Genomic DNA, 41,470 nt, shown 5'->3' on the forward strand with positions numbered 1-41,470 from the left:
CCTTGGTCGGGCTCAAAAGGCGGTCCATAAAGAGTCCCGCCCGACAACCAGTTTAAGGCCGAAATCCCCATGTCAAATCGGCCACGTTCCGTGGCCTGCGGCTGGTAGTTCCAGCATGGTCGCCAGTCGACCCTGTGGCTGGGTGGTGGGTTACTACGTTTGCCTTGGGCCTGCTTCTGGTCACCATTTTCCCCTGCGCCTGGATGGTGGGCCATTACGTTGTCTTGGGCTGCCCTTTTAATCGCTCGGGGTTTGGTTCTTGTGGCGGCATCACACGTTGCGTCGGCTGGTTGGTCGGGTGTTCACGCCTCGGGCTGTCAGGGCGTTGCGTCCTTTCGTGGTGCCGAGCCTGATGGGAGTCGGCTCAGTGATGACGAGTTGCTGAACTTCTGCACGTTGTTGCTGGTCAACGGGCATGAGGCCACGACTTCGCTGATTGCCCACGCGGTGTTGTGGTTGGGGAGCGATCCGGTGGCGTTGAGTGGGTTGCGGCGGAGCCGGAGCTTCTGGCTGGCGTGGTGGGTGAGGTGTTGCGGTTGTTGCCGCCGGTTGGTGGGACGGATCGGTTCGTCACGCGGCGGACCACGCTGGGTGGGCACGTTGTCGAGGCTGGACAGCGGGTTGTGGTGGACGCTAATCGTGATCCCGAGGTGTTCGTGGAGCCTGGCGTGTTCGAGCCGCGTCGTGAGCCGGTTCGGCACCTGTCGTTCGGGCGGGGGGTGCACTTCTGCCTGGGGGCGCATCTTGCGCGGATGGAGGCCGAGATCGCTCTTGGGGCGCTGGTGGAGCGGTTTTCCGGGACGTGGTCGAGGTGCGGCGGATGCCGGTCGGACTTGACGTGGTGGAGTTGACGTTAGCTTGACTCGATGCTGGCAGGGCGGTAAAGATTTTGAACCTACCTGGTCCTGGAGGTGTCGTGATCGAGTCCGCTGTGGGTGTCGCCGAGGTGGCGCGGGAGTTCGCTGCTCAGACCGAGGCTGGGCGGGCGTTGGCGCCTGAGGTGGTGGCCGCCTTGGTGGAGAGCGGGCTGTTGCGGGCTGGGCTGCCGGAGGTGTTCGGGGGGCCGGAGTTGTCGCCGGAGGTGATCCTGCGGTCGGCCGAGGCTGTGGCTCGTGGGGACGCGTCCACCGGGTGGTGCGTGTCGATCGCGGCGACCAGCAGTTTGTTGGCCGCGTACCTGCCTGCTGAGGGGGCGCGGGAGGTGTTCGAGTCTCCTGACGTCGTGGCTGCTGGGGTGTGGGCGCCGCGGGGGCGTGCGGTGAGCGTTGACGGCGGGATCGTGGTGTCGGGGCAGTGGGGGTTTTGCAGCGGGATCACCCACGCTGACTGGTTGTTCGCCGGGTGTGTGGTCGATGGTGGGGAACTGCGGGTCGCCGCTCTGCCCAAGGCCGAGTTGGAGGTGCTGGACACGTGGCACACCAGCGGGTTGCGAGGGACTGGTAGTCACGACGCGGTGGCGCGGGAGGTGTTCGTGCCGTCACACCGGGTGTTGTCGGTGTTGGAGGAGCCCGTTCAGCCTGGGGCGTTGTACCGGTTTCCGATCTTCGGGTTCTTCGCGTTGTCGATCGCCGTGGCGGCGTTGGGCAACGCTCGGGGGGCGATCGACGACCTGACGGCGTTGGCGGGTGGGAAGCGGACGCTCGGTTCCAGCAAGTCGTTGGCTGACCGGGCGCAGACGCAGGTCGCTGTGGCGCGGGCGGAAGCGGCGTTGCGGGCGGCTCGGTTGCTGGTGTTCGACGCGGTCGAGCAGGCGTGGCGGGAGACCGGGGACCGGGTGGAGGCGCGGCTCGGGTTGCGGTTGGCCGCGACGCACGCGACTCGGACCGCCGCCGAGGTCGTGGCGGCGATGTACGACCTCGGGGCCGGGACGGCGATCTACGCGGATTCGCCGTTGCAGCGGCGTTTTCGGGACGCGCACACCGCTACCGCGCACTTCCAGGTGAACCCGGCCAGCTACGAGCTAACCGGGCGGCTGCTGCTCGGGCTGCCCACGCGGACGGAGCAGCTGTGAGCGTCGGCGTGGTCCTCCCCTACTGGCTGGACCGGCCGGACGGGGAGGCGGTGGAGATCGCGGTCGAGGCGGACCGGCTCGGGTTCCCGACCCTGTGGATCGGGGAGATGGCGACGTTCGACGCATTCGCGCTGGCGACCGCGATCGGCTTGCGCACCAACGGGATCGCGTTGCGCGTCGGGCCGTTGGCCGCCGGGGTGCGGAGTCCGGTGGCGTTGGCGCTCGGGGTGTCGTCGGTCGCGGGGCTGACCGGGCGGCGGGTGGACCTGGCGCTGGGGGCGTCGAGTCCGGCGATCGTGACCGGGTGGCACGACCGGCCGTGGGCGGGAGCCGCGCCGCGGATGCGCGAGACGGTGCGTGCGGTGCGCGACCTGCTGGCCGGGCGGCGGATCGACGTGGACGGTGATCACGTTCGGGCGCACGGGTTCCGGTTGCGGCAGCCGGTGCCGGAGGCGGGTGTGACCGTGGCGGCGTTCGGGCCCGCGATGCTGCGGGTCGCGGCCGAGGAAGCGGACGAGGTGGTGCTGAACCTCGTGACGCCCGAGCAGGTGGCGCGGGTGCGCTCGGTCGTGGACGCGCACGCGGCGAGGGCCGGGCGGCCTCGGCCGCGGCTCTCGGTGTGGGTCACGGCGGCGCTGGAGCCCGGTCCGGACGCGATCCGGCAGGTGTCGCAGCAGCTCGCGCTGTACCTGCGCGCGCCGGGGTACGCGGAGATGTTCGTCGACCTCGGCCACGAAACCCTGGTGGCGCAAGCGAAAACGGGGGTGTCGCGCAACGAGCTGGTCGTGCCGCGGTCGTTGCTGGACGCCGTGTGCGCGCTCGGGTCGGCCGAGGTCGTCAGGGACCGGATCGCCGACTACCACCGGGCGGGCGCGGACCACGTGGGGATCGCGCCGTCCACCGCCGACGACCCGGCCGGGCGCCGGGTGCTGGCCGCGGTGGTGTGAGTGGCGCACGACCTGCCGCAGCGGTTCGACGCGGACTCCGTCGGGCGGGCGCTCGCGCTCGTCGGCGAGCGCTGGACGCTGCTGATCCTGCGCGAGGCGTTCTTCGGGGTGCGGCGGTTCGGCGAACTGAGCCGCAACCTGGGCATCCCCAAGCCGACGCTGTCCGCGCGGCTGCGGACGCTCGTCGACGCCGGGCTGCTGGACCGCGTGCCCACCGAGGAGCACCACGAGTACCGGCTGACCGACCGGGGGCGCGACCTGTTCCCGGCGATCGTGGCGCTGATGAAGTGGGGTGACGCGCACCTGGCCGGGCCGGACGGGCCGCCGATCGTGCTGCGCCACCACGCGTGCGGCGAGATCACCGACGCCCGGCTCGTCTGCGCGCACTGCGCGGGCGAGATCACCGCGGGCTCCGTGACGCCGGAGCCGTCGTAGGATCCGGGGGTGGCGACTGACGACGAGCTGATGGCCTGGGCGCCGCGACCGGCCGCGCCGAGCGGTGTCGCGCTCGCCGGGTACAGCGACTTCCGGCTGGTGGCGCAGGGCGGCGAGGGCCGGGTGTACCGGGCCCGCCAGGACGGGCTCGGCCGGGACGTGGCGATCAAGGTCCTGGAGGCCCGCGACGACGCCACGCTGGCCCGGTTCCGCCGCGAACTGGAGATCACCGTCCGGCTGGGCAGGCAGCACCCGCACATCGTGACGGTGCTCGACACCGGCGTGGTGGACGGCAGGCCGTGCATCGTCATGGAGTACCACGACCTGGGGTCGCTGCACGACCGGCTGGTGCAGCGCGGGCCGCTGCCGGTGACCGAGGTGGTCGCCGCGGGCATCGCCGTCGCCGACGCGCTGGCGTTCGCGCACGGCCAGGGCGTGCTGCACCGGGACGTGAAGCCGCAGAACGTCCTGGCGCTGCCGACGTCGTACGTGCTGGCCGACTTCGGCATCGCCCGCGCGGTCGACGCGGGCCACTCGGCGTCGTTGCAGATGGTCAGCTACCGGCACGCCGCGCCGCAGATGGTGGACGGCGAGAAACCCGCCGCCTCCGACGACCTGTGGTCGCTCGGCTCGACCCTGTTCACGCTGCTCGACGGCAGGCCGCCGTTCGCCTCGGCCTCGGCCTCGGACGACCCCGACGACTCGATGCTGGGCTACCTGGGCCGGGTCCGCTCCGGCCTCCCGCGCACGCTGACCCGTGCCGACGTGCCACCGGCGTTGGCCGCGATCATCGACCGCTGCCTCGCCAAGGCCCGTGAGGACCGCTACCCCGACGCCGCTTCCCTGCGCGCCGCGCTGGCCGTCGTCGACACCGCCTGGGCACCGACTCCGTCCACTGTGGACCCGGACAGCACCAGGGCGGTGCTCCCCCTCGCCCCGGCCCCGGTGTTCCCCGAGGGCCCGACGGAACTCCCCGACTTCGGCCCCCGCCCGGCCGTGGCCAGGCCCGAGCCCGTGGCGGCCACCCCCGAGGAACCCGCGTCGTGGGCCGAACAGCTGGCCGACCTGACCGTCCGCCACCACCCGGCCGAACCGGAAGTCCCCGACTTCGGCCCCCGCCCGACGAACGCGTCCCCTCCACCCCCGGTCCAGGACCACAGCCCACCGGACCCGGACCCCACTCAGGCCGTCGTCCCCTTGGCCGCCCCACTCCCCGTCGCCCCCGCGGCCCCCGTCACTCCCGCCCTTCCGGCCGTTGCCGCCGTTCACCACGAGCCGACTCCGCCTCCGGCTAGGCACACCAGCCCGGAGCCCAGCACCAGCCCGACGTTCCTCTCCCCCGTCACCGACGACGCCCCACGTCCTCGCCGCCACGCCCGCTGGCTGGTGCCACTGGCGATCGTGGCCGTGATCGTCGGCGCGGTGCTGGGCGTGGTCCTCACCGGCGGCTCCCCGGACCAGCAGGCCACCCCCGCCACCACGACGACCACCCCCGCCGCTTCCACGACCACCGAGGCCCCCCCCACCAGCGCCAGCGTCCCCGCGGGCGTGGACCCCACGTTCTCCCCCGCTCTCAACCGCGTCGAGGTTCTCGGCCCGACCAGCGTCGAACTGGCCTGGACCGACCCCAGCGGCGGCAAGGCCCAGTTCGTGCTGGTAGACGTGACCGGCAAGAAACCCGACCCGCTGATCACCGTCACCGCGGGCACCACCACCCACGTCCTGGAGGGCTTGGACACCACCAGGCGCTACTGCTTCCAGGTCCTCGCGATCGGCCTCGACGACCCGAGCACCCAACGCGGCGCCTCCGCCCGCACCTGCACGACCATGGGCTAGTCCAACGCCACGGCGATCTCGCGCCTGATGCGGTCGAGCCACACGCCCTCGTTGGCCGGGTAGGTGCCGGGGGTGCCGTTGAGTCTGCGCATGTTCTTGCCGCCCTTGTGGTGCAGGGCGATCACCTCCCACAGGCGGTTGAAGACCGGGCTGCCCGAGCTGCCGTGTTCGGTGGGGGTGCGGTAGTGCAGGAGGGCGTCGTCGTGGTCGAGCAAGCGGTTGTCGCGCAACGAGAACATGGGTTGTTCGGTGCCGCCTGGGTGGCCGATAACGTAGGCGCGTGGGGGTGGGTCGACGTCCAGGAGTGGGCGGTGGGCGGCTATCGGGCAGCGGGTGGACTGGCGTGGGGTGTCGTCCAGTTCGACGACCGTGGTGTCCAGTTCGTGGGGTGGGGAGGTCCAGAGGACGCGGGTGACGTGGAACGGGCCGTTGTCGGTGTCCAGCGCGCGGAAGGTGATGCGGGCTTCGTCCGGGCGCAGGGCCGCTTGGGTGTCGGTGGCGAGGACGTGGGCGTTCGTCACGAGGACCACGGGTGGGAACGACGGGTGCAGGGCGGGGCCGTCGACCAGGAAGCCTGTGCCCTGGCCGTTTTCCAGGGCGTCCTCGACGCGGGCTACGGCGCGGCAACGCTCCAAGCCCGTGCGGTACCAGCGGAGGCTTTCGAAGCGTTCGGTGCCGAGGACGCGCTCGAACTCGTCGTCGACGTGGTCGAGCGTGGCCATCTCGTCGGGGCCGACGCTGATGTCGGCTCCCTTGCGGCGCAACAGGAGCGCGGCGTGCAGGAGCGGGATCACGTGGGTGCCGGGCGGGGTCGTCACGTCGAGGCCCCAGACCTCCCGCACCTGGCGGAGGAGGCTGGCGATCTCGAACGGGCCGGGCCGCTGGTCGAGGTAGGCGTCGAGCCTGGTGAGCACCTCCTTGGCGTCGCCGAGCGCGAGGCACGCCTCGACGGCCGTCCCGTGGTCCCACGTGCTCGCCGCCGGGCCGAACTCGTCGATGCTGTCGAGGATCTGCTGGGCCAAGGCGCGGGGGTCGCCGGGCAGGTCCAGGCCGTCGTGGCGGGCGCGGTGCAGCAGGGCGACGACGTTGATGCCGTGCCACACGCTGCCGGTCTCCTCGTACACCCGGCCGTACTCGGCCATCGCGCGCTCGACGATCAGCCGCCCACGCGCTCCGGGCGTCGGGGACGTGCGCAGGTACATCTGCTTGTACGCGCGGCCGAGCAGGCCGCGGGCCTCGCCGCGTTCGGTGGCCGAACCGCCCGGATCCGCCAGGAGGTCCTCCAGCACGGCGACCGCGGCGGTGAGGATTCCTTGGTCCAGCAACGCTTGCGCGTACTGCCTGCGGATCGTGGCGTCGGTCGTGCCCGCCTGGAGGAACGCGTCGGCGACCTCGCGGAGGTCGCGGAAGTAGCGCTTGCCCCGCAACGTCCGCAGGATCCGCCGCGCCTGGCGCACCGGGTACGGCGTCTCGTCGCGGCCCAGGTGGGTGACGAGCGCGGCGCACAGGTCCCGGACGCGCCGCTGGTCGAGCGCGTCGACGGCCGTGACCAGCTCGTCGGGTGACGTGGCCCGGTCCCAGGTCACAGCCCCACCATCTCGTCGAGCACGCGCCGGAAGGGTTCTCCCGCCAGGTACTTGGTGGCGCTGTGCCGCCACGCGCCGCGGTTGGCCTGGTGGACGTCCTCGACGACGTCCGTCCCGCCGCGGCGGAAGTCGTTGCCCAGCACGGGATCGAGGCCCACCACCGGGTCGAGCCGGTCGTAGACGTTGACCCAGCGGTCCACGTCGGGGAACCCGTCGGCGCGGCTCCACTCGGGCCGCAGCCGGTCCTGGACCTCGTCGAGGCCGAGCGGGCTGCCGATCGTGACGAGCCCGTCGACGCGGGGGCAGTCCGCGACCCGGCGCAGGCAGTCGTAGGCGATCACCGATCCGAGGCTGTGCGCGACGACCACGTGCGGCCCGGTCTTCCGCGCACCCGCGGCCAACGCCTCGACCACGCGGGCCCGGATGTCGCGGCGGATCGAGTACTCCTCGCCCGGCCGCGGGCTGAACCTCGTGTCGAACAGGTAGTGGTGCACGTCGCGGAGGAACACCTTCATCAGCCGCCGCTTGAGGAACCACGGCAGCGGAACCCGTTCGAACAGCTCGTCCCCCACGACGGCGGGCGCGTCGGCCGCGAGCGGGTCGTACCCGATGGCGTCCGCCAGCTCCCGGATGAACACCGCCTCGTCGTCCTCGGCGCGCGCGGCCCACAGCATCCCGACGTCCGGCACCTCGGCGATCTCCGGGTCCTCGGCACTCTCGTACACCGCACCCCGCACCGGCGTGGCGTAGAGCAGGTCCGCCCAGTACACCAGCGACGACGACACGCCACGGGTCGCCAGGTCGGACCCGACGTCCGCCAACGCCCCCCGCCACGACCCGAGCAGGTCGTCAGCGGGCGGCTTGTTCCCGATCCCGTGCACGAAGGTCACGTGAGGCAACGGTGCACCTGCTCCCCGACGACGCCGAACCACTCGGCAGTACGTCGCAGCCAGTCAGCGCACCGTTACGCCACGCGCTGTCAGACGCCCCGGCCGGTCTCCTGCTGCAACCGGTCGATCAGCTCCGACGCCCCGGCCTTGGTGAGGTCGTCGGGAACGTCCTCCCCCGCCTCGCGGGCGAGGGTGTGCAGGTAGGACTCCTGCGGGCCGGTCATGGGCTCGTCCCCGGTCGTCCACTCCTCGGGGTCCTTCTCCGGCGTTCCGGTCATGGCCGTCTCCTTCCGCTCGAACACCTGTTCGCGGTACCCGAGGCGGTCGGGCGGCAAACACCCCCGCCACGAAGGTGTGCGGCGGACGCGGGCGGTGTACCCCGTTCGCATGACCGCTCCCTACACGCCCGATCCCCGTCTCGGCGAGAACGACGTCGCCGAGCCCGACGAAAACGCGGACGAGAACCGGGAGGACCAGCCGGAGGTGCTGAAGCCGCCGGTGGAGGACCCCGAGTAGGCCCGTTCAGCGGCGGCGCAGCGGGCGCGGGTCGAGGGACCAGAACAGCCGCCGGTACCACGGGACGACGCGGCGCAGGCCCTTGCGCACGTCCAGTGCCATGCGCCACGCCTCCGGGTCGTCGGCTCGGCCGGGCCCGAAAGCCGCCCGGTCGGCCAACTCCGCCAACGGCACGGCGGACGGGGCGACGGTGGCCAGCGAGCGGGCGATGTCCGGGGCCGCCCGGTCCCGTCGCGGTGTGCGGCCCGCCAGCAGCAGCGAGTCCAGCACGTACGCCCACGCGCCGGGTGCGCCCGCACGACGCAGGCGCAAGCGACGGCCGCCGCGCAGTGACAGCAGGAAAGCCACGGGCACCAAGGGAATCGCCAGCAGGAAGAACGGTGGTCCGCTCGGCGTCGCGGGTGGTGCGGCGACCGGAGCCGTGGGCTGCGCCAACGGTGGCGGCGGGGGTGCGGACTGCGGGGTCGTCGGGGTCGCGGTGACCGACGCGAGGCGGTCCAGGACCTCCCGCTTCGACGCCGGGCTCGGGCCGGAGCCGGTGCCCGACACCGGGTCGAACGGCACCCAGCCCCACCCCGAGAAGTACACCTCGGGCCACGCCGTGGCGTCGCTCCCGCGCACCACGCGCACCCCGTCCGGTCCCTCGGGCACGGGCTGGAACCCCACCACGACACGGGTCGGCAGGCCGACCGCGCGGCCGAGCACGGCGAACGCCGACGCGAACTGCTCCGCGGTGCCCGCGTTCGCGCCCGACTGTCCCTCCGCGCCGAACAGGAACGTCTCCAAGCGCGCGTACGACGACCCGACCGGGGCCTCCACGTCCGGCTTGCGGCCCAGCCGGACCACCTGCTCGATCGCGACCGCCTGCTCGTACGGCGTGCGCGCGCCCGCCACGGACTTGCGCGCGTACTCGCCCAGCGAGAACGGCAGACCGGGCAGCGCCAGGTACCGGCGGACGGACGGTCCGGTCGGCACGGACGCCTTCGCGAGGTCGGCGTCGTCGGGGGTGTCGACGGTCCCGCTCATCTCGTACCGCAGTCCCGGCGCCAGTTCTCCCGGCAGCACCAGCGATCCGGAGTCCGTGTCCACCGCCGCGCCGTCGAGGCTGACGGCGGTCGGCCTGCCGATCGCGGGCAGCCACGTGCCGCCCAGCGCGCCGACCGTGACGTCGATCGTCGACGCCGCCACCCGCGCCCCCGGCGGCAGGTCGGGGTCCGCGACCGCGCCGATCGGCCCGTACAGCGACGCCGCCCGCCAGGTCGCCCCGGTGTAGTCGGCCAGCGCCACCAGCCGCAGCGGCCGTTCCGGACCGCGCACCCGCAGCAGTTCCGTGTCACCGATCCCGGCCCAGAACGCCAGGCGCGGCAACGGACTCGTCACGGCCACGTCGGTGATCGGCGGCCGCACCAGCTCGCGCGGCTCGAACGCCCCCGCGCCGGGCAGCACGGACGCCGTCAACGTCACCGCGGCCAGCACGGCGAGCACGGCGGCGGGTCGGCCGACCGGGATCCGCCGTCCCGCCTCGGCGCGGTCGATCAGCAGCCACCCGAGCACGACCAGCAGCACCAGCGCCAACGCCACCACGCCGTACGGGTCCGCCCGCCCGGCCGTCAGCAACGCCGTCGCGGTGTACAGCAGCGCCGCACCCACCGCGGGCGCGAACAACGACCGCGCCAAGGCAACGCCCAGCGCCACCAGGAAGACCAGCAGCACGCCGGGAGCCAGCAGCGTCGGCGTCGCGGGCGCGGGCCGGGCGGCGCTCAGCAGGCGTGGCACCAGGTCCAGCAGCACCGACACCGGCGCGGTGTCGTCGGTGCGGGCCATCAGGTACACCCCGGCCAGCGCGAACCCCAGCACCGGCACCACGGACACCTTCACCCGCCGGATCAGCGGGTGGCAGGCGAACGCCACCAGCACCGTCGCGGCGAACACCAGCCGCGGCAGGACACCCTGCCAGCCCGCTCCCAAGTGGACGGACGCCAGCAGCAGAACCGTGACGGCCCAGGCGATCCTCATCGCGCCACCACCGTGTTCCACGCCGCCACCAGGTCGTCCGCCTTCGGCGCGCGCAGCACCAGCACCGCGCCCACGGTCGACACCGGGGCCTCCGGCGCGACGGCCAGCACGACGCCGAACGCCGCCCGCCCGACCTCCAGCAGCAACGACGGCAGGTCCGAGGAGTCCCCGCACACCACCGCCACCACGTCCAGGTCCCGCAACCCCACCGGCCGCGCCACGTCCGCCACGTCCAGGTCCGCCAACGCGGCGAACGCCAGTGACGGCTCGTCGACCACGGCCACGTCCACCGACCCCGACGACGTCAGCAGCCGCACCGGGTGCCCGCTCTCCACCGCCGCGCCCACCAGCGACGCCGCCACCTCGACCGCGTCCTCGAACGCCACCGGATCCCCGTACGCCGCGGCGTTGTCGTCCAACACCACCGCCAGGTGCGGCAGCGCCGGGTCCGCGTCCTCGCGGATCATCAACGTGCCCGTGCGCGCGGTCGTCGCCCAGTGCAGCCGCCGCAGGTCGTCCCCCGCCACGTACTCGCGCAGCCCCACCAGGTCCGTGCCGCCGCTCTCCACCCGCTCGTCCGCGCCCACGTGCCCGCGCCGCACCCCGCCGGGCAGCCCGCGCACGGGCAGCACCCTCGGCACCACCCGCACGTCCAGCACCTCCCCCAGCTCCGACCGCGCCACCGCGAGCCCGGCGAAACCCCTGCGCCGCAACGTCAACGGCCCGACCTCCAGCACACCGCGGCGGTCCGTCGGGATCGGGTACTCCACCGCCGTCCGCTCACCGGGCGCCAGCAGCGGCACGTCCACCGGCATCGGCTTCCCGGCCACGTGGTCGACCGCGTCCAGCGCCACCGGGAACCGCTTGCCGGGGTTCACCAGCTCCACCCGCCCGGTGCACCCGGCCAACCGCTGCACCGTCCTCGGCCGCACGCTCCGCGACGCCACCACCGGCACGGTCGTCCGCACCGACACCACACCCGCGACCACGAGCAGCACCAGCGCCAGGCCGAGCGCGGCGACGCCGGGATAGCGCCACCACAGCCCCAGCCCCGCGAGCACGGCGCCCAGCGCCAGCGTCCCGGCACCGCGCGCGGTCAGTCTCATCGCGCTTCCGGCCGCGGCACCGCCACGTCCGCCAGCACGTCGGCGAGCACCTCCGCGGTGGTCGTGCCCGCGAGCTGCGCCTCCCTCGTGAGCACCAACCGGTGCGCCAGCACGGGAACGGCCAACTCCTGCACGTCGCCCGGCACCACGAAGTGCCTGCCGCGCGCGGCGGCGTGGACCTGCACGCAGCGCACCAACGCCCGCAGCCCGCGGGTGCTCGCGCCCAGCCGCAGCCGCGGGTCCGACCGCGTGGCCGTGCCCAACTCGCCGATGTAGCGCAGGATCGGGTCGGCGACGTGGAGCGTGGCGAGCCGCTGCCCGTGGGCCGCGACCTCGCGCGGGTCGGTCACCGTCGGCACCGCGCCGACCAGGCCCGCGCCGCTGCCCGGCCGCAGCACGTCCAGCTCGTGCTCCACGTCCGGGTAGCCGATCGTCACGCGGATCATGAACCGGTCGAGCTGCGCCTCGGGCAGCCGGTAGGTGCCGTCCAGGTCGATCGGGTTCTGCGTGGCGACGACGAGGAACGGCGCGGGCACCGCGTGGCCGACGCCGTCGACCGTGACCGTGTGCTCCTCCATCACCTCCAGCAGCGCGGACTGCGTCTTCGCCGCGGCCCGGTTGATCTCGTCCGCCAGCACCACGTTCGCGAACACCGGGCCCGGCCGGAACCGGACCTCCGAGGTGCGCGGGTCGAACACCGACGTGCCGGTCACGTCCGAAGGCAGCAGGTCCGGGGTGAACTGGACCCGCCGCGACACCCCGCCCAGCGCGCCCGCGACGGCCCGCGCCAACGTCGTCTTGCCCGTTCCGGGCACGTCCTCCAGCAGCACGTGGCCACCGGCGAACAGCGACACCAGCACCAGGTCCACGACGTCGCGCTTGCCGCGCACGGCGGTCTCGACCGCGTCGCCGAGCCGGGTGTGCAGCGCCCGGAACGCCGCGATCCCGTCCTCGCCGATCGCCGTGCTCTCCAGAGTCGTCACCGGACTTCGCCTTCCTCATCGGTGCGGCGACGCCCGACGCGCAGCAGCGCGGCCGTCGCGATCAGGCCGAGCCCACCCGCGCCCATCGGCGCGGACTGCGGCTCCTCGGGGGCCACGCGCGGGATCTGGCACGGCTTGGTGCCGCACGTCTCGGTGTCCCGCACCGTCGTGTTCTTCGACGCCGAGTCGACCGACGTGCCACCGGTGGCCGCGTACGCGCGGACCACGATCCGGTTGACGCCGACGTCCGCGTCGATCGTCGTCTGCGTTGTGCCGCAAGCGATCGGCGTGCCGTAGCCGTAGGTCGTGTTCAGGACCTCGCACGTCCCGTTGTGGCTCGCCCAGTCCGCGGGCCACGCCATGTTCACCGTCTTGGTGTACGAGCCGATGCCACCGGTGATCGAGGTGATCACGGCCGCGCCCGCGGTCGGCAGCGACGGCGGCGGAGGCGTGGTCGTCGTGGTCACGACCGGCGGGTCGGTGGTCGTGGTGACCACCGGCGGCGGGGTCGTCGTGGTCGTCACGACCGGCGGCGGGGTGGTCGTCGTGGTCACCGGCGGCGGGGTCGTGCCCGCGGGCGGGACGCTCCACGACGCCGCCGTGGCGGCGCTGGTCCCGGCGTCGCCGTAGGCGACCACCGACGCGTCGAGCGTGCCCGACGCGCAGAACGTGCTGCCCGCGCACGGGATCGACAGGTCCGTCGACGTGCCCGCGACCTGCGCGGACTGGTTGCCGCCGGAGAACCCGCCGGACGCCGTGACGGTGTACCCGGTGGCCCCCGTGACCGCGCCCCACGACACCGTGACGACCAGCGTCGACGCGTCGCGGCTCTTGAGCGACACCGACACGCCCGGCGGCTTGCCGGGCACGCCGCCCGCGACCGACCCGGTGGTGGACACCGACGTCGTCTCCACGGTCGTGGTCGTGACGGGAGGCGGCTGGCTGGTGCCGCGGGTGCCGGTCGGCAGCTCCTCCGGCCTCGGCGGCGGGGGCGGCGGCACGGTCGGCAACGGCTGCCGGTCCGGGTCGGTCACGGCCAGGTCGGGGCTGCGGATCGTCACCGACCGCGTGGTGCCGTCGGCGTCCACGATCACGCCCTGCGCCGCGCCGGGGGTGTTGATGAACAGCTTGCCGTCGTCGAACACCAGCTCCGGGTCACCGGTCCCCTGGGTCAGCACGTCCGCGCCCGCCCGCTTGCCGCCGCCGTCGAGCACGACGACCTTCCCCGCGCCGTGGCACGGCACGTAGACCTGGTCGCGGAACACCGCGGGACGACCGGGCTTCGCGCAGCCGAGCCCGGCGACGTCGACCCGGATCACCTGGTCGCCGCTGACCAGCACGACCACGCCGGAGTCCGGCACGGCGGCGGGCACGAGCCCGGTCGGGCTGGTGAACGCGGCCAGCACGTCGCCGGTCAGCGTCACGGTCATCACCGACAACGCCTGCCCGGTGCCGTCCTGGACGACCACACCGCCTTCGAGGCCCAGCAGCGTCACGCCCGCCTTGTGCGGCACCAGCGCCGTCCTCGGCCCCGCGCCCGGCACCGGCCGGTTCGACTTCTCGACGAACCGCTCCTCGTCGTCGGACCACTCCAGCGCGTGCAGGTTGCCGCCGTGGTCGACGGCCCACACGAGCCCGCTGTCGTCGACGACGACGTCCGCGAGCGGCTGACCGGCCGACCAGCCGTCGCCGATGTCGACCAGCGTCACGGGGTCGGCGTTGTGGATCGTGCCCGCCGCGCGGTCGACCACGAACACCCGGCCCTGCGCGATGAGCACCTTCGCCGACGGGCCCGCCGGGGCTTGGCGGCGGCCGCTGGCGAGCAGCGTGGACAGGTCGATCACGGTGATCTGGCCGGTGCGCCGGTCCAGCACGATGAGCGTGCCGTCGTCCTGCGCGATCTCCAGTTGGGCGTCGCCGCCGCTGATCTGGAGGCGGGTCTGCGGCTTGCCGGAGCTGGGGTTGACCTGCACGACCTCGCCGCGCTCGTCGTCACCCAGCCAGGTGAGACCGTCCGACACCGACACGGCCGTGCGCGAGATCCCGCTGCCGAACGCCGCGCCTGCGAGCAGCAGCACGCCCATCAGCGCGGCGGCGAAGCTGGCGGACTCCCGGCCGCCCCGACCCACCACGCGCCGCCCGGTTCGCACCAGGCTCTGCCCCAACCCCATCAAGCCCTCCCTCGACGGCGGGGATGCTAGCCCGCTGGTATGACGACTTCGCGCCACTGCTCCGGATGGCGCAACGCCGTTTCGACGCCTCGCGTCCGACGTCGGAACCGCGTTCCCGGTTCCTCGAGAGTCCTTCGGACCTGCATGTGAGGATGGTTCACGTGGAATGGGTTCGGTCTGCACTGAAGCCACAGTTGGTTCCGCACAAGGCCACGACACGCGCCCAATCGAGACCGTCGATCACTGCGGCGGCCCGCCGCGTGGAGGAGGATCTGGCCGTCGCGACACCCGCGGTCGCGCACTCGAAGGCTGTCGGGAGGCCCCACTCATGTCAGACACGGCAAGCGCGCCGAAGCGCGACCGTACGCACTTCCTCTACATAGCGGTGATCGTCGCCGTGCTGCTCGGCATCCTCGTCGGCTTCGTGTTCCCGAAGTTCGGCGTGGCGCTGAAGCCGGTCGGCACCGGGTTCGTGTCGCTGATCAAGATGATGATCGCCCCGGTCATCTTCTGCACCATCGTGCTCGGCGTCGGCTCCATCAGGAAGGCAGCCACCGTCGGCAAGGTCGGCGGCCTGGCACTCGGCTACTTCATGGTGATGTCGACGTTCGCGCTCGCCGTCGGCCTCGTGGTCGGCAACATCATCAAACCCGGCGAGGGCCTGAACCTGACCAGCGCCGTCAAGGCCGCGGGCACGAAGGCCGCGGGTCCGGAGGCGCAGTCCACCACCGAGTTCCTGCTGGGGATCATCCCGCAGACGCTGGTGTCGCCGCTCACCGCGGGCAACGTGCTGCAAACGCTGTTCGTGGCGCTGCTGATCGGCTTCGCGATCCCCAAGCTCGGCTCGTCGGGCGAGGCGATCCTGCGCGGCGTGAAGCACTTCGAACGCCTGGTGTTCCGGGTGCTGGCGATGATCATGTGGGCCGCCCCGGTCGGCGCGTTCGGCGCCATCGCCGCGGTCGTCGGCGAGACCGGCTGGAAGGCGCTCGCCAGCCTGCTCCAGATCATGCTGGGCTTCTACATCACCTGCCTGATCTTCGTGCTGGTGATCCTCGGCCTGGTGCTGAAGTTCGGCACCGGCGTGAACATCCTGAGCCTGCTGAAGTACCTGGGCCGGGAGTTCCTGCTGATCGTCTCCACCTCGTCGTCGGAGTCGGCGCTCCCCCGCCTGATCGCGAAGATGGAGCACCTCGGCGTCGCCCGGCCCGTCGTCGGCATCACCGTGCCGACCGGGTACTCGTTCAACCTGGACGGCACGGCGATCTACCTGACGATGGCGTCGATCTTCATCGCGGACGCGCTGGGCACGCCCCTGAGGCTCGGCGAGCAGATCTCGCTGCTGCTGTTCATGATCATCGCGTCGAAGGGTGCGGCGGGCGTCAGCGGCGCGGGCATCGCGACCCTGGCGGGCGGCCTCCAGGCGCACCGGCCGGACCTGGTCGACGGCGTCGGCCTGATCGTCGGCATCGACCGCTTCATGTCCGAGGCGCGGGCGCTGACGAACTTCGCGGGCAACGCGGTCGCCACCGTGGTCATCGGCAACTGGGTCGGCGAGTTCGACAAGGCGCAGGCCGAACGCGTGTTCAGCGGGGCCGACCCGTTCGACGAGGCCACGATGCTGGACCGCGAGAACGAGAACCCCGAACCGGAGCCGACGCCGGTCGAGCGCGTCTAGCCCGTCCACCGGATGGGACGAACGGGCCGAATCCGGTGTGCTCGCGGTCACTTCGGGGCCCCATCCCTGGTCAGGGATGGGGCCCTCGGGTTTTCCTCGGTGTATCGGACCTGTTCACCCACTGATGCGAGATGATCGTCATGACCGAGCTGACCCCGTCCTTCCGGGACCTCGCCCTCCTGCGCGCGGTGGCCGCGGGACGCGTGCACATCACCACGAACCGCGAGCCGGACCTGTTCGTCGACGGGGTCGCGTGCTGCGACCAGATCGGCGCGGGCTCCCTGGTCCGAGCGGGTTTCCTCGAACCGAGCGCGCCCGCCGTCCCCGGCACGCGGGTCCCGGCGCGGCTGACCGCGCTGGGCGCGCGCGTGCTGCACGAGGGCCTGGCTGCCTGAACCACCCCTTCGGCCCCGGTGCCGGAGCCGATCCCCTCCGTACCGTGGCTGGGTTCCACGTTCCTTACCGAGGGGGATCCCGATGGCCGACCTGGTGACGATCACGGCCGAGTTCAAGGCCGACGCGCCCGCGCGCTACGCGGAGCTGCGGAAACTGGGGCCGGTGCACCGGTCGCGGTTCTCCAACGGCATCGAGGGCTGGCTGGTCGTGGGCCACGACGCCGCGCAGGAGGCGCTGTTACATCCTGCGTTGATCAAGGACGCGACTCCGTCGCTGGAGGTCCTGGAGGCGGCGGGGTACACGAACCACCGGACCGGGGTGGGGCTCGGCGGGAACATGCTGGTGGCGGATCCGCCGGATCACACGCGGTTGCGGAAGCTGGTGGCCGGGGCGTTCAGTCCTGGGCGGACGCGGCGGCTCGGGCCACGGGTGCAGGAGATCGCCGACTCGTTGGTGGACGCGATCATCGGGAGGGGATCGGCGGACCTGGTGGAGGAGTTCACCGCGCCGCTGCCGGTGGCGGTGATCTCGGAGCTGCTGGGCGTGCCGGTGGAGGACCGGGCCGACTTCCGGGTGTGGAGTTCACGGATGTTGGGAGCGCCGTCGCCCGAGCAGCGGGAGGCCGGGGTGAACCTGAACCGGTACCTCGGTGAGCTGGTGGAGGCCAAGCGGCGGGAGCCGGACGAGGCGTTGCTGTCGGCGTTGGTGGCGGTGAGCGACGAGGACGACGGGCGGTTGTCGGAGGTCGAACTGGTCGGGACGGCGGCGTTGTTGGTCGTTGCCGGGCATGAGACGACGGTGAACCTGCTGGGGAACGCGCTGGTGGCGTTGTTGCGGGCTCCTGAGCAGGCGGAGTTGTTGCGGGAGCGGCCGTCGCTGGTGCCGGGGGCGGTAGAGGAGTTCCTGCGCTACGACTCGTCCGTCGAGCACGCGACACCTCGGTACGTGGAGGCGGATGTGGTGCTCGCCGGGACGGCCATGCGGCGGGGCGACGTGGTGATGGTGGCGCTGTCGTCGGCCAGTCGGGATGTGCCGGTGGAGGGGGATCCGGGGGTGTTGGACGTGGCTCGGGAAGGGGTTCGGCACCTGTCGTTCGGGTACGGGATCCACTACTGCTTGGGGGCTCCGTTGGCGCGGTTGGAGGCTGCTGTGGCGCTGGAGACGCTGCTGTGGCGGATCCCCGACCTGCGTCCGGCCGGGTCGTTGGACGAGCTGGAGTGGGTGCCCAGTGGGATCATGCGGGGGCCGTTGGCGTTGCCGGTGGTGTTCACGGCTCGCTAGGTCCTGGGTGGTCACCCCGGTGAGCCCTGGTTCCAGCTCAGTCAGCAGGCGACGCTGGTTCCAGCGTGCTGTGGCCGATTTGACATGGGGACCCCTCATTTCGGCCTTTGTCGGGCTCAAAAGGCGGTCCAAAGAGAGTCCCGCCCGACTGCAATTTTAAGGCCGAAATCCCCATGTCAAATCGGCCACGTTCCGTGGCCCGCGCCTGCCAGTTCCAGCCAGCCCACCACCGACCCTGTGCCTCGGTGGTGGGCCGCTACGTTGCCCCGGCGCTTGCTTCTGGTCACCCATTTGACCCTGTGCCTGCTGGGTGAGCCAGCACGTTGCCCCGGCGCTTGCTTGTGGTCACTCCGTGGTTGAGGTGAAGCCGCTCAGGCCGAATTTGCGTTGGGCTCGCTGGTAGAAGGTGGTGCGGCCCAGGCGAACCACCTGGGCGGCTGCCGGGAGGACCTCTATGTCGATGACCGTGCCCTCGCCGACGTGGCCGATGAGGAGGCCGTCGGCTTCCACTCCCAGTTGGCCGCCGGTGATTTCCAGGGCAAGTTTTTCGCCGCTGGACAGGAAGACCGCTCTGTTGAACGTGGAGTGGGGTGCTACCGGGGTGATCAGCAGGCCCTCTGCTCTCGGGGAGATGATCGGGCCGCCTGCGGAAAAGCTGTACGCGGTCGAGCCTGTTGGGGTGGCCACTACTACCGCGTCCGCTGAATAGCTGACGAAGGGGTGGCCCTCCACGTGGAGGCGGACCGCCGCCATGCCGTTTCCGGGGACGCGGACCAGGGCGATGTCGTTGAACGCCACGGCGTTCTTGCCCTCGGTCACGGCCCTGAGGCCGGAGCGGGGTTCGGTGGTGTACCTGTGCTCGTCTATCGCGCACAGGGCGTCCGAGAGTTCCGGGGGGTCGATTTCGGCCAGGAAACCGAGTTTGCCCAGGTTGACGCCCAGTACGGGGGTCTGGTCGGGGATGCCCAGGCGCATGGCGCGGAGCATCGTGCCGTCGCCGCCGAGGCTCACCAGGAGGTCCACTCGGTCCGCCAGTTCGGCGGCGTCGATGGCGGAGACCGCGCCCTGGGCGCGCTCCACCTCGGACTCGACGCCGAACAGCTTGATGTCGCGGGAGTGCGCCCAGTCGACCATGGTGCCGATCACCTGGGCGCAGTCCCTGCGGGGGTGCAGGACCAGTCCTACAGCGCCGATCTCCGTCATGACTCGGACTCTAGGCCGGGTCTAGCTCGCTTGCGGGGCCTTCATCGCGAGGGTGGCGAGCATGTCGCGGCCGCGCTGGGCGCTGGCGGGGATGCTCAGCACGTCGTAGCGGCGGGCGACGACCTGGCTCGTCGAGATGAAGTCGCGCTGGCCCCTCGTGGCGGCGTAGCGGGCCGCCGAGGTCGCCAGGCCGAACACGATGCCGGCGACGAGGCCGATCGCGATCGGGGCGAAGCCCGCGCCGGGCGTGAACAGGCTGAGCAGCAGGCCGACGAACAGGCCGAGCCACGCGCCGGAGGCCGCCGCGCTGCCGAGGACCTTGCCCCAGGTCAGCCTGCCCGCGACCCGTTCGACCAGCATCGGCTCGACGCCGACGATGGTGATGCCCTGCACGGGGAAGGCGCTGTCGGCGAGGTAGTCCACCGCGCGCTGCGCCTCCTGGTAGGTGTTGTACGAAGCGATCGGCCATCCCTCGGGCAGCGTCGGGATGTTCACCGTCGACGGGGACTGCATGAACGCTGTCATCTCACTCACCTCTGTGAACGACCCCTCGTGGGGGCGTTTCGTGCTGGTACATCCCCTTCAACGCGGGGGGCCCGCTGAATCGTGCCCCTCACCGGGACTTCACAGGCGATTCTCAGACGGACACCCCATCGTGTTAGCTTAGGTTTACCTAATCACTAGAGCGAACGGGTGACCATGAAGCGCGCCGCCATCGGGCTCCTGGCCCTTGTCCTGACCGCCTCGCTGGCCGCCTGCGGGGGCACGTCGACCCCCGAGTCCGCCGGTCCGCCCTCCGGCGCGGGCTCCGCGTTCCCGGTGACCGTCGACACCGCGTTCGGCCAGGTCACGGTCGAGAAGGCCCCCACGCGCGTGGTCGCGCTCGGCTGGTCGGACGCCGAGACGGCGCTGGCGCTGGGCGTGCAGCCGATCGGCGCGAGCGACTGGCTCGCGTTCGGCGGCGAGGGCGTCGGGCCGTGGGCCAAGGGCCTGTACGAGAAGGCCCCGACCATCCTGGGCACCCAGGAGCTGAGCTTCGAGGCCGTCGCGGCGCTCCAGCCCGACCTGATCCTCAACACGCGGTCGAACCTGGACCAGAAGACCAACGAGACCCTGTCGAAGATCGCGCCGACGATCGCCGCGCCGAAGGACGTCATCCCCTACGGCACGACGTGGCGCCAGCAGACCGAACTGGTCTCCAAGGCGCTCGGCAAGCCCGACAAGGGCAAGGAGCTGATCGCGAACGTCGAGAAGGAGTTCAAGGACGCGGCGGCGTTCGGCGGCAAGACCGCCGTGGTCGGGGCCTTCTTCGGCGGCAAGTACGGCGCGTACGTGCCCGGCGACGGCCGCGTGGACTTCATGAAGGAGCTGGGCTTCGGCACCAAGAAGGACGTCGACTCCCTCGCCAAGGGCTCGTTCTACGTGGACATCTCCACCGAGCAGCTCGGCCTGCTGGACGCCGACCTGACGGTGCTCTTCCCGATCGGCTCCGACGCGGGTGCGCTCAAGGCCGACCCGGTCCTCAACGGCATCCCGTCGGCCAAGGCGGGGCACCTGGTGATCCTGGAGGACAAGGCGCTGTCGGACGCGTTCTCCAGCGGCTCGACCCTCGGCGTCTCGTACGCGATCAAGAACGCCGTCCCGCTGTTCACCGCAGCACTGCGGAAGTAAGGCCTTTCCGGGGTTATCCACAGTGGGAACCTCGGCGGACGAAGAAGCAATTCGATGACATTATTCGCCAATTTCGGAGCTTGAGACACTCTTTTGAGTGATCATGGTTACGACATTGGAGTTACCCATTCCAGGTCGGCGCGAATCGCTCGTGCCGACCTGGAATATTTCACCCGATGTAGTGTGATCCGTTCACCATGTACACAGCGCGTTGCCAACATCCGCACTGGTCACACCATGGGAGGACGCCGTTTTGGCCGCTTCCGCGCGGGTGCCGACCCTGGTTAACGTCTGACCGCCACGAACAAGTCCATTGTTCGTGAATTGAATTCCCTCTACGCGCCGGGAGCGGCGCGCAAGCGGATAGGCGGTACGACGGGTGACTGTGACGGATAACCCCTCTTCGGACGTGGACGCGGGTCGTGCGCAATCGAGCTTGGCGACGGCTGCGGCCAGGAACCTGGCCACGACGACCAAGTCCGTGCCCCAGATGCAGGGCATTTCCTCGCGGTGGCTGCTCAAGGTCCTGCCGTGGGTGCAGGCGGCGGGCGGCGCCTACCGGGTCAACCGGCGGCTGAGCTACGCGGTCGGCGACGGGCGCGTGACGTTCACGAACACCGGCTCCGAGATCCGGGTCATCCCGCAGGAGCTGTGCGAGCTGCCGCTGCTGCGCGGCTACGACGACGACGCGGTCCTCACCGCGCTCTCGCTGAAGTTCCAGCAGCGCGAGTACGCGCCGGGCGACCTCATCGTCGAGGCCGGGCAGCGCGCGGACGCGGTGTTCCTCATCGCCCACGGCAAGGTCAACAAGATCGGCGTCGGCGAGTTCGGCGACGAGACCGGCCTCGGCGTGCTCGCCGACGGCGACCACTTCGGCGGCGAGGTGCTCGCGGGCCCGCAGGACGCGTGGGACTTCACCGTCAAGGCCGTCACCCCCGTCACCGTGCTGACGCTGGACTGGCACTCGTTCGAGGAGATGAACGGCGCGGCGGGCGGCCTGCGCGAGCACATCCAGCACGCGCTGGCCCGCGGCGAGAGCGCCAAGCGCGACGAGAGCGGCGAGGCGGCCATCGAGATGTCCTCGGGCCACGAGGGCGAGGTGGAACTGCCCGGCACGTTCGTGGACTACGAGCTGTCCCCGCGCGAGTACGAGCTGAGCGTCGCCCAGACGGTCCTGCGCGTGCACAGCCGCGTCGCGGACCTCTACAACCAGCCGATGGACCAGGTCGAGCAGCAGTTGCGCCTGACCATCGAGGCGCTGCGCGAGCGCCAGGAGCACGAGCTGGTCAACAACCGCGAGTTCGGCCTGCTGGCCAACGCCGACCTCGGCCAGCGCATCCACACCCGCTCCGGCCCGCCCACCCCGGACGACATGGACGACCTGCTCGCCACGGTGTGGAAGGAGCCCAGCTACTTCCTGGCCCACCCGCGCACGATCGCGGCGTTCGGCCGCGAGTGCAGCAAGCTCGGCCTCTACCCGGCGTCCACCGACCTCGGCGGCCACCAGGTCCCGTCGTGGCGCGGCGTGCCCATCCTGCCGTGCAACAAGATCGGCATCAGCCAGACCCGGACCAGCTCGATCATGCTGATGCGCGTCGGCGAGCAGAACCAGGGCGTCGTCGGCCTGCACCAGACCGGCCTGCCCGACGAGTACCAGCCCGGCCTGTCCGTGCGGTTCATGGGCATCGACGAGAAGGCCGTCATCTCCTACCTGGTCAGCGCCTACTACTCGGCCGCGATCCTCGTCCCCGACGCGCTCGGCGTGCTGGAGAACGTGGAGATCGGCCGTGAGGGCTAGACCCGTCCGTTCGCGTTGGCACGTCAGGAGATGGGAAGAAACGTGACGGTGACAGATCCGGGCCTCGAAGAGGTCTCCGCGCCCTCCAGCCTGTCCACCAGGGCGGCGCGCAACCTCGCGTCGACCACGAAGTCCGCGCCGCAGATGCAGGGCATCACGCCCCGCTGGCTGCTGCGCTCGCTGCCGTGGGTCGAGGCGGGCGGTGGCGCGTACCGGGTGAACCGCAGGCTCACCTACGCCGTCGGCGACGGCCGCGTGACGTTCACGACGACCGGTTCGACGGTCAAGGTCATCCCGCAGGAGCTGCGGGAACTGCCCGTGCTGCGGGACTTCGACGACAACGGCGTGCTCGGCGCGCTGGCCGACCGCTTCGAGCAGCGCGACTACGCGGCGGGCGACGTGATCGTCGAGTCCGGCCGCGCGGCCGACGAGGTCGTGCTGATCGCGCACGGCAAGGTCAGCGCGACCGGCGTGGGCCACTACGGCGAGGAGACCGCGCTCGGCGTGCTCGCCGACGGCGACCACTTCGGCGACGAGGTGCTCACCGGGACGCTGGAGCAGTGGCCGTTCACCGTCAAGGCGATGACGCCGGTGATCGTGCTCGTCCTGCCGTGGCGCGCGGTGCAGCAGCTCAACGGGCAGGCCGACGCGCTGCGGGCGCACATCGCCCGGTACGTGGCGGAGTCCGGCAAGCCCAGCAACAAGGCGGGCGAGGCGTCCATCGAGATGGCGTCCGGCCACGAGGGCGAGGTGGAGCTGCCCGGCACGTTCGTGGACTACGAGCTGTCCCCGCGCGAGTACGAGCTGAGCGTCGCCCAGACGCTGCTGCGGGTGCACACCCGCGTCGCGGACCTCTACAACAAGCCGATGGACCAGATCCAGCAGCAGGTCCGGCTGACCGTGGAGGCGCTGCGGGAGCGGCAGGAGTTCGAGCTGCTGAACAACCCGGACTTCGGGCTGCTGCACAACGCCGACCTCAAGCAGCGGCTGCACACCCGGTCCGGCCCGGTCACCCCGGACGACATGGACGACCTGCTCAGCCGCCGCCGCAAGACCGCGTTCTACCTCGCCCACCCGCGGACCATCGCGGCGTTCGGCAGGCAGCTCAACCAGCGCGGCCTGTACCCGACGCCGATGGACTACCAGGGCACCAAGGTCAACACCTGGCGCGGCGTGCCGATCCTGCCGTCGGACAAGATCCCGATCACGGCGGGCGGCACCAGCTCCATCCTCGCCATGCGGGTCGGCGAGCAGGAGAACGGCGTCATCGGCCTGCACCAGACCGGCATCCCGGACGAGTACGAGCCGGGCCTGTCGGTCCGGTTCACCGGGATCGACGACAAGGCCGTCATGTCCTACCTGGTCAGCACCTACTACTCGGCGGCCGTGCTCGTCCCCGACGCGCTCGGCGTGCTCGAGAACGTCGAGATCGACCGCTGAGGGAGGACGGGTCATGACCGATGTCGAGGACAAGCGGGCGATCCGCTCGGCGCACGAGGTGCTGTCGTGGAGCAGGCTCGGGGTCGAGCCCGCGCTGCGCGGCGCGGTCGACCGGCTGCCGGAGTCCATGCGGATCATCGCCGGGTACCACTTCGGGTGGCGCGACGAGCACGGCCAGACCACCGGCGCGAACAGCGGCAAGGCCATCCGGCCCGCGCTGTCCCTGCTCACGGCGGAGGCCGTGGGCGGGGTGGCCGCCGCCGCGATGAGCGCCGCGGTCGCGGTGGAACTGGTGCACAACTTCTCGTTGCTGCACGACGACGTGATGGACCACGACACGACCCGGCGCCACCGGCCGACGGCGTGGAGCGTGTTCGGGATCAACTCGGCGATCCTGGCGGGCGACTCGATGCTGATGCTGGCGCTGGACGTGCTGGCCGACAGCGGTCACCCGGCCGCGCAGCAGGGCACGCGGATGATCAGCGGGGCCGTGCAGGCGCTGCTCGACGGGCAGGCGGCGGACCTCGCGTTCGAGGAGCGCGGGGACGTGGACCTGCTGGAGTGCGTGCGGATGGCCGAGGGCAAGACCGGGGCCCTGCTGGGGTGCGCCTGCGAGATCGGCGCGCTGTTCGGCGGCGGGAACCCGGACCAGGTGGCGCACCTGCGCGGGTTCGGCGAGGCGCTGGGGCTGGCGTTCCAGTTCGCGGACGACCTGCTGGGCATCTGGGGCGACCCTGAGGTGACCGGGAAGCCGGTGTTCTCCGACCTCCGCAACCGGAAGAAGTCGCTGCCGGTGGTGGCGGCGCTGAACTCCGGGACCGAGGCGGGTCGGGAACTGGACGGCCTCTACCACTCGGACCACCCGCTGTCGGCGGACGACCTGAGCCGGGCGGCCGACCTGGTGGACCTGGCGGGCGGTCGGGCGTGGAGCCAGGCGCGCGCGGACGACCTGCTGGCCCAGGCCAGACGTCATCTGGCCGCGGCCGACCCGACCCCGCGGGCCGCCGCGGAACTGGACGCGGTGGCCGAACTGGCCTCGCACCGCGACCACTGACCCCGTCGCCTGACCGCCTCCCACGGGCGGTCAGGCGGTGGGCTTCTCCCAGACGGAGACGTGCTTGGTGCTCTCGTGGGTGAAGGGGGCGCGGGTCCAGTCCTCCCAGCGTTCCCGCGGGCGCAGGCCCGCGAGTTGGGCCATCAGGTCGAGTTCGGCGGGCCAGACGTAGCGGAACGGGATGGAGCGGTACTCCCCCACTCCGTCTACCACCCGCACGTAGTTCGAACTGGTCGCCTGCGTGGCGGTGTCGTAGACGTCGAACGCCCACCGCGTCGGGCTGGTGTGGAACGGCACGGCGGTTTGCCCCGGAGGCAACTTGCGCAGTTCGGGGACCATGACCTCGATGGCGAAGCAGCCGCCGGGGGCGAGGTGGGCCGCCACGGTGCGGAAGCACTCCACCTGCGCGGCCTGCGTCGTCAGGTTCATGATGGTGTTGAACACCAGGTAGGCGAGGGAGAAGGTCCCGTCGACCCGCGTGGTGGAGAAGTCGCCGATCGTCACGTCGATCGCGTCGCCGCCAGGCTTGGCGCGCAGGCGGGCGGCCATCGCCCGTGACAGCTCGATCCCGTGCACCGGGACACCGCGTTCGGCAAGCGGCAGTGCGAGGCGACCGGTGCCGACGCCGAGTTCCAGCGCCCGCCCGTCGCCCGCGAGGTCGGCCAGGAAGTCGACCGCCGGGGTCACCGCCTCCGGCGTGAACTCCGATGCCGACGACTCGTCGTACCGCGCCGCGACCTGTTCCCCGAAGTACCCGTCAGCATCCACCCGGCGACCGTAGTGCGCGGCTTCCCCTTGCCGCACACGGTTTTACTCGTCGGCCTTCTTCGCCGACAGGGTGATCGTCGTGCCGCAGTCCACGACCTCGCCGGGGCCGGGCATCTGGCCGGTCGTCACCCAGTTGCGGTCGTTGATCAGCAGCCTGCCCTGGCCGGTCGCGTCCCGTTCCAGCAGCACGTACAGGCCGTTCGCCTGCATGGTGTCCTGCGCGGTCTGGTGCACCATCCCCACCACGTCCGGCACCGTGCAGGTCTTCGCCTTCTGCACGGGTTCCGCGCTCAGGGTCACGGTCGTCGTCGCCACGACCGTCTCTTTCGCGGCGGTCGTGGTGGCGGGGGTGAACGGCGGGTTCGTCGGGGGTGTGCCTCCGCAGCAGGTCAGGAGGAGCGCGGACACGATGACGAGAAGTGATCGGACCATGCTGAGCAGCCTCCGGAAGCCTCGATTCGCCCCGTATGTCAGCGTCGCACGACCCGGCGTTACTTGCTCGTCCATGCCCCTCTGGCTATATTGCCCACATGGCATCTACATTCGCGGTGCTGGCCGACCCCAGTCGCAGGGAGATCCTCGACCTGCTGAGAGCCGGTGAACGGCCCGTCGGCGACCTGGTCGACCGGCTCACGCTCACCCAGCCGACCGTCTCCAAGCACCTCAGGGTGTTGCGCGAGGCAGGGCTGGTCGACGTGCGGCAGGACGCGCAACGGCGCTGGTACCGGCTCCGGCCGCAGCCGCTGGCCGAGGTCGACGCGTGGCTGGCCCCGTACCGGCGGATGTGGGAGAACAGCCTCGACGCACTCGAACGACACCTGGACGAAGGGAACCCGACGTGACCGCGAGACTGGAGACCGCCGACGGCAAGCCCGTGCTGCGGTTCGAGCGCAGGCTGAGGCACTCCCCCGACCGGGTGTGGCGGGCGATCAGCACGCCCGAGGGGCTGGCCGCCTGGTTCCCCGCGTCCGTGGAGCTGGAGCTGGCGCCGGGCGCGCCGATGCGGTTCACGTTCCCCGACCAGGCCCCGGTGGACGGGACCAGCGCGGGCGAGGTGCTGGAGGTCGACCCGCCGAGGGTGCTCGCGTTCCGCTGGAACGCCGACGTGCTGCGGTTCGAGCTGGAGCCGGACGGCGACGGGTGCGTGCTGCGGTTCAGCCAGACCCTCGACGACCGGCTGTCGGCGGGCCGCAACGCCTACGGCTGGGACGTGTGCCTGGGCGCGCTGGCGGCGGACCTGGCGGGCGAGTCGTTCGAGCAGCCGACCGCGTGGCTGGAGCCGATGGAGGCCTACGTCCGCGAGTTCGGCCTGGACGAGGGAACCCTGACCGGCAGGCGGGTCCACTTCGCGCGGGACCTGGTGTGGCGGCCCGCGGCGGACGTGTGGGCGCTGCTCGTGGAGGACGCCGACCCGGTCGTCGGCGGCGACCCGCCGACGCGGGCGCTGAACCACGCCGCGCCCGCCGGGCCGTTGACGGTGGTCGAGCCGCCGCACGTGCTGGCGTACGGGCCGGTGCGCTGGGAGGTCTCGCACGACCCCGAGGTGGGGACGCGGGTCGACCTGACCCACGACCTGCCCGAAGACGCGGACCCGGTGGCCGCGCTGGCGGCGTGGCACGTGCACCTGGAGCTGTTCTTCGCCGCCGCGCTCGGCGACGTCCGCTGCCCGTGGCCGGAGGACCGCGAAGAGGAGCTGCGCAAGCACTACGGGCAGCTCCGGTGAAGGGCGCGCTGTCACCCACCGCCGACGGAAGGCTCGTCCTGCGGTTCGAACGCAGGCTCGCGCACCCGCCGTCGACGGTGTGGCGGGCGCTCACCACGCCGACCGAGCTGCACGCCTGGTTCCCGGTGCGGGTGCTGGACTTCGACCCGACCGTGGGCGCGAAGCTCCGCTTCGACCTGACCGACGAGGCCAAGCGGCGGCTGGGCATCACCGAGGACGTGGTGACCGAGGGCGAGGTCACGGCCGCGGACCCGCCCGCGCTGCTGGAGTACGAGTGGGCGGGCGAGGTGCTGCGGTGGGAGCTGACCCCGGTCGAGGGCGGGTGCCTGCTGGTGTTCACCGACGTCTTCGACGCCCGCGGCGAGTCCGCCGTGATCCGCGCGGGGTGGAGCCTCGACATGGCCACCGGCTGGCACGTGAGCCTGGACGTCCTCGGCGAGCACCTCGCGGGCGACCCGCCGGGACCGTCGGTCTGGGACCGGGCCGAGGCGCTCAAGACCGGCTACCTCGACTAGCCTCGGGAATAGTTGCGGTGTCAACTAGGTTGACGCTCACGTAGGTGACACATCAACCCAGGAGGCCGGCCATGACCCAGAGCACCTTGCAGCCGAAGGTGGACGTGCGGCGCTCGGCCGAGCGCGACGCCACCCGGATCTCGTGGCTGGACTCGAAGCACTCGTTCTCGTTCGGCCGCAACTACGACCCGGCGAACACCCACCACGGGCTGCTGCTGGTCAACAACGACGACCTGGTCACGCCGGGCGCGGGGTTCGAGACGCACCCGCACAAGGACATGGAGATCGTGACCTGGGTGCTCCAGGGGTCGCTGGTGCACCAGGACTCGACCGGGCACTCCGGGATCATCTACCCCGGTCTGGCGCAGCGGATGAGCGCCGGGCGCGGGATCCTGCACTCGGAGAAGAACGACTCGTGGCGGCTCGAAGGGGCCACGCACAAGGAGCCGGTGCACTTCATCCAGATGTGGGTGGTGCCGGACGAGGAGCGGATCACGCCGGGGTACGAGCAGCTGGAGATCGCCGACGAGCTGCTCAGCGGTGGCCTGGTGCCGGTCGCGTCCGGGATGGAGGCCCACGACGGGGCCGCGGCCATCCGGATCAAGAACAAGTACGCGGCGCTGCACGCGGCCCGGTTGCGGCCCGGCCAGTCGGTCGAACTGCCCGACGCGCCGTACCTGCACCTGTTCGTGGCGCGCGGGGCCGTGACGCTGGAAGGCGCGGGCAACCTCGCCGAAGGGGACGCGGTGCGGTTCACCGCGACCGGCGGCCAGCGGGTCACCGCGACCGAGCCCGCCGAGGTGCTGGTGTGGGAGATGCACGCCACCCTCGCGGGCTGACTAGCCTTCACGGCATGGTCAGGACGCGGTTGTACCGCCAGGGCGAGCTCGAGGCGTCGGACTTCCCGCTGGACGAGGTGTCCGAGCACCTGAAGGACGAGGACTCGGTGGTGTGGGTGGACTTCCACGCCCCCACCGAGGCCGACCTCGCGACGATCTCGAAGGAGCTGGGCCTGCACGCGCTCGCCATCGAGGACGCGCTGGCCAAGCACGAGCGGCCGAAGTTCGACCAGTACGACGGCAGCTCGTTCGTGACCGCGAAGGCGGTCCGGTTCGACGGGGACCGGCTCGCGGCGACGGAGGTGTCCGCGTTCATCACCGAGCGGGCGCTGATCACCGTGCGGGACGAGTTCGACTTCGACGACGTGCTGAAGCGGTGGGACGAGCCGACGGACCTCAGCGGGGTCGGCGTCGGCTACCTGCTGCACGGGCTGCTGGACACGATCGTCGACGGGCAGCTCGACGTGGCGCAGAAGCTCGACGACGAGGTCGAGTCGCTGGAGGACGCGTTGTTCGAGGAGCGGCCGGACCACAAGGCCGTGCAGCGCCGGGCGTTGGCCTTGCGCAAGAACCTGGTGATGCTGCGCCGGGTGTCGGTGCCGCTGGTGGACGCCGTGGGCGCGCTGCTGCGCACCGACCAGGACATCGTCACCGCCGAGCTGCGGCCGTACTTCCAGGACGTGCACGACCACGTGCTGCGGGTCGCGGACTGGACGGAGTCGTTGCGGGAGATGACGACGACGCTGCGCGAGACCCAGCTGACCGCGCAGGGCAACGTGATGAACATGATCATGAAGAAGGTGACGAGCTGGGCGGCGATCATCGCGGTCCCGACCGCCATCACCGGCTTCTACGGGCAGAACCTGCCCTATCCGGGCTTCGAGAAGCCGTGGGGTTTCTGGGTGTCCACTGTGGCCATACTGGCCCTGTCGGGCTTCCTGTACGCCAGTTTCAAGAAGCGCGACTGGCTCTGACGTCCACTGTGGAGAGATGATGAACACCCTCAAGCTCGCGGTCGTGTCGGCCGGGTTGAGCACCCCGTCCTCGACGCGGCTGCTGGCCGACCGGCTGACCGAGGCCGTCCGCAAGCACCTGCCCGGCGTGGAGGTCCACCTCGTGGAGCTGCGCGACGTCGCCACCGACATCGCGCACAACCTCACCAACGGCTTCGCGAGCCCCAAGCTCCAGGCCGAGCTCGACGCCGTGACGGGAGCGGACGGCGTGATCGCCGTGACCCCGATCTTCACCGCGTCCTACAGCGGCCTGTTCAAGTCGTTCTTCGACGTGGTCGACCCCGATGCCCTGGTGGGCAAGCCGGTGCTGATCGGCGCGACCGGCGGCTCGGCGAGGCACTCGCTGGCGCTGGAGTTCGCGCTGCGCCCGCTGTTCGCCTACCTGCGCGCCACGGTCGCGCCCACCGCCGTGTTCGCCGCGCCCGAGGACTGGGGCGCGGACGGCCTGGCGAAGCGGATCGACCAGGCGGCGGGCGAACTGGCCGCGCTCGTGGACGACCGGCCCGCGCCGGTGAAGACCGTGGAGGCCGTCATCCCGTTCGAGGAGCAGCTGGCCGCGCTGCGCAAGCGCTAGCGGTCAGCCGAGGTACAGCGGCGGCAGCGCCCCAGGCCGTCGTCCGGTGCCGACCAGGAGCGCGTCCACGTCCGTCAGCGAGGTCGGGAACGCGGTCCCGGCGATGGTCTCCAGCAGCCGTCGGGACCGGGCGAGTCCTTCGGGCGGCGGTCCCTCGACGCCCGTGAGGTGCGCGATCAGGTCGAGGTGGTGCAGCGTCCACTCCAGGACGTACGCGGAGAGGTAGTCCGCGACGGTCAGGATCTGGTCACGCGTGCTCACCCGCGCGCTCGGGTCGGCCAGGACGGCGGCCCGGCCCGCGGCGGAGCCGACGTCGTCGAGGTGGAACCTGAGCAGCGCCGGATCGCCGTACGCGGCGGCCAGCCGCACGGTCAGGGCGTCGAGCGGGTCGTCGCCGGTCGGCGGCGCGTCGGACACCTCCCAGTAGGTCGCCGCGTCGCGCGTCGGCTCGCCGTCGGCGGGCGTGGCGAGGGTGATCAGCACGTCCTGCGCGTCGACCACCAGGTGGCACACCAGGTCCCGCACAAGCCAGCTCGCGCAGCCCGACGGGCGGGCGAAGTCCTCGTCCGGGAGTGCGGCCACCGCCGCGCGCAACGCCGTCCAGGAGCGGGAGAAGTCGTCCACAGCGGCAAACTAGCAGCGCCCGCAACCGATCTGGGCTACGCGCGCAACGCGGCCGCCAACAGCGCGTAGGTCTCCTCGACGGCGCCTTCCGCGCTCGGCACCACCACCGCGTCCGGCAGCAGGCGGACGAGCGCGAGCAGGTCGTCGTGCATGGTCCCGAGCCGGTCGGGCCCGAGGAGGCCGTGGTGATGCCGGATCCACGGGTCGGCGGTCTCCCGGCCCCGGCGGTCGAAGCGCGCGACGGTCGTTCCCCGGTCGGCGAGCAGAACGACCTCGCGGAAGGCCGCCCCGTGGGCGCGCGCGAGGTCCTCGAGCACGGCGACCTCGTCCAGCCGGGCGTGGTACTGCGGCAGCACCACGTCGTGACCGCCGTCGAGGTGGGTCGCCGCCATCGCGTGCACGAGCGGCCACACGGCCTGCCACGTGTCGGTCCGCGGGTCCCGCCAGCCGCCGATCAGCAGGTGCAGGGCATCGACGTCCAGGTTCAGCGTGCCGGGATTCCGGTCGGCGTGCAGGGCGGACAGGGTCGACTTGCCGACGCCGGGCGGGCCGTTGAGGTGGACGAGGACCGGCACGCTAGAGCCAGCCCCGCTCGCGGGCGATGGACGCGGCCTCGGACCTGTTGCGGGCGTTGAGCTTCGCCATCGCCGTGGACAGGTAGTTGCGCACGGTCCCCTCGGCGAGGTGCAGCCGCCGGGCGATCTCCACGTTCGACGCGCCGTCGACGACCTCGCGCAGCAGCTCGCGCTCGCGGTCGGTCAGCGGGTCGGCCGAGTCCCACGCCGCCACGGCGAGCTCCGGCGACACGACCCGCTCCCCCGCGTGCACCTTGCGCAGCGCGTCGACCAGTTCGGCGATCGGCGCGTCCTTCAGCACGTACCCGAGGACCCCGGCGTCCATCGCGCGGCGCAGGTACCCGCCGCGCGCGAACGTCGTCACGATCAGCACGCGCGTCGGGTCGTCGCGCCGCCGCAGCTCGGCCGCCACGTCCAGCCCGGACCGCCCCGGCATCTCGATGTCGGTCAGCAGCACGTCCGGCCGGTGCTCGGCGACCGCGACCAGCGCGGCGTCGCCGTCGGAGACGCCCGCGACGACCTCGATGTCCGGCTGGAGGTCGAGCAGCGACGCGAACGCGCCCAGCACCATGCCCTGGTCCTCGGCCAGCACGACCCGGATCACGTGGCCACCCGGAGCGGGACGGCGATCGTCAGCGTCGTGCCCGCCAGCCCGGTCCGGTTGACCCGCCCGCCGAGCGCGGCGATCCGCTCGCGCATCCCGGACAGCCCGTTGCCGTCGACGCCCTGCCCGCCCACGCCGTCGTCGGCGACCACGACCCGCAGCTCCCCGTCCACGGCGTGGACGCCGACGTGGCACGTCCGCGCCCCGGCGTGCCGGGCGACGTTCGTGATCGCCTCCCGCACGGCGAGCGCCAGCGCGTGCTCGGTCGACCCCACGAGGGTCAGGTCGGGGTCGCGGTCGACGCGCAGCTCGACCCCCGCGCTCGCCAGCGCGCCTCGGGCGGCGTCCAACTCGGCCTCCAGGCTGGCCTGCCGCCAGCCGCTCACGGTGGCCCGCACCTCGGCGAGGGCGTCGCGGGCGGTGCGCTCGATCTCGAGCACCTCCGCGCGCGCCCGCGCCGGGTCCAGGTCCACCAGTTCCTTCACCAGCTGGGCGCGCATCACCACGGCGGTGAGCGAGTGCCCCAGCAGGTCGTGCAGGTCCCGCGCGATCCGCTCGCGCTCGGACACCGTGGCCAGGTGCTCGATCCGGGCGTTGGCCATCCGCAGCTCGGTGTGGTCGCGCTGGCGGGCCGCCTCGGCGATCTGCACCAGCCCGATGACCCAGATGAAGACGACCGGCGGGACGACGTTCCACAGCAGGTACGGCATCGGGACGGGGGAGAACACGGCGAAGAGCAGCGTCAGCGCGGTCAGGAAGCCCATCCACCGCAGCGCCGTGGGGCGGGGGTTGGGGGGGCCCCCCCACCCGCCCCCCGGGCACCCAAACAACCCGGGCCCCCCCGCGGCGCGGGTACTACACGCGCCCGCCCCCCGGCACCCCGCCGCCGCGTAGACGAAGAGGACCGCGGCCCCGGCGTTGAAGGTGATCGTCGCGACCGCGAGGACCGTCGCGGGGACCGTCAGCCACCACCGCGCCTGCCACGGCCGCAGCAGCGACATGGCGTACATCGGCAGGAAGCCCCCGATGATGACGCCGACCAGCGCCCAGTCCCGCCAGTCGGCCGCCGGGTCGAACATCGGCTGGAACGCGGGCAGCACGAGGTAGACCAGGTGCACCCAGGTCCACACGCGCAGTCGTCTCATCATGGTCGAGCGAAACGATAGGACAGACCGGCCAGTCCGCCCGTCACCGCGGTCATCCCGAGCAGCACGAGGGCGTGGGACAGGACAGCGCCGGGCCCGATCTGCGCCAGCGCGAGCTGCGCGAGGTGGTATGGCGGCAGGAACGGGGCCACGTGGCCGAAGAACGAGGGCAGGAACTCCAGCGGCATCCACAGCCCTGAGAAGATCGCCGACGGCATCAGGATCGCGTTGAGGATCGCCGCGGCGGCGTTGGTGCTCGCCTGGAAGCCGATCGCCAGTCCCAGCAGCGCGAACGGGAACGACCCGAGGACCAGCACCGCGGCCAGCCGGACGAGCTGCCACGGCGTCACGGTCAACGACCCGGTCGCCGCCGCGGCCCCGGCCATCGCGACGAGAACCCCCACCGCGTAGGGGAAGGACGCCACGACCTTCGCCGCCAGCGTCACCCACAGCGGCACGGCCGACACCTGCTTGGCGCGCAGCCACCCGCGCTCCCGGTCCTTCGCCACGCCCATGCCGGGGTTCATCAGCGTCACGGCCAGCACGCCGAAGGTGCCGAACGTGGCCAGCATCCCGCTGTTCTGCCTGCCGAACATGGAGACGAAGAGGACGAAGAAGCCGACCGGCATGACGATCGAGAAGAACAACGCCGTGGGCTCGCGGACGACACCCCTCAGATCGTCCACGAGCTCCACGGCGAAGACCCTGGCCAGGGACGTGCGGGGGCGGTCGGCGAGCGTGGCGGTCGGTGCGGCGGCGGCGGCGGTGCTCACGGTCAGGCTCCTGGTGTTGTGGTCGTCGGTGATCACGCCGCCGCTCCGATGCTGACGACGGCCTCTTCCAGCCCGGCGTGCTCGACCCGCAGGTCGGCCACGGTCGGGTCCTCCACGAGCAGCACCCGCAGCGCCGCCTCGGGCGACCGGGTGCGCAGCCGGACCCGCGCGCCCTCCCGGCTCATCGACAGCACGCCCGGCAGCGCCAGCAGCCGCGCGTCGTCCCACGCCGTCGTCGCGACGACCGTCCGGTCCGGGAGGACGGCGATCAGCTCGTCCGGGGTGCCCGAGGCCACCACGCGGCCCTTGTCCACCACGACGACCCGGTCGGCCACCGCCGCGGACTCGTCGATCAGGTGGGTGGTCACCAGCACGCCGACCCCGCGTTCCCGCCGGGAGGCCACCGTCGCCCAGAACGCGCGGCGCGCGGCGACGTCCAGCCCCACCGTCGGCTCGTCGAGCACCAGCAGCGCCGGGTCCCCCACCAACGCCATCGCGAGCTGCAACCGCTGCCGCTGCCCGCCGGACAGCTTCACCGCCCGGCGGCCCGCCAGCTCGGTCAGGCCCAGCTCGGCCAGCACCGGCCCGGCGGCGGAGCGCGGCAGACCGGCCCGCACGGCGCAGCCGACCACCAGCTCGCGCACCTTCAGCGTCGTCGGGAACCCCAGCGTCTGCTGCACGACCCCCAGGTGCCGCCGGGTCGCGGCGAACCTCGGGTCGCCGCCCGCGATCGAGACGGTCCCCTCCTGCCGGGCCAGCAGGCCGATCACCAGGTTGACCAGCGTGGTCTTCCCCGCCCCGTTGGGCCCCAGCAGCGCGACGCACTCCCCCGCGTCGACCCGCAGGTCCACCCCGTCCACCGCGACCGTCCCGCCGTAGCGGTGTCGCACCCCTCGCACGTCCAGCACCGTCGTCATGGCCCCAAGCCTGGTCGGAGGCGGTCCGGGCCAGTAGTGGGGCGGTGTCACCGACCTGCGATGACAAATGTCAACCGGCCCGTCACCCAAGATCCACAGTGGTCTAAGCACGAGGACACGGGTCTGCATCGTAAAAGGCCGACCGAGTGCGGCGGCAGGAATGGAAGTGGTATGACATCACTACGGGACGACAATTCCACCCGGAACGGCGGCCACGATCCGTGAATTGAACGCCGAAGTAGCAATAAATAGAACTTACTTCATCCTTAAATAGACTTTAAATGCCCAAATCAGGCCCGCCGCGGTCGATCACGATCCGTAGTGCCTCTTGGCTGATGGATGCCAAGGAATGGGAACTTCGGGACTCCCGCCAACCGGGGGTCGTACTGTGTCCTGGCCTCAGCGATACTGGGGGCTGCCGACACCCGTCGACCGCTGCGGAGCTATTCGATGACCGACGACTTCAGGGTCCGTCCCTACGCCCTCACCGGCGGCCGGACCCGTTCGGCGATCACGCTGGACATCGAGACCATCGTGACCACGAACGAGCAGGTCACACCCAATCCCCTGACCGACACCGCGGAGCACCGCACGATCAGCTCCCTCTGCCGGGACCCCCACTCCGTGGCCGAGGTCTCCGCCCGCCTGAGGCTGCCGCTGGGGGTGGTGCGGGTGCTGCTGGCGGACATGTCCGACCTGAGCCTGATCACCGTGCACCACAACGACCAGGTGCTGGACAACCGTCCGACGGTCGCGCTGCTGGAGCGGGTGCTTACCGGGCTCCGCAACCTGTGACCTGCGGAGACCCGAAGATTCAAGCTTAAGTGGGCATGTGGAGCAGCGTGGCTCCACTGGCGTCCCGCACGACGAACGCGGCGATCTCGTTCCACCGCATCCCCAGCCCGCCGTTGAGCTCGACGGCGGGCTTGTCGCCGTTCAGGGCCGGGGCCGCTACCAGCCACGACGTGACGGGCATGATGCCGCCGTCGCGGGTGAGGGCCACCAGGTCGCAACGACCGGGGCCCTTGGCGCCCTCCACCTCGAACTCGATGGACGTGCCCCACGCCTCGGGCCGGGCGTGGATCTTCGCGCTCAGCCCGGTCTTCGGGTCCGAGCGGCTGAGCTCCTGGAACACGTCCGTCTCGTTGTTCGCCACGTTCGACTGCTTCGGGGGCGTGGCGGCGTTCTGCGGGTTCTGGGCCACCGTGGAGGTGGTCCCCGAGGTGAGCTTGACGGTGGCGGCGGCGGTGCCACCCACCAGCAGTACGGCCACCGCGGCGGCGGCGAGCGCGTAGTTGCGCCTCTTGCGGCCGCGGTCGATCGACACCGAGTCCAACATCGCGCGCACCGAACGGCCGTCCGGACGCTCACCGGCGGTCCCCCGGAGGAGTCCTGCCTGGTCAGCCTCGTCCAGCAGGTCGGGAAGGACGGCGAAGTCCTTCAGGTCCAGAGCGCACTTGCGGCACTGGGCGAGGTGGTTCTCGAAGGCGTCCACCTCGTCCTCGTCGAGGACACCGAGGACATACGCCGCCACGTCGATGTGGTCCGGCAGCGCTGTCACCTGGTCAGCCCCGATCCTGCAGTGCCCGCCGAAGGGCGCGAAGTGCGTAGTAAACCCTGGACTTCACCGTACCCGCGGGCACGCCGAGCACCTCTGCGGCCTCGCCGACGGTCCGGTCGCGCAGGTACGTCTCGAGGATAGCCTCCCGGTGCTCCTCGGTCAGGCCGCTCATCGCTTCCGCGACGACGATCGCGGACAGCGTGCGGTCCGCCTCGTCGCGCACCGGTGCCTCGTCCGAAGGCGTCAACTGGGACTCCTGGGGTCGCACGCTGCGCTTGCGCCGGTCGTCGATGACCAGGCGTCGCGCCACCGTGAACAGCCACGATCGGAGCAACACGGGGTCTCGCTCGAGCTTCTCCGCGTTGCGCCAGGCCCGCACGAGGGTTTCCTGAACGATGTCCTCTGCCCATTGCCGGTCGTGACCGGTCAAGCGCATGGCGTGTCCCAGCAGGGGACTGCCGAATTCTTGGTAGAGCCGCCGGATCAGTTCGTCTTCCAGACTTCCGTCCGGTTGCCACATCTGATCGCGCTCGGTTTGCGTACGTCTGTGCCGCGCCACGTCACGCATCTTGGCTTGAGTTCGCCTTCTAGTCGAGAGTTTTGACGGAAGAAAAGTTTTCGAATCGTTTGTGAACCTTCATCCAGGGCGGACCGTACTCCTCTGTATCCGCTCCTTTGGGTCGGGGTGACACATGTCGCCACTGCTCCGAACGGCGGATCCGGACAGGAGAGAAAGGTTTCCGTGATGCTCAGCAGACGACCCCGGCGGGTGCTGTCCCTGGTTCCCGCCGCCGCCGCTCTCGCAGCGACAACCGCCTGCGGCTCCATCGCGGTGACACCGCTCTCCCCGGCGTCGGTGGACAACAACCCGGCCTACTCGAACGCGGGCAACGGCCTGCCCGCGGCTCCGGGCCTCGAGGAGCCCGCCGCGGCCAGCGGCGCGGCCAACCGGGTGCTCGCGGCGTTCCAGTCCGTCCACGTGAACGGGCCGTACATCGTCAACGGCAAGAGCTTCACGGTCTACCGGTTCGACAAGGACACCGCGAAGCCGCCGAAGTCCAACTGCGAGGGCGACTGCGCGAAGACGTGGCCCCCGGTGCTCGCGACCGAGCGCACGATGGTGGCGGACCTGGACGCGAAGCTCGTCGGCACGGTCACCCGGACCGACGGCTCGAAGCAGGTCACGTACGCGGGCTGGCCCCTCTACACGTTCACCGGCGACAAGGCCCCCACGCGCGCCAACGGGCAGGGCAAGGGCGGCACCTGGTGGGCGATCACGCCGACCGGCGGGAAGGTCGCGGGCACCGCGACGAACAACGCGGGCGTCGGCACCCCCGGCAACCAGCCCGCGGAGACCCCCGCCGCGGATGGCCAGCCGACCTCCGAGGCCCCGGCGTCCGGCGCCACGGGCAACGGCTACTGAGGTGGGCGCCCCCGTGACGACCACCCGGTTCCTGGCCGCGCTCGGCGCGCTGCTGGTCGCGTTCGCGATCGGCGCGCCCGGCGTCGCCGCCGCGCAGGACGGTCCCGACCAGCAGACTCCACTCGGGACGATCTCCGCCGCGGACAAGGACTTGCTCATCAAGGTGAGGCAGGCCAGTCTGTGGGAGGGCCCGGTGGGCGAGGAAGCCCAGACCCGGTCCCAGAACGAGCGCGTCCGGCAGGTGGGCCTGCAGATCGCGGCCGACCACCGCACGCTCGACGAGAAGCTGTTCACCCTGGCGGGGAAGATGAAGATCCCGTTGCCCGCCACGGTGAACCCGACGCAGCAGACGTGGATCGACGAACTGCGCGGTCTGAACGGCGACGCCTTCGACCGGGCCTTCGCGAACCGGCTGCGGTCGGCGCACGGCCAGGGCTTCACCGAGGTCAGCAACGTCCGCTTGGGCACGCGGAACCAGGCCGTCCGCGACTTCGCCCAGGAGACGGGCAACATCATCGCCAAGCACATGACCATGCTGGAGAGCACCGGCCTGGTGACCCAGGAGGGCATGTCCGACCCGGTGCCCGCGGGCGCGCACGCGGCCGTGGCGAAGTCGGGGCTGCTCGGCTCCCTGACCCCCGGCAGCGGCCCGAACCCGCTGATGATCGGCCTCATCGTCCTGGTGGGAGCGATCGTCACGGCAACGCTGCTGCGGCTGATGAAACCGAAGTACCCGGTGGACTGACCGGTCTGCGTCGCCGGGGTTCCAGGACCCCGGTTCTCCCGCTACCGAGGAGGAGGTGGTACTAGAAGCCCCAACGACTTCCATCGCGGAACTGTTTCCACCGCCCGTCCGTCCTGGCGTGAACACTCCTGCACGCCAGGCCGGGCGGGTACCGCTCCCACCACGATCCACCGCACCACCCGAGGACCCCCTCGTCCTCCCCCGCCGTTCTCGGAGGTTCCACGTGTTCCATCAGGTCCCGCTCCTGCTCGCTCAGGCAAGCGCCGACCAAGACGCCGGAGTGAAGAGCGTCGCTCAGCTCTCGGCACGTCTTGCCTACGCGACCATGTGCGCGACACTGGCCTGGGGCGTCCTCATCGCCACCGGCTGGGCCCACAAGATCACCGGCACCCAGGGCCTTCGCAACACCCACATGGTGTTGGCGACCCTGGCGATCGCGTTCGGCAGCCTCCACGCCTTCTGCTTCACGATGTTGAAGACCATCGACTTCGGACTGCTCAAGGTCCTGGTGCCCTTCGTGGAAGGCGGCCAGCTGCGGCACGCGCTCGGCATCGTCGGCCTCGAGCTGATGATCGCGATCGCGTTCACCGTCGGCCTGCGCAAGAAGGCCTTGTACCGCAAGTGGTTGCGGTTCCACCAGATGGCCTACGTGGCGGTCACCATCACGATCATCCACTCCTGGTTCGGCGCCATCGCCAACGGGAACCTCGCGATCCTGTGGCTCGCGGGCCTGACGATCTTGATCCCGACCGCTACGATCACCATCGCGCGCTTCCTGCCGCCGGAGATCCTGATGCGACTGGGGATGATGGAGCCCGAACCCGGCTTCGAACCCGAGCCGACGGGCGGCGGGAACGCCATGGATGTCAGCGTCGACAACCACCGGTGCCACCGGTACGGCGTGTGCCAGGCCGAGGCGCCGGAAGTGTTCCAACTCATCGACGACAACAGGCTGACCTACGAGCGCAGGCCTTCGCCCGAGCTGTACGCGAAGACCCGCACGGCGGCCAGGTCCTGCCCCATGCGGGCGATCGAACTGCGGGAGCGTGTGCGGTGAAGGCGGAAGAACGAGTGGTCATCGTCGGCGGCGGCCTGGCGGGGCTGCGTGCCGGAGAACGCTTGCGGGAGCTCGGTTTCGGCGGCGAGCTCATGATCCTCTCGGCGGAGAAGCACAAGCCGTACCACAGACCGGCGTTGTCGAAGGAAGTCATCACCGGCGAGCTGAACCCCCGCGAGCTGGGGTTCAAGATCAGCGACGAGATGGAGGCGACCTGGCGGCTGGGAGTGCCCGCCGAGTCGCTGGACACCGGCCGCCGGGTGGTGGGACTCCCTGGCGGGGAAGAGGTCCGCTACGACGGCCTGATCATCGCGACCGGCGTGGAGTCGCGGCACATGCCCGGCGCTCCGCGCCAGGACGAGCGCGTCCACGTGCTCCGGACCGTCGACGACGCCGTCGCGATCCGCAACTCGATCGCCTCCACGCAGGGTCTCGTCGTCGTCATCGGCGGTGGCCTGATCGGCTGCGAGATCGCGGCCTCGGTGCGCGGCATGGGCCGCGACGTGGCGATCATCAACCGCAGCGACACGCTGCTCGGCGGCGCGACCGGCAAGGAGATCGGCGACTTCGTCACCGACACCCACCGCGCCAAGGGCACGCGGCTGGCGCTCGGCGTGAAGATCCTGCACTGGATGCGCCAGGCCAACGGCATCGCGATCCACCTGTCCGACGGCCAGGTCCTCTTCGCCGCCGTCGTCATCCTCGCGGTCGGCTCGGTGCCGTCGGTGTCGTGGCTGCGCGGCTCCGGCCTGGTGCTGGAGGACGGTCTCATGTGCGAGACCAGCTGCCACGTGGTGGGCGGTTCGGACGTCGTCGCCTGCGGTGACGTCGCCCGCTGGCCGAACCTGCGGTTCGGCGGCGTGCAGCGCCGGGTCGAGCACTGGCTGAACGCCGTGGAGATGGGCCGCGCGGCCGCGGAGAACCTCCTCGTGGGCCGGGAGTCGTCCCGCCCGTACACGCCGGTCCCGCGCTTCTGGACCGAGCAGTACGGGATGCGCATCCAGGGCGCGGGCCTGGCGTCGCTGGCGACGGACACGACGACCCTGTCCCAGCCGACCGGCGACCACCGCACGATCACCGGTTTCGTCAAGGACGGCAAGCTCGTCGCCATGGTCGCCCTCGACTCCCCCGGCGCCCTGATCCGCCTGTCGCCGCAGCTGTTCCAGCAGAACACGGTCACCCGACCGAACCGCGAGGACACGCTCACGCAGCACATCCAGCGCCGCGACCAGGCGGCCCAGCCCGTGGCGGAGCAGCCGGTGGCACCCCCGCCGCCCGCTCCGAGGGCCCACCCGGTGATGCAGCCGATGCGCTCGGCGCCCCCGCGCTACGAACAGCCCCGCTACGAGCCCGCCCCGGAGACGCAGCAGTACCCGCAGTACGCGGACCCGGTGGCGGAGTACCAGCCGGAGCTGGAGGACCAGGAGCAGGAACGCGAGTTGGAGGCCGCGATGGCCGAGGCGTTCCTGCCCCGCCGCACGCAGGCCCCCAGCGTCCGCACCCGCTCGGGCGGACAGCCGAGACTGCTCGTCCGGTCCGGCGGCGGTGGAGGCCGCAGCAGCGCCCGACCGCCCAGGTAGAGCACGCACGGCCAGGAGG

Annotated in this window: 43 protein-coding genes; 24 read left to right on the forward strand and 19 right to left on the reverse strand. The window is 71.4% G+C overall.

Features of this window, described 5'->3' with window-relative positions; all coding sequences use genetic code 11:
* Positions 1-452: 452 nt before the first annotated feature.
* The 5 genes from ACFWW9_RS30155 (at position 453) to ACFWW9_RS30175 (ending at position 5,229) form a co-directional block, all read left to right on the forward strand.
* The gene (locus ACFWW9_RS30155) at positions 453-851 is read left to right on the forward strand and encodes a cytochrome P450 (protein WP_390384880.1); all 399 of its coding nucleotides are present in this window, start codon (positions 453-455) and stop codon (positions 849-851) included.
* A gap of 65 nt (positions 852-916) precedes the next feature.
* Entirely contained in the window at positions 917-2,011 is a 1,095-nt protein-coding gene (locus ACFWW9_RS30160) for an acyl-CoA dehydrogenase family protein (protein WP_390384883.1), read from the forward strand.
* A complete protein-coding gene (locus tag ACFWW9_RS30165) occupies positions 2,008-2,958 on the forward strand; it encodes an LLM class F420-dependent oxidoreductase (protein WP_390384885.1) in 951 nt (316 codons plus the stop codon). Before ACFWW9_RS30160 ends, ACFWW9_RS30165 begins: the two co-directional genes overlap by 4 nt.
* Entirely contained in the window at positions 2,959-3,393 is a 435-nt protein-coding gene (locus ACFWW9_RS30170; RefSeq protein ID WP_390384887.1) for a winged helix-turn-helix transcriptional regulator, read from the forward strand.
* A 9-nt stretch (positions 3,394-3,402) separates the two neighbouring features.
* Positions 3,403-5,229 carry a protein kinase gene (locus tag ACFWW9_RS30175; protein WP_390384889.1) on the forward strand — a complete coding sequence of 609 codons (1,827 nt, stop codon included), beginning with the start codon at positions 3,403-3,405 and terminating at the stop codon, positions 5,227-5,229.
* Here ACFWW9_RS30175 and ACFWW9_RS30180 read toward each other — a convergent pair.
* From ACFWW9_RS30180 to ACFWW9_RS30190, 3 genes are all read right to left on the reverse strand, one after another.
* On the reverse strand, positions 5,226-6,815 hold the full coding sequence (locus ACFWW9_RS30180) for a serine protease (RefSeq protein WP_390384891.1): 1,590 nt from the start codon (positions 6,813-6,815) through the stop codon (positions 5,226-5,228). The two genes, ACFWW9_RS30175 and ACFWW9_RS30180, sit on opposite strands and share 4 nt — an antisense overlap.
* Positions 6,812-7,705, reverse strand: coding sequence for an alpha/beta fold hydrolase (locus ACFWW9_RS30185; protein ID WP_390384893.1), 894 nt, complete (start codon positions 7,703-7,705; stop codon positions 6,812-6,814). Before ACFWW9_RS30185 ends, ACFWW9_RS30180 begins: the two co-directional genes overlap by 4 nt.
* A gap of 89 nt (positions 7,706-7,794) precedes the next feature.
* Positions 7,795-7,983 carry a DUF3072 domain-containing protein gene (locus tag ACFWW9_RS30190; RefSeq protein ID WP_390384965.1) on the reverse strand — a complete coding sequence of 63 codons (189 nt, stop codon included), beginning with the start codon at positions 7,981-7,983 and terminating at the stop codon, positions 7,795-7,797.
* A gap of 109 nt (positions 7,984-8,092) precedes the next feature.
* On the opposite strand from ACFWW9_RS30190, the gene ACFWW9_RS30195 reads away from it, so the two are divergent.
* Entirely contained in the window at positions 8,093-8,221 is a 129-nt protein-coding gene (locus tag ACFWW9_RS30195; protein ID WP_390384894.1) for a hypothetical protein, read from the forward strand.
* Between the two features lie 6 nt (positions 8,222-8,227).
* Here ACFWW9_RS30195 and ACFWW9_RS30200 read toward each other — a convergent pair whose 3' ends face one another.
* From ACFWW9_RS30200 to ACFWW9_RS30215, 4 genes are read right to left on the reverse strand one after another with little or no spacing between them, the layout of a single operon-like run.
* Positions 8,228-10,237, reverse strand: coding sequence for a DUF3488 and transglutaminase-like domain-containing protein (locus tag ACFWW9_RS30200; RefSeq protein WP_390384896.1), 2,010 nt, complete (start codon positions 10,235-10,237; stop codon positions 8,228-8,230).
* Positions 10,234-11,343: a DUF58 domain-containing protein gene (locus ACFWW9_RS30205; RefSeq protein WP_390384898.1), complete on the reverse strand. Its 1,110-nt coding sequence runs from the start codon at positions 11,341-11,343 to the stop codon at positions 10,234-10,236. Before ACFWW9_RS30205 ends, ACFWW9_RS30200 begins: the two co-directional genes overlap by 4 nt.
* Entirely contained in the window at positions 11,340-12,326 is a 987-nt protein-coding gene (locus ACFWW9_RS30210) for an AAA family ATPase (protein WP_390384900.1), read from the reverse strand. The genes ACFWW9_RS30205 and ACFWW9_RS30210 overlap by 4 nt, the downstream gene beginning before the upstream one ends.
* A complete protein-coding gene (locus tag ACFWW9_RS30215; RefSeq protein WP_390384902.1) occupies positions 12,323-14,497 on the reverse strand; it encodes a hypothetical protein in 2,175 nt (724 codons plus the stop codon). The genes ACFWW9_RS30210 and ACFWW9_RS30215 overlap by 4 nt, the downstream gene beginning before the upstream one ends.
* Before the next feature lie 328 nt (positions 14,498-14,825).
* Between ACFWW9_RS30215 and ACFWW9_RS30220 the strand changes: the two genes are divergently transcribed.
* From ACFWW9_RS30220 to ACFWW9_RS30230, 3 genes are all read left to right on the forward strand, one after another.
* Positions 14,826-16,172 (forward strand): cation:dicarboxylate symporter family transporter, encoded by a 1,347-nt coding sequence (locus ACFWW9_RS30220; RefSeq protein WP_390384905.1) that lies wholly within the window; start codon positions 14,826-14,828, stop codon positions 16,170-16,172.
* 140 nt (positions 16,173-16,312) lie between these two features.
* Positions 16,313-16,567 carry a hypothetical protein gene (locus ACFWW9_RS30225; protein WP_390384907.1) on the forward strand — a complete coding sequence of 85 codons (255 nt, stop codon included), beginning with the start codon at positions 16,313-16,315 and terminating at the stop codon, positions 16,565-16,567.
* Positions 16,568-16,649: 82 nt separating this feature from the next.
* Positions 16,650-17,849 carry a cytochrome P450 gene (locus tag ACFWW9_RS30230; RefSeq protein WP_390384909.1) on the forward strand — a complete coding sequence of 400 codons (1,200 nt, stop codon included), beginning with the start codon at positions 16,650-16,652 and terminating at the stop codon, positions 17,847-17,849.
* Positions 17,850-18,194: 345 nt separating this feature from the next.
* On the opposite strand, the gene ACFWW9_RS30235 is transcribed toward ACFWW9_RS30230, so the two are convergent.
* Together ACFWW9_RS30235 and ACFWW9_RS30240 are read right to left on the reverse strand one after the other, a co-directional pair.
* Positions 18,195-19,052, reverse strand: a complete 858-nt coding sequence (locus tag ACFWW9_RS30235) for an NAD(+)/NADH kinase (RefSeq protein ID WP_390384911.1) — start codon at positions 19,050-19,052, stop codon at positions 18,195-18,197.
* A gap of 21 nt (positions 19,053-19,073) precedes the next feature.
* A complete protein-coding gene (locus ACFWW9_RS30240; RefSeq protein ID WP_390384912.1) occupies positions 19,074-19,577 on the reverse strand; it encodes a general stress protein in 504 nt (167 codons plus the stop codon).
* A 174-nt stretch (positions 19,578-19,751) separates the two neighbouring features.
* Between ACFWW9_RS30240 and ACFWW9_RS30245 the strand changes: the two genes are divergently transcribed.
* From ACFWW9_RS30245 to ACFWW9_RS30260, 4 genes are all read left to right on the forward strand, one after another.
* A complete protein-coding gene (locus ACFWW9_RS30245; RefSeq protein WP_390384967.1) occupies positions 19,752-20,723 on the forward strand; it encodes an ABC transporter substrate-binding protein in 972 nt (323 codons plus the stop codon).
* Between the two features lie 379 nt (positions 20,724-21,102).
* Positions 21,103-22,521: a family 2B encapsulin nanocompartment shell protein gene (locus ACFWW9_RS30250; protein WP_390384914.1), complete on the forward strand. Its 1,419-nt coding sequence runs from the start codon at positions 21,103-21,105 to the stop codon at positions 22,519-22,521.
* A gap of 42 nt (positions 22,522-22,563) precedes the next feature.
* On the forward strand, positions 22,564-23,961 hold the full coding sequence (locus ACFWW9_RS30255; protein ID WP_390384917.1) for a family 2B encapsulin nanocompartment shell protein: 1,398 nt from the start codon (positions 22,564-22,566) through the stop codon (positions 23,959-23,961).
* A 13-nt stretch (positions 23,962-23,974) separates the two neighbouring features.
* A complete protein-coding gene (locus ACFWW9_RS30260; protein ID WP_390384920.1) occupies positions 23,975-25,015 on the forward strand; it encodes a family 2 encapsulin nanocompartment cargo protein polyprenyl transferase in 1,041 nt (346 codons plus the stop codon).
* A 30-nt stretch (positions 25,016-25,045) separates the two neighbouring features.
* On the opposite strand, the gene ACFWW9_RS30265 is transcribed toward ACFWW9_RS30260, so the two are convergent.
* Positions 25,046-25,783 (reverse strand): class I SAM-dependent DNA methyltransferase, encoded by a 738-nt coding sequence (locus ACFWW9_RS30265; protein WP_390384923.1) that lies wholly within the window; start codon positions 25,781-25,783, stop codon positions 25,046-25,048.
* Between the two features lie 42 nt (positions 25,784-25,825).
* Positions 25,826-26,215: a PASTA domain-containing protein gene (locus tag ACFWW9_RS30270; RefSeq protein WP_390384926.1), complete on the reverse strand. Its 390-nt coding sequence runs from the start codon at positions 26,213-26,215 to the stop codon at positions 25,826-25,828.
* Positions 26,216-26,313: 98 nt separating this feature from the next.
* Between ACFWW9_RS30270 and ACFWW9_RS30275 the strand changes: the two genes are divergently transcribed.
* From ACFWW9_RS30275 to ACFWW9_RS30300, 6 genes are all read left to right on the forward strand, one after another.
* Complete coding sequence (locus tag ACFWW9_RS30275; RefSeq protein WP_390384928.1) at positions 26,314-26,625, forward strand: ArsR/SmtB family transcription factor; 312 nt, start codon at positions 26,314-26,316, stop codon at positions 26,623-26,625.
* Complete coding sequence (locus ACFWW9_RS30280; protein WP_390384930.1) at positions 26,622-27,506, forward strand: SRPBCC family protein; 885 nt, start codon at positions 26,622-26,624, stop codon at positions 27,504-27,506. The genes ACFWW9_RS30275 and ACFWW9_RS30280 overlap by 4 nt, the downstream gene beginning before the upstream one ends.
* Positions 27,503-28,021, forward strand: a complete 519-nt coding sequence (locus ACFWW9_RS30285; protein ID WP_390384931.1) for an SRPBCC domain-containing protein — start codon at positions 27,503-27,505, stop codon at positions 28,019-28,021. Before ACFWW9_RS30280 ends, ACFWW9_RS30285 begins: the two co-directional genes overlap by 4 nt.
* Before the next feature lie 71 nt (positions 28,022-28,092).
* A complete protein-coding gene (locus ACFWW9_RS30290) occupies positions 28,093-28,860 on the forward strand; it encodes a pirin family protein (RefSeq protein ID WP_390384933.1) in 768 nt (255 codons plus the stop codon).
* A 14-nt stretch (positions 28,861-28,874) separates the two neighbouring features.
* A complete protein-coding gene (locus ACFWW9_RS30295; protein WP_390384935.1) occupies positions 28,875-29,834 on the forward strand; it encodes a magnesium transporter CorA family protein in 960 nt (319 codons plus the stop codon).
* Between the two features lie 19 nt (positions 29,835-29,853).
* Positions 29,854-30,447: an FMN reductase gene (locus ACFWW9_RS30300; RefSeq protein WP_390384937.1), complete on the forward strand. Its 594-nt coding sequence runs from the start codon at positions 29,854-29,856 to the stop codon at positions 30,445-30,447.
* A 3-nt stretch (positions 30,448-30,450) separates the two neighbouring features.
* On the opposite strand, the gene ACFWW9_RS30305 is transcribed toward ACFWW9_RS30300, so the two are convergent.
* Genes ACFWW9_RS30305 through ACFWW9_RS30330 form a run of 6 tightly spaced genes read right to left on the reverse strand, consistent with a single transcriptional unit; the run spans position 30,451 to position 35,085 of the window.
* Positions 30,451-31,071 (reverse strand): maleylpyruvate isomerase N-terminal domain-containing protein, encoded by a 621-nt coding sequence (locus tag ACFWW9_RS30305; protein ID WP_390384939.1) that lies wholly within the window; start codon positions 31,069-31,071, stop codon positions 30,451-30,453.
* A 35-nt stretch (positions 31,072-31,106) separates the two neighbouring features.
* On the reverse strand, positions 31,107-31,646 hold the full coding sequence (locus ACFWW9_RS30310) for an AAA family ATPase (protein WP_390384941.1): 540 nt from the start codon (positions 31,644-31,646) through the stop codon (positions 31,107-31,109).
* Between the two features lies 1 nt (position 31,647).
* Positions 31,648-32,250, reverse strand: coding sequence for a response regulator transcription factor (locus ACFWW9_RS30315; RefSeq protein ID WP_390384943.1), 603 nt, complete (start codon positions 32,248-32,250; stop codon positions 31,648-31,650).
* Positions 32,247-33,395, reverse strand: coding sequence for a sensor histidine kinase (locus ACFWW9_RS30320; RefSeq protein WP_390384946.1), 1,149 nt, complete (start codon positions 33,393-33,395; stop codon positions 32,247-32,249). Before ACFWW9_RS30320 ends, ACFWW9_RS30315 begins: the two co-directional genes overlap by 4 nt.
* On the reverse strand, positions 33,395-34,204 hold the full coding sequence (locus ACFWW9_RS30325) for an ABC transporter permease (protein WP_390384949.1): 810 nt from the start codon (positions 34,202-34,204) through the stop codon (positions 33,395-33,397). The genes ACFWW9_RS30320 and ACFWW9_RS30325 overlap by 1 nt, the downstream gene beginning before the upstream one ends.
* On the reverse strand, positions 34,201-35,085 hold the full coding sequence (locus ACFWW9_RS30330; RefSeq protein ID WP_390384951.1) for an ABC transporter ATP-binding protein: 885 nt from the start codon (positions 35,083-35,085) through the stop codon (positions 34,201-34,203). The genes ACFWW9_RS30325 and ACFWW9_RS30330 overlap by 4 nt, the downstream gene beginning before the upstream one ends.
* Positions 35,086-35,535: 450 nt before the next feature.
* Between ACFWW9_RS30330 and ACFWW9_RS30335 the strand changes: the two genes are divergently transcribed.
* Positions 35,536-35,880, forward strand: coding sequence for a DUF742 domain-containing protein (locus ACFWW9_RS30335; protein ID WP_390384953.1), 345 nt, complete (start codon positions 35,536-35,538; stop codon positions 35,878-35,880).
* A 25-nt stretch (positions 35,881-35,905) separates the two neighbouring features.
* Here ACFWW9_RS30335 and ACFWW9_RS30340 read toward each other — a convergent pair whose 3' ends face one another.
* Positions 35,906-36,646, reverse strand: a complete 741-nt coding sequence (locus ACFWW9_RS30340) for an anti-sigma factor family protein (RefSeq protein ID WP_390384955.1) — start codon at positions 36,644-36,646, stop codon at positions 35,906-35,908.
* A gap of 4 nt (positions 36,647-36,650) precedes the next feature.
* A complete protein-coding gene (locus tag ACFWW9_RS30345; protein ID WP_106191637.1) occupies positions 36,651-37,214 on the reverse strand; it encodes a sigma-70 family RNA polymerase sigma factor in 564 nt (187 codons plus the stop codon).
* Positions 37,215-37,391: 177 nt separating this feature from the next.
* On the opposite strand from ACFWW9_RS30345, the gene ACFWW9_RS30350 reads away from it, so the two are divergent.
* The 4 genes from ACFWW9_RS30350 (at position 37,392) to ACFWW9_RS30365 (ending at position 41,451) form a co-directional block, all read left to right on the forward strand.
* Positions 37,392-38,069: a hypothetical protein gene (locus tag ACFWW9_RS30350; RefSeq protein ID WP_390384957.1), complete on the forward strand. Its 678-nt coding sequence runs from the start codon at positions 37,392-37,394 to the stop codon at positions 38,067-38,069.
* A gap of 13 nt (positions 38,070-38,082) precedes the next feature.
* The gene (locus ACFWW9_RS30355; protein ID WP_390384959.1) at positions 38,083-38,814 is read left to right on the forward strand and encodes a DUF4142 domain-containing protein; all 732 of its coding nucleotides are present in this window, start codon (positions 38,083-38,085) and stop codon (positions 38,812-38,814) included.
* 280 nt (positions 38,815-39,094) lie between these two features.
* Positions 39,095-39,871 (forward strand): ferredoxin, encoded by a 777-nt coding sequence (locus ACFWW9_RS30360; RefSeq protein WP_390384961.1) that lies wholly within the window; start codon positions 39,095-39,097, stop codon positions 39,869-39,871.
* On the forward strand, positions 39,868-41,451 hold the full coding sequence (locus ACFWW9_RS30365; RefSeq protein WP_390384963.1) for an NAD(P)/FAD-dependent oxidoreductase: 1,584 nt from the start codon (positions 39,868-39,870) through the stop codon (positions 41,449-41,451). The genes ACFWW9_RS30360 and ACFWW9_RS30365 overlap by 4 nt, the downstream gene beginning before the upstream one ends.
* Positions 41,452-41,470: the final 19 nt, after the last annotated feature.

Source organism: Umezawaea sp. NPDC059074, from assembly GCF_042738955.1.
Taxonomy (GTDB): domain Bacteria; phylum Actinomycetota; class Actinomycetes; order Mycobacteriales; family Pseudonocardiaceae; genus Umezawaea.

Coding starts and splice junctions, on each gene's coding strand:
- ACFWW9_RS30270 (WP_390384926.1), bottom strand. CDS start 26,215: ATGGTCCGATCACTTCTCGTCATCGTGTCCGCGCTCCTCCTGACCTGC.
- ACFWW9_RS30220 (WP_390384905.1), top strand. CDS start 14,826: ATGTCAGACACGGCAAGCGCGCCGAAGCGCGACCGTACGCACTTCCTC.
- ACFWW9_RS30190 (WP_390384965.1), bottom strand. CDS start 7,983: ATGACCGGAACGCCGGAGAAGGACCCCGAGGAGTGGACGACCGGGGAC.
- ACFWW9_RS30195 (WP_390384894.1), top strand. CDS start 8,093: ATGACCGCTCCCTACACGCCCGATCCCCGTCTCGGCGAGAACGACGTC.
- ACFWW9_RS30260 (WP_390384920.1), top strand. CDS start 23,975: ATGACCGATGTCGAGGACAAGCGGGCGATCCGCTCGGCGCACGAGGTG.
- ACFWW9_RS30225 (WP_390384907.1), top strand. CDS start 16,313: ATGACCGAGCTGACCCCGTCCTTCCGGGACCTCGCCCTCCTGCGCGCG.
- ACFWW9_RS30350 (WP_390384957.1), top strand. CDS start 37,392: ATGCTCAGCAGACGACCCCGGCGGGTGCTGTCCCTGGTTCCCGCCGCC.
- ACFWW9_RS30230 (WP_390384909.1), top strand. CDS start 16,650: ATGGCCGACCTGGTGACGATCACGGCCGAGTTCAAGGCCGACGCGCCC.
- ACFWW9_RS30335 (WP_390384953.1), top strand. CDS start 35,536: ATGACCGACGACTTCAGGGTCCGTCCCTACGCCCTCACCGGCGGCCGG.
- ACFWW9_RS30275 (WP_390384928.1), top strand. CDS start 26,314: ATGGCATCTACATTCGCGGTGCTGGCCGACCCCAGTCGCAGGGAGATC.
- ACFWW9_RS30300 (WP_390384937.1), top strand. CDS start 29,854: ATGAACACCCTCAAGCTCGCGGTCGTGTCGGCCGGGTTGAGCACCCCG.
- ACFWW9_RS30330 (WP_390384951.1), bottom strand. CDS start 35,085: ATGACGACGGTGCTGGACGTGCGAGGGGTGCGACACCGCTACGGCGGG.
- ACFWW9_RS30215 (WP_390384902.1), bottom strand. CDS start 14,497: ATGGGGTTGGGGCAGAGCCTGGTGCGAACCGGGCGGCGCGTGGTGGGT.
- ACFWW9_RS30245 (WP_390384967.1), top strand. CDS start 19,752: ATGAAGCGCGCCGCCATCGGGCTCCTGGCCCTTGTCCTGACCGCCTCG.
- ACFWW9_RS30290 (WP_390384933.1), top strand. CDS start 28,093: ATGACCCAGAGCACCTTGCAGCCGAAGGTGGACGTGCGGCGCTCGGCC.
- ACFWW9_RS30240 (WP_390384912.1), bottom strand. CDS start 19,577: ATGACAGCGTTCATGCAGTCCCCGTCGACGGTGAACATCCCGACGCTG.
- ACFWW9_RS30345 (WP_106191637.1), bottom strand. CDS start 37,214: ATGCGTGACGTGGCGCGGCACAGACGTACGCAAACCGAGCGCGATCAG.
- ACFWW9_RS30235 (WP_390384911.1), bottom strand. CDS start 19,052: ATGACGGAGATCGGCGCTGTAGGACTGGTCCTGCACCCCCGCAGGGAC.
- ACFWW9_RS30205 (WP_390384898.1), bottom strand. CDS start 11,343: ATGAGACTGACCGCGCGCGGTGCCGGGACGCTGGCGCTGGGCGCCGTG.
- ACFWW9_RS30295 (WP_390384935.1), top strand. CDS start 28,875: ATGGTCAGGACGCGGTTGTACCGCCAGGGCGAGCTCGAGGCGTCGGAC.
- ACFWW9_RS30200 (WP_390384896.1), bottom strand. CDS start 10,237: ATGAGGATCGCCTGGGCCGTCACGGTTCTGCTGCTGGCGTCCGTCCAC.
- ACFWW9_RS30320 (WP_390384946.1), bottom strand. CDS start 33,395: ATGAGACGACTGCGCGTGTGGACCTGGGTGCACCTGGTCTACCTCGTG.